The 48,419-nt window shown below is 30.4% G+C and carries 50 protein-coding genes, 1 tRNA gene and 1 pseudogene (1 of these 52 cut by a window edge); 37 read left to right on the plus strand and 15 right to left on the minus strand.

Annotation, left to right across the window (positions count from 1 at the left end; translation table 11 throughout):
- The 6 genes in view from napA to Q0J35_RS02280 are tightly spaced (at most 5 nt apart) and all read left to right on the plus strand, a layout consistent with a single transcriptional unit that may run on beyond the window.
- On the plus strand, positions 1 to 300 hold the final stretch of the coding sequence (gene napA / locus Q0J35_RS02255) for a periplasmic nitrate reductase subunit alpha (RefSeq protein WP_297192919.1). Its footprint begins 2,475 nt before the window's first position; the window shows 300 of its 2,775 coding nt (coding positions 2,476–2,775); its start codon lies beyond the left edge, outside the window; it ends in the stop codon at positions 298 to 300.
- Positions 301 to 305: 5 nt separating this feature from the next.
- Entirely contained in the window at positions 306 to 1,055 is a 750-nt protein-coding gene (napG, locus tag Q0J35_RS02260) for a ferredoxin-type protein NapG (RefSeq protein WP_297192920.1), read from the plus strand.
- Positions 1,049 to 1,828, plus strand: a complete 780-nt coding sequence (gene napH / locus Q0J35_RS02265) for a quinol dehydrogenase ferredoxin subunit NapH (RefSeq protein ID WP_297192969.1) — start codon at positions 1,049 to 1,051, stop codon at positions 1,826 to 1,828. The genes napG and napH overlap by 7 nt, the downstream gene beginning before the upstream one ends.
- Positions 1,828 to 2,376 (plus strand): nitrate reductase cytochrome c-type subunit, encoded by a 549-nt coding sequence (locus Q0J35_RS02270; RefSeq protein WP_297192921.1) that lies wholly within the window; start codon positions 1,828 to 1,830, stop codon positions 2,374 to 2,376. The genes napH and Q0J35_RS02270 overlap by 1 nt, the downstream gene beginning before the upstream one ends.
- Positions 2,376 to 3,293 carry a WD40 repeat domain-containing protein gene (locus Q0J35_RS02275; protein WP_297192922.1) on the plus strand — a complete coding sequence of 306 codons (918 nt, stop codon included), beginning with the start codon at positions 2,376 to 2,378 and terminating at the stop codon, positions 3,291 to 3,293. Before Q0J35_RS02270 ends, Q0J35_RS02275 begins: the two co-directional genes overlap by 1 nt.
- On the plus strand, positions 3,290 to 3,622 hold the full coding sequence (locus Q0J35_RS02280; RefSeq protein WP_297192923.1) for a chaperone NapD: 333 nt from the start codon (positions 3,290 to 3,292) through the stop codon (positions 3,620 to 3,622). Before Q0J35_RS02275 ends, Q0J35_RS02280 begins: the two co-directional genes overlap by 4 nt.
- Here the strand turns inward: Q0J35_RS02280 and Q0J35_RS02285 are convergent.
- Genes Q0J35_RS02285 through Q0J35_RS02295 form a run of 3 tightly spaced genes read right to left on the minus strand, consistent with a single transcriptional unit; the run spans position 3,619 to position 6,639 of the window.
- Complete coding sequence (locus Q0J35_RS02285) at positions 3,619 to 4,695, minus strand: FUSC family protein (RefSeq protein ID WP_297192924.1); 1,077 nt, start codon at positions 4,693 to 4,695, stop codon at positions 3,619 to 3,621. The two genes, Q0J35_RS02280 and Q0J35_RS02285, sit on opposite strands and share 4 nt — an antisense overlap.
- A complete protein-coding gene (locus Q0J35_RS02290; RefSeq protein ID WP_297192925.1) occupies positions 4,685 to 5,506 on the minus strand; it encodes a phosphatidylserine decarboxylase in 822 nt (273 codons plus the stop codon). The genes Q0J35_RS02285 and Q0J35_RS02290 overlap by 11 nt, the downstream gene beginning before the upstream one ends.
- Positions 5,506 to 6,639, minus strand: coding sequence for a metallophosphoesterase (locus Q0J35_RS02295; RefSeq protein ID WP_297192926.1), 1,134 nt, complete (start codon positions 6,637 to 6,639; stop codon positions 5,506 to 5,508). The genes Q0J35_RS02290 and Q0J35_RS02295 overlap by 1 nt, the downstream gene beginning before the upstream one ends.
- A gap of 122 nt (positions 6,640 to 6,761) precedes the next feature.
- On the opposite strand from Q0J35_RS02295, the gene gltX reads away from it, so the two are divergent.
- From gltX to Q0J35_RS02310, 3 genes are read left to right on the plus strand one after another with little or no spacing between them, the layout of a single operon-like run.
- A complete protein-coding gene (gene gltX, locus Q0J35_RS02300; RefSeq protein WP_297192927.1) occupies positions 6,762 to 8,081 on the plus strand; it encodes a glutamate--tRNA ligase in 1,320 nt (439 codons plus the stop codon).
- Positions 8,071 to 8,352, plus strand: coding sequence for a YggT family protein (locus tag Q0J35_RS02305; protein ID WP_297192928.1), 282 nt, complete (start codon positions 8,071 to 8,073; stop codon positions 8,350 to 8,352). The genes gltX and Q0J35_RS02305 overlap by 11 nt, the downstream gene beginning before the upstream one ends.
- Complete coding sequence (locus Q0J35_RS02310; RefSeq protein ID WP_297192929.1) at positions 8,349 to 9,959, plus strand: lytic transglycosylase domain-containing protein; 1,611 nt, start codon at positions 8,349 to 8,351, stop codon at positions 9,957 to 9,959. Before Q0J35_RS02305 ends, Q0J35_RS02310 begins: the two co-directional genes overlap by 4 nt.
- On the opposite strand, the gene Q0J35_RS02315 is transcribed toward Q0J35_RS02310, so the two are convergent.
- Positions 9,862 to 10,353 carry a hypothetical protein gene (locus Q0J35_RS02315; RefSeq protein WP_297192930.1) on the minus strand — a complete coding sequence of 164 codons (492 nt, stop codon included), beginning with the start codon at positions 10,351 to 10,353 and terminating at the stop codon, positions 9,862 to 9,864. The two genes, Q0J35_RS02310 and Q0J35_RS02315, sit on opposite strands and share 98 nt — an antisense overlap.
- 91 nt (positions 10,354 to 10,444) lie before the next feature.
- Between Q0J35_RS02315 and mobB the strand changes: the two genes are divergently transcribed.
- The 9 genes from mobB (at position 10,445) to Q0J35_RS02360 (ending at position 17,977) form a co-directional block, all read left to right on the plus strand.
- Complete coding sequence (gene mobB / locus Q0J35_RS02320; protein WP_297192931.1) at positions 10,445 to 10,927, plus strand: molybdopterin-guanine dinucleotide biosynthesis protein B; 483 nt, start codon at positions 10,445 to 10,447, stop codon at positions 10,925 to 10,927.
- Entirely contained in the window at positions 10,924 to 11,766 is an 843-nt protein-coding gene (locus Q0J35_RS02325; RefSeq protein ID WP_297192932.1) for a class 1 fructose-bisphosphatase, read from the plus strand. Before mobB ends, Q0J35_RS02325 begins: the two co-directional genes overlap by 4 nt.
- Position 11,767: 1 nt before the next feature.
- Complete coding sequence (locus Q0J35_RS02330; protein ID WP_297192933.1) at positions 11,768 to 11,959, plus strand: hypothetical protein; 192 nt, start codon at positions 11,768 to 11,770, stop codon at positions 11,957 to 11,959.
- 12 nt (positions 11,960 to 11,971) lie between these two features.
- Positions 11,972 to 13,855 (plus strand): methionine--tRNA ligase, encoded by a 1,884-nt coding sequence (metG, locus tag Q0J35_RS02335; protein WP_297192934.1) that lies wholly within the window; start codon positions 11,972 to 11,974, stop codon positions 13,853 to 13,855.
- A complete protein-coding gene (locus Q0J35_RS02340) occupies positions 13,855 to 14,784 on the plus strand; it encodes a hypothetical protein (RefSeq protein WP_297192935.1) in 930 nt (309 codons plus the stop codon). The genes metG and Q0J35_RS02340 overlap by 1 nt, the downstream gene beginning before the upstream one ends.
- Positions 14,785 to 14,793: 9 nt before the next feature.
- A complete protein-coding gene (locus tag Q0J35_RS02345; RefSeq protein WP_297192936.1) occupies positions 14,794 to 16,074 on the plus strand; it encodes a glycosyltransferase family 8 protein in 1,281 nt (426 codons plus the stop codon).
- Complete coding sequence (locus tag Q0J35_RS02350) at positions 16,074 to 16,244, plus strand: hypothetical protein (protein ID WP_297192937.1); 171 nt, start codon at positions 16,074 to 16,076, stop codon at positions 16,242 to 16,244. Before Q0J35_RS02345 ends, Q0J35_RS02350 begins: the two co-directional genes overlap by 1 nt.
- A complete protein-coding gene (locus tag Q0J35_RS02355; RefSeq protein WP_297192970.1) occupies positions 16,238 to 17,008 on the plus strand; it encodes a glycosyltransferase in 771 nt (256 codons plus the stop codon). The genes Q0J35_RS02350 and Q0J35_RS02355 overlap by 7 nt, the downstream gene beginning before the upstream one ends.
- A gap of 84 nt (positions 17,009 to 17,092) precedes the next feature.
- On the plus strand, positions 17,093 to 17,977 hold the full coding sequence (locus Q0J35_RS02360; protein ID WP_297192938.1) for a cysteine ABC transporter substrate-binding protein: 885 nt from the start codon (positions 17,093 to 17,095) through the stop codon (positions 17,975 to 17,977).
- A 22-nt stretch (positions 17,978 to 17,999) separates the two neighbouring features.
- Here the strand turns inward: Q0J35_RS02360 and Q0J35_RS02365 are convergent, their stop codons facing one another.
- Positions 18,000 to 19,268, minus strand: a complete 1,269-nt coding sequence (locus tag Q0J35_RS02365; RefSeq protein WP_297192939.1) for a M20/M25/M40 family metallo-hydrolase — start codon at positions 19,266 to 19,268, stop codon at positions 18,000 to 18,002.
- Positions 19,269 to 19,364: 96 nt separating this feature from the next.
- On the opposite strand from Q0J35_RS02365, the gene Q0J35_RS02370 reads away from it, so the two are divergent.
- From Q0J35_RS02370 to Q0J35_RS02385, 4 genes are all read left to right on the plus strand, one after another.
- The gene (locus Q0J35_RS02370) at positions 19,365 to 19,610 is read left to right on the plus strand and encodes a hypothetical protein (protein ID WP_297192940.1); all 246 of its coding nucleotides are present in this window, start codon (positions 19,365 to 19,367) and stop codon (positions 19,608 to 19,610) included.
- On the plus strand, positions 19,607 to 20,032 hold the full coding sequence (locus tag Q0J35_RS02375) for a 2-oxoglutarate:acceptor oxidoreductase (protein ID WP_297192941.1): 426 nt from the start codon (positions 19,607 to 19,609) through the stop codon (positions 20,030 to 20,032). The genes Q0J35_RS02370 and Q0J35_RS02375 overlap by 4 nt, the downstream gene beginning before the upstream one ends.
- Positions 20,001 to 21,134 (plus strand): CCA tRNA nucleotidyltransferase, encoded by a 1,134-nt coding sequence (locus tag Q0J35_RS02380; RefSeq protein WP_297192942.1) that lies wholly within the window; start codon positions 20,001 to 20,003, stop codon positions 21,132 to 21,134. The genes Q0J35_RS02375 and Q0J35_RS02380 overlap by 32 nt, the downstream gene beginning before the upstream one ends.
- 138 nt (positions 21,135 to 21,272) lie before the next feature.
- Positions 21,273 to 21,869, plus strand: coding sequence for a peroxiredoxin (locus Q0J35_RS02385; RefSeq protein ID WP_094325396.1), 597 nt, complete (start codon positions 21,273 to 21,275; stop codon positions 21,867 to 21,869).
- Between the two features lie 22 nt (positions 21,870 to 21,891).
- Here Q0J35_RS02385 and ccoS read toward each other — a convergent pair whose 3' ends face one another.
- Entirely contained in the window at positions 21,892 to 22,098 is a 207-nt protein-coding gene (ccoS, locus tag Q0J35_RS02390; protein WP_297192943.1) for a cbb3-type cytochrome oxidase assembly protein CcoS, read from the minus strand.
- On the minus strand, positions 22,091 to 24,445 hold the full coding sequence (locus Q0J35_RS02395; RefSeq protein WP_297192944.1) for a heavy metal translocating P-type ATPase: 2,355 nt from the start codon (positions 24,443 to 24,445) through the stop codon (positions 22,091 to 22,093). Before Q0J35_RS02395 ends, ccoS begins: the two co-directional genes overlap by 8 nt.
- 117 nt (positions 24,446 to 24,562) lie before the next feature.
- Here Q0J35_RS02395 and rho point away from each other — a divergent pair, with 117 nt between their 5' ends.
- The 13 genes from rho to Q0J35_RS02460 all read left to right on the plus strand — a co-directional run bounded on the left by rho (position 24,563) and on the right by Q0J35_RS02460 (position 37,315).
- On the plus strand, positions 24,563 to 25,855 hold the full coding sequence (gene rho, locus Q0J35_RS02400; RefSeq protein ID WP_297192945.1) for a transcription termination factor Rho: 1,293 nt from the start codon (positions 24,563 to 24,565) through the stop codon (positions 25,853 to 25,855).
- Between the two features lie 2 nt (positions 25,856 to 25,857).
- The gene (locus Q0J35_RS02405; protein WP_297192946.1) at positions 25,858 to 27,357 is read left to right on the plus strand and encodes a DNA polymerase III subunit gamma/tau; all 1,500 of its coding nucleotides are present in this window, start codon (positions 25,858 to 25,860) and stop codon (positions 27,355 to 27,357) included.
- Positions 27,354 to 28,619 (plus strand): glycosyltransferase, encoded by a 1,266-nt coding sequence (locus Q0J35_RS02410; RefSeq protein WP_297192947.1) that lies wholly within the window; start codon positions 27,354 to 27,356, stop codon positions 28,617 to 28,619. The genes Q0J35_RS02405 and Q0J35_RS02410 overlap by 4 nt, the downstream gene beginning before the upstream one ends.
- Positions 28,616 to 29,629, plus strand: coding sequence for a uroporphyrinogen decarboxylase (gene hemE / locus Q0J35_RS02415; protein ID WP_297192948.1), 1,014 nt, complete (start codon positions 28,616 to 28,618; stop codon positions 29,627 to 29,629). Before Q0J35_RS02410 ends, hemE begins: the two co-directional genes overlap by 4 nt.
- Complete coding sequence (locus tag Q0J35_RS02420) at positions 29,629 to 30,528, plus strand: radical SAM protein (RefSeq protein ID WP_297192949.1); 900 nt, start codon at positions 29,629 to 29,631, stop codon at positions 30,526 to 30,528. Before hemE ends, Q0J35_RS02420 begins: the two co-directional genes overlap by 1 nt.
- A gap of 70 nt (positions 30,529 to 30,598) precedes the next feature.
- A tRNA-Asn gene (locus Q0J35_RS02425) sits at positions 30,599 to 30,673 on the plus strand.
- A gap of 148 nt (positions 30,674 to 30,821) precedes the next feature.
- A complete protein-coding gene (locus Q0J35_RS02430; protein WP_297192950.1) occupies positions 30,822 to 31,211 on the plus strand; it encodes a chemotaxis response regulator CheY in 390 nt (129 codons plus the stop codon).
- A 17-nt stretch (positions 31,212 to 31,228) separates the two neighbouring features.
- A complete protein-coding gene (locus tag Q0J35_RS02435; protein WP_297192951.1) occupies positions 31,229 to 32,068 on the plus strand; it encodes a 50S ribosomal protein L11 methyltransferase in 840 nt (279 codons plus the stop codon).
- Positions 32,062 to 34,020: an ATP-dependent zinc metalloprotease FtsH gene (gene ftsH / locus Q0J35_RS02440; protein WP_297192952.1), complete on the plus strand. Its 1,959-nt coding sequence runs from the start codon at positions 32,062 to 32,064 to the stop codon at positions 34,018 to 34,020. Before Q0J35_RS02435 ends, ftsH begins: the two co-directional genes overlap by 7 nt.
- A complete protein-coding gene (locus tag Q0J35_RS02445; protein ID WP_297192953.1) occupies positions 34,017 to 34,631 on the plus strand; it encodes a phosphatidylserine decarboxylase in 615 nt (204 codons plus the stop codon). The genes ftsH and Q0J35_RS02445 overlap by 4 nt, the downstream gene beginning before the upstream one ends.
- A gap of 11 nt (positions 34,632 to 34,642) precedes the next feature.
- Positions 34,643 to 35,368, plus strand: coding sequence for a CDP-diacylglycerol--serine O-phosphatidyltransferase (gene pssA / locus Q0J35_RS02450; RefSeq protein WP_297192954.1), 726 nt, complete (start codon positions 34,643 to 34,645; stop codon positions 35,366 to 35,368).
- A 65-nt stretch (positions 35,369 to 35,433) separates the two neighbouring features.
- Positions 35,434 to 36,105 carry a response regulator transcription factor gene (locus Q0J35_RS02455; protein WP_297192955.1) on the plus strand — a complete coding sequence of 224 codons (672 nt, stop codon included), beginning with the start codon at positions 35,434 to 35,436 and terminating at the stop codon, positions 36,103 to 36,105.
- On the plus strand, positions 36,092 to 37,315 hold the full coding sequence (locus Q0J35_RS02460) for a HAMP domain-containing sensor histidine kinase (RefSeq protein ID WP_297192956.1): 1,224 nt from the start codon (positions 36,092 to 36,094) through the stop codon (positions 37,313 to 37,315). The genes Q0J35_RS02455 and Q0J35_RS02460 overlap by 14 nt, the downstream gene beginning before the upstream one ends.
- Here the strand turns inward: Q0J35_RS02460 and Q0J35_RS02465 are convergent.
- The 4 genes from Q0J35_RS02465 to Q0J35_RS02480 all read right to left on the minus strand — a co-directional run bounded on the left by Q0J35_RS02465 (position 37,312) and on the right by Q0J35_RS02480 (position 43,728).
- The gene (locus tag Q0J35_RS02465) at positions 37,312 to 38,814 is read right to left on the minus strand and encodes a TolC family protein (protein ID WP_297192957.1); all 1,503 of its coding nucleotides are present in this window, start codon (positions 38,812 to 38,814) and stop codon (positions 37,312 to 37,314) included. The two genes, Q0J35_RS02460 and Q0J35_RS02465, sit on opposite strands and share 4 nt — an antisense overlap.
- Entirely contained in the window at positions 38,798 to 41,929 is a 3,132-nt protein-coding gene (locus Q0J35_RS02470) for a multidrug efflux RND transporter permease subunit (RefSeq protein ID WP_297192958.1), read from the minus strand. Before Q0J35_RS02470 ends, Q0J35_RS02465 begins: the two co-directional genes overlap by 17 nt.
- Positions 41,929 to 43,020: an efflux RND transporter periplasmic adaptor subunit gene (locus Q0J35_RS02475; protein ID WP_297192959.1), complete on the minus strand. Its 1,092-nt coding sequence runs from the start codon at positions 43,018 to 43,020 to the stop codon at positions 41,929 to 41,931. Before Q0J35_RS02475 ends, Q0J35_RS02470 begins: the two co-directional genes overlap by 1 nt.
- 96 nt (positions 43,021 to 43,116) lie before the next feature.
- A complete protein-coding gene (locus Q0J35_RS02480) occupies positions 43,117 to 43,728 on the minus strand; it encodes a TetR/AcrR family transcriptional regulator (protein ID WP_297192960.1) in 612 nt (203 codons plus the stop codon).
- A gap of 94 nt (positions 43,729 to 43,822) precedes the next feature.
- Between Q0J35_RS02480 and Q0J35_RS02485 the strand changes: the two genes are divergently transcribed.
- Positions 43,823 to 44,539, plus strand: coding sequence for a hypothetical protein (locus Q0J35_RS02485; protein WP_297192961.1), 717 nt, complete (start codon positions 43,823 to 43,825; stop codon positions 44,537 to 44,539).
- 68 nt (positions 44,540 to 44,607) lie between these two features.
- Positions 44,608 to 44,868 carry a zf-TFIIB domain-containing protein gene (locus Q0J35_RS02490; RefSeq protein ID WP_297192962.1) on the plus strand — a complete coding sequence of 87 codons (261 nt, stop codon included), beginning with the start codon at positions 44,608 to 44,610 and terminating at the stop codon, positions 44,866 to 44,868.
- Between the two features lie 22 nt (positions 44,869 to 44,890).
- Here the strand turns inward: Q0J35_RS02490 and argS are convergent, their stop codons facing one another.
- From argS to Q0J35_RS02510, 4 genes and pseudogenes are all read right to left on the minus strand, one after another.
- Complete coding sequence (gene argS / locus Q0J35_RS02495) at positions 44,891 to 46,477, minus strand: arginine--tRNA ligase (protein ID WP_297192963.1); 1,587 nt, start codon at positions 46,475 to 46,477, stop codon at positions 44,891 to 44,893.
- Positions 46,478 to 46,481: 4 nt separating this feature from the next.
- Positions 46,482 to 46,724 carry a twin-arginine translocase TatA/TatE family subunit gene (locus tag Q0J35_RS02500; RefSeq protein WP_297192964.1) on the minus strand — a complete coding sequence of 81 codons (243 nt, stop codon included), beginning with the start codon at positions 46,722 to 46,724 and terminating at the stop codon, positions 46,482 to 46,484.
- A 16-nt stretch (positions 46,725 to 46,740) separates the two neighbouring features.
- Positions 46,741 to 47,352, minus strand: coding sequence for a guanylate kinase (gene gmk, locus Q0J35_RS02505; RefSeq protein WP_297192965.1), 612 nt, complete (start codon positions 47,350 to 47,352; stop codon positions 46,741 to 46,743).
- A pseudogene (locus tag Q0J35_RS02510) lies at positions 47,349 to 48,419 on the minus strand (hypothetical protein); the annotation flags it as partial. The pseudogene Q0J35_RS02510 and the gene gmk, both read right to left, overlap by 4 nt.

Below are 48,419 nucleotides of genomic sequence, written 5' to 3' on the forward strand. Positions count from 1 at the left end.
ATGACTATGCGTGTGCCAGAGCTTTATAGAGCTGTCCCTGAAGCTATGTGTTACATAAATGAAGAAGACTGTGAAAAATTAGGCTTAAATCAAGGTGATTTGGTTTGGGTTGAATCAAGAAGAGGAAAAGTAAAGGCAAGGGTTGATATGAGAGGTAGAAATGTGCCTCCTGTCGGGCTAGTTTATGTGCCTTGGTTTGATGAAAATGTTTATATAAACAAGGTTACACTAGATGCTACCTGTCCTTTATCTAAGGAAACTGATTTTAAAAAATGTGCAGTTAGGATAATGAAGGTTTAAATTTTATGAGCGATAGAAGGGAATTTTTTGCTAAGAGTTTAAAAGCGATTTGTCTTTGTGCTGGTGGAGGTTTTTTAGCCAGTATGGCAATAAAGGCAAACGATTCTTACTATCTAAGACCGCCCGGTGCTGATGATGAAGATGAATTTTTGTCAAAATGTATAAGGTGTGGGCTTTGCGTAAAGGCTTGTCCTTATGATACTTTAAAATTAGCTTCTGTTTTTGATAGTGCAAAGACTGGAACACCTTTTTTTGAAGCTAGAAAAATCCCTTGCTATTTGTGTGATGATTTGCCTTGTATTAGGGATTGTCCTACAAATGCTCTTGATAATAAGTATTTGGATATGCAAGACGGTGCTTTAAAGCTTAAGATGGGTATAGCTATCGTTGATTCTTTAAGTTGTATAGCACATTGGGGCATACAATGCGATGCTTGTTACAGAGCTTGTCCTTTGATAGATAAAGCTTTAAAGCTTGAAATGAAAAGAAATGAAAGGACTGCAAAGCACGCATTTTTATTACCTGTTGTAGATAATGAATTTTGTGTAGGTTGTGGTTTGTGCGAGAGAGCCTGTGTTACAGAAGAACCAGCCATAAGAATTTTGCCTAGAAACTATGTTTTAGGAAAGGCTGGAAATCACTATGTAAAAGGTTGGGAAAAAGATGATGAAAAAAGGCTTAATGATAAGGATGATAAAGAGCAAATAAATTCAAATAAGGCTAGAGATTATTTAAATGATGGAGATTTATTATGAAATATCTTTTGCTTAGAAGGATTTGTCAGCTTGGTTTGTTAGCCTTGTTTTGTTTTGTCCCTTTTGTTTTGAGTGGAAATTTAAGCTCATCAAATCTTTTTAAAACTATACCACTAAGCGATCCTTTTGCTGTCCTTCAAATTTATTTAGCCTCGCTAAGCATAGATACTGCAGCCTTGGTTGGTGCTTTGATAATAATGCTTTTATATGGACTCTTGCTTGGAAGAGCTTTTTGTTCTTGGGTTTGTCCTGTAAATATGATAAGCGATTTTTCAGCTTTTGTAAGAAGAAAATTGCACTTAAAGGCAGAAAAAAGTTTGCTTTTAAGTAAAAATTTGCGTTATTATGTTTTGTTTGTTTGTTTAGCACTTTCTTTTATTCTTTCTTTGCCTGTATTTGAGAGCTTTTCTTATATAGGTATCATACACAGAGGCATAATATTTGGTTCTGTGTCTTGGATTTTTGTTGCTTTTATAATATTTTGTATCGATACATTTTTAAGCCCTAGAGCTACTTGTTCGCATTTTTGTCCTTTGGGAGCTTTTTATGCACTTATATCTAGATTTGCTTTTTTAAAGATAAAGTATAGATTAAATAAATGCACTAAATGCTATAAATGCGTTCAAATTTGCCCTGAAAAGCAGGTTTTATCTCTTATAGCTAAAAATAGCGGCTTGGTAAAATCTGGAGAATGTATAAGATGTGCAAGATGTATAGAAGTTTGCGATGACGATGCTTTGAATTTTAATATTTTTGATTTAAGGAGACTATAATGTTTAAAAAGACTGTCTTTGTTTTTATAGGTGTTTTAGCTTTATTTTTTGTAGCTTGCGGTAGTGATGAAAAAAAAGATGCAAATCAAAGTGCTTTATCTAGCGCCGAAGATTTAGGGCTTAGAAAAACAAGCTTACAAAGCGAAGATTCTGTAATTTTGCCAAACGCTGTTTATGAGAGTGCTATGCCAGGCGAAAGTGAGCTTATACAAAGATCTTTTGAAAATGCTCCACCTTTAATATCTCACTCTGTTGATGGTATGCTTCCTTTGAGTGCTGATAGCAATATATGCCTGACTTGTCACGATAAGGCTTTAGCAGCTGATTTAAATGCTACTGCTATGCCTCCTACACATTATTTTGACTTTGTTAATAACAAAAGCACGGGAGATGTGGTTAGCAATGCTAGATTTTCTTGCACCCAGTGCCATGTAGTTCAAAGTGATGCAAAACCAATAGTTGGAAATACTTTTAAAGCCGATTTTCAAAATGAAACTTTAAAAAATAAATCTAATCTAATAGACACTCTTAATGAAGGCATAAAATAATGCCAAAAGTCTTTGTGCTGTTGTGCTTTTTTGCTATTTTTGTCCTGGCTAAGGATTTAGAATTTAATGCAAATGTAAGCACAGTGGCATTAAGACAAGATAAAATTTTAGTTGGCTTAGATAGTGGAGAAGCTTTTATATATGATAAGGTGGATAAAAGCTTAAAAAATAGCGTGAGATTAGCTGATGTAAAAAATTATTATAATGACAATGTCAGACCGACTGTGTATAGTTTGGATTATTTAAATAATAAGCTTTTGATACTAAGTGAAGGAAATTTAGGCAAAAAAAATTTAAGCTTGTATGAAAATGGAGTCCTTAATACAAGAGTGCTAGACTTTGATTCTGCTAAGAAAGTGTTTTTTATAGATGATGAAAATATTTTGCTTGTTTTATTTTCTGCACAAATTAAGCTTTTGAATTTAAAAGACTTAAGACAAATTAAGGATTTTTCTTTTTCTCATTATAGCTTAAATGATTCTAGTATAAATAAAGAAAAAATGGAGCTTGCAAGTGTTTTTGAAAGCGGGGTTGTAGAGCTTTTTGATTTAAAAGCTTGGAAGGATAAAAAATCTTATTTTGCACATAAAGACAATGTCTATCAGGTTTCAAATAAAAAGGATTTTATAGTTTCTTGCTCTACTGATAAAAGCATAGCCTTGATAAATAAAGATGAGATTAAATACATAAGAGAAAATTTTTTGATATATTCTTGTGCATTGAGTTCTGATGCGAAATTTTTAAGCTATGCAAACAGCGAAAAAAATTTAGTAAATATCGTAGATGTTAATAGTTTGAAATTGATAAAAAGCATAGATACAAAAAGACTTATGGTAGAAAATTTGATATTTTTAGATGATAAAGAGCTTTTAATTTCTGGTTTTTCTAATAAAATAATTTTTGAGGATCTAAAATGAATATTTCAAGTGTCTTAATAAACACACAAAAAGAAAAACAAGAGCAACTTGCAAATGAAATAAAAAAAATAAAAGACTGTTCTGTCGAGCTTGTTGAAGATGGCAAAATTATAGCCTTAATAGAAAGTGAAAATTTAGACGATGAGCTAAAAGCTTATAAAACATTAGAAAAGCTTAAAGATATAATAAGCATAAATATGGTTTTTTCATACCAAGACCTAGATGAAGATATGCAAAACATTATGAATCAAAACATAGAAACAGTTGTAAATGAAAAAAAAGATGCTAAGGATATTAAGTATTACGGGAATATATATAATGAAATTTAGCCTGTTTTCTTTATCAAAAATAAGGTTCTAGCTGTTAAATCAAATATATATCTAAGCTTTTTATTATGCATCACAAAGCCACCTATAAGACCTAGTATGCTGCCTAATATTATATCTATCAATCTCGCACTTGCAATGGTATCTGCATCTAAGCTCATTCTTGATGCTACTTCTGCTAAATATGTTGTGTAAGGGGTTATAAAAACCATAGCTAGAGCGTAGTTTCTAGTTACAACAAATTCGGTCATAAAAAACAAAAACATCATCAAAAGTATAAAATAAACAGTCGTAAAATTTATGCTTAATAAATACCAGGCAAATATTATTCCCACTATAGTTCCTATTATTCTTTGTAATTGTTTTATAAAAATTCCATTTAAGCTTATACCTTGCATAACTACAGTGCAGCTAACAGCTACCCAATAAGATCTTTCAAGCTCTAAAAAATTTCCAAGAAATAAAGCAAATCCTACAAAAACACCCATTATTAGCGAATCTACCACTACCACATCAAAGCCTAGATTCCCCCTAATTGGCACTGGTTTTGGTAGAGAATTTTTAAAAATATAAATCACAGATAAAGAATATAAAAAAGCCATTAAATTCGCCACCATAGTCCCGACGCAAACAAGACCTGTTAAAAATATAAAATCATTTATTTCAAATGGAAAAAACGACGCTAAAAGTGCTGCAAACACAAAGAAAAAATATCCGGGTGCTCCTATATCGTAATATCTTACCAGAATAGAGCTAGTCGCAGCTATAAAGGCTATTATAAATGGTGTGGCAAATGGCAACAAATGTGTTAAGAGTCCAAGTAAAAAACAAAGACAAATGCCAAAAGAGCAAGACATCACTACAGCCATTCTATGGTAAATAGGAGTGTTTGGGACATATAAAAATGCTAAAACCCCAATAACTGATATAAGTCCTAAGTCTATTCTGTCATAATATGCAGAAATGCTAAGCACAATCCCCACTCCAAGTGCCGCAAAAAATGGCATTTGCCATACTCTTTCCGTGGAATTTATAGTAAATGTGCTTTTTATTGTTTGACTTGCTTTAGTTTTCATTTGTGTTTAAATCAGCTATTTTTTGACCAAATTTGATTTTTTCATTAGCACTTATGCTAAATTTTATTTTGGATCTTTGTGCGATTAATACTATTGTTGAACCCATTTCAAAACAACCTAGCTCATCGCCCTTTTTTACGAATAAATTTTCGTATTCCCTAACAAAGTCGTGAGAATTTTTAGCATTACTTTTTATGCTTTCGTCAAAATTAAAACTCATCTTCCCGACATTTTGTGCCCCTACAAAAATAAGCCATAGTAAGAAGTCATTATTTATTAGGCATTTTAATATGATTCTCTCATTTTTTGTGTAAAGATTTGCTATTTTTTGTAGATATTTTTCACTAACACTAAATAAAAGACCCCTGTTATATGTAGCACTTAAAATTTGCATATCAAAAGGACTATGAAAACGATGATAATCTTTAGGTGAAAGATATATATTTGCATAATCAAGCCCATTTTTTAACTCATCTTTTTCGTATGCATTTTTTAAAAGTTCGTTTATGCTATAAGTAAAGCCTTTTATTGAAAATGCGAAGTTTTCATACTCGTTAGAAAAGCTTTTTCCAAGCTCTAAAATTTTACCGTCACTTGGACTTATAAGCCCCTTTTCTAGCTTTCTTTTTTTGATTAAGCTTCTGGTAAAAAGAGCATTTAAACTTTCGTATTCATCGCTTTGTTTAAATTCACTCATATCTATCTTAAAATAGCTAACATAAAATTTGTTAATAATTTTTTGAAAAAAACTAGGAAAAGTAAAAGCCGCAATTTTGCCAAAAACTCTAGAAGTGAAATTTGAAAATATCATCATTTTGCCTTAAGATTAAAAAGAACTATCTCGCTTTTTGCAAGATATCTCATACTAAGTCCCCAAAATCCAGCCCCGGAACTAACATAAAGTTTTGTTTTTTCATTTAAATCGTAAAGACCGTGTAAAAAGCCTTGATTTTGCTTTACCAAAAATCCAAACGGAAATACCTGTCCAGCGTGTGTATGACCACTAAGAACTAAATCAAAAGCACCAACATCATAGTTTAAAACCGTTTTTGGTTGATGAGCTAGCAAAATACTTGCCTTGCTTAAATTTAGCTTAGAAACAGTTTTGTTTATATCTGGAGCAAAATTTGTATCATTAAATCTAAGACCTGTTAAATCAGCTATACCTGCTATATTTAATGCACCTATGTCTATGCTATCATTTATCAATATATTTATCTTAGTTTTTTGTTTTAAAAGATTTAATATACCTTCTAAACCTCTGTAATATTCGTGATTTCCAAGCGAATAAAAAATTTGAGCCTTTATTTCATTTATACCACTTATATATTCTAAATCTTCTGGCTTTGTATCTACAAAATCCCCAACAATCACTACAAAATCGGGATTTAATGAATTTATCTTTTCAACTATACCTTTTAAAAATTTTTCATTTAAATTTTTACCAAAATGTGTATCGCTTATCATAACCATTTTTAAATCTTTTTCTAATTTTGGTAAAAATAAATCCAATGTTTTAATGTCTGGTATGGAGGTTGCGTTACTCCAGCCTTTAAGCACAAAGCAAAAGCCAAATATCAAAAGGGCTAGATTAAAAAACACCTTAACAGTTCGTCTTTTTTCGCCTTTTAATGGCATTTTACTTGTTTTTTTAATGTAAAATTTAATGCAAAATCCTAAAATATCAGCAAATATTGTTATGAAAAATAAAGAATAAGTTATAGCAAAAGAGTGTGCAAATATCGTGTATATTGTATTATTAAATTCATCATCTGCTCTAAAAATCAAGAAAGATGTCTGCATCAAAGAAAGTATGATTATAAAAATTTTTGTATATCTTTTATGCTGAAATAAGAAAGGAATTTTCATAAGCAAACGCTTATAAATATATACATTAGCTAGTATGAATATAATAGAAAAAATTATAACAGCTATAAAAAACATAAGTCTCCCTGTTGTGCTTTATAGATAAAGATTATAAAAACATTTGTTAAATATAGCGTTAATTTTTTTTAGATAAAATCTTAAATACATAAAACATCAATCTACGAAAGATAGCTTAAATAATGTATAGATTTGCACCGTCTCCAACAGGAGATTTACATATAGGAAATTTAAGGGCTGCTATTTTTAATTATATCTGTGCTAGACAGGATAAAAAGGGCTTTATACTCCGTATAGAAGATACAGATAAGGCTAGAAATATTCCAGAAAAGATAGAGCAAATACAAGAAATTTTACATATATTTGGACTTTCTTGGCAGCATTATTATATACAAAGCGAGAATTTAAAATTTCACCGTCAAATGGCACTAAAACTTTTAAGCGAGAAAAAAGCTTTTGCTTGTTTTTGCACAGAAGAAGAGCTTGCTAAAAAGAAAGAAGAGGCAAAAAAGGCAAATAAAGCATACCGATATGACGGAAGATGTGAAAAATTGCAAGATATTGACGTTTTAGAAAATGAAAAGCCATTTGTTATACGCATTAAAAAACCTGAAAAAGATATGAATTTCGTTGATATTGTAAAAGGTAAATTAACTTTCGCACCAAAAGATATAGATAGTTTTGTAATTATGAGAGTGGATAAAACCCCTACTTATAACTTTGCCTGTGCGGTTGATGATATGCTAGAAGGCGTTACTTGCATAATCAGAGGGGAAGATCATGTATCAAATACACCTAAACAAGAGCATATAAGAGCTTTGCTTTCTTATGATAAGGCTATGACTTACGCACATTTGCCTATAATCTTAAATGAGCAAGGTTCAAAAATGAGCAAAAGAGAAGCTCATTCTAGCGTAAAATGGCTTTTAGATGAAGGTATTTTGCCGAGTGCTATTGCGAATTATTTGATATTGCTTGGCAATAAAACTCCTTGTGAAATTTTTAGTATAGATGAGGCTATAGAGTGGTTTGATCTTAAAAAGCTTTCAAAATCTCCGGCTAAATTTGATATGAAAAAACTTTTGCAGATAAATAGAGAACATATAAAAAGACTTGATAATGAAAGGCTTTGTGAAATTTTAGGCTATGATAAGGCTTATAAAAACGAATTTGCTAAGTTAGCAAAATTTTATACAGAGGAAAGTAGCACCATAAAAGAGATAAAAGAAAAACTAGATTTAATTTTTTCTAAACAAGAATATAACGAATTTAAAAGTGAAATTAAAACCTTATATACTTTTTTAAAAGATTGTGATTTTTCTGAAGAATACGATACAATCAAAAAAGATTTAATGCAAAAAAGCGGTTTGAAAGGCAAAAATTTCTTTATGCCATTAAGATTATTGCTTACAAATTCATCGCACGGACCAGATTTAAATGAGCTTTATCCGCTTTTAAGACCATTTTTAAAAGATTTAATAAAGGAAAAAAATGCTTCTTGATTCTTTTATAATATCAGTAATATCAGTAATTCAAATAATAATAAACATATATATGTGGATTATTATAATAGCAGCTCTTATTTCTTGGGTAAATCCAGACCCTTATAATCCTATAGTTCAAACTCTTTATAAATTAGCAGCACCAGCGTATAGATTAGTTAGTAAGATACCAACCCGTATTGGTGCAGTGGATTTGGCTCCGCTTATAATTATAATCGCTCTTCAATTTATAAGCATATTTATAGGTAATTTAGCAAAGGCTTATATATGAAAAAGATTGTATTTGCTGCGTTTTTATTTTTGTCTTTTTCTTTTTCAGCTGTATATGATTTAAATACACTAAAGCAAAAAAATAATTCTTTAGCAAAAGATTACTACATACATAGGCTTTTTGAGTTAAATAGAATTTCAAAACAAGAAGCACAAGGTCTTAGAAAGCATATTTTTAGATATGCCGGAAAACTAAAAAAAGAATTTGAAAAATTCGTGCCTTACAAAGCTTATGTAAATCCGAAATACAGAGCCTGTTTTAATTACACAAAAAATAACATTTTAGACGCAAACAGCACTTGTCAGATTTATCGTTTAAATTCTTTGATTTTTATGTCAAATTTAGATTTTAATACAAAAGATAAATTGGCAAATAAATTTAAGCAAAATAATCCAGATTTAAGTGCCTTGCTTAAAGCTTTTAACACAAATGATCCTTTAAGATATATAGTAAATAATAATGCCTATTCAAATTTTATCAAGGTTTCAAATTTTTTCAATAAACCAGACATTGCTTTAAGTAAAGATTTTGCCGATTCTCTTGTGAAGCAAAATGGCTTTTTCTCATATATACAGGGTATTATCATACAAAAAACGCATAGAGATTTAAGAATTTCGCTATTAAATGTAAATCCTAATTTAGTAAGCGATGATTTGGCTTTTCACTTGGCTCTTAATGCACTTACTTTTAATGAGGAGCAAAAAGCTTTTGCATTTTTTGAAAAGGCTTATCAGACATTTAGATTGCAAAGTCATAAGGATAATGCCTTGTTTTGGCTTTATAAAATCAGCTCTAAAGATGAGCATCTTTCAAAGTTAGCACAAAGTCCATCTTTAAATATATACAGTATATACGCTAAAGAGCTTAAAAATATCCCTTTAAAAGAATTTGAGTTTTTATCATTAAAAGATAAAGACACAAAGGTAAATTTTAATATGCAAGATCCTTTTGCTTGGCAAGATTTATCTGTTAAAATTCAAAATTCAAACGAAAAAGAATTAAGTGAAATGGCGAATAAATTTAAATCAAATCATACTTTGCCTATATATTCTTACATTATGGAAAGGGTGCATAATTTTAGAAAAAATTATTTTATAATGCCTTATTTTGAACACTTACAAGATTATAGCAAAGAAAGACAAGCTTTAATTTTAGCTATAGCAAGGCAGGAAAGTAGATTTATACCAACCGCAGTATCTACCTCTTATGCACTCGGGATTATGCAATTTATGCCTTTTGTTGCAAATCATATAGCTAAAAAGGAGCTAAAGATAACAAATTTCGACCAAGACGATATGTTTAAGCCAGAAGTTGCTTATCATTTTGCAAATCATCATCTTGATTATCTTGAAAGAAATTTAGGTTCTATTGTTTTTATATCTTATGCCTATAATGGAGGTATAGGATTTACAAATAAAATGCTAAATAGAGATGATATGTTTAAACAGGGTAAATTTGAGCCATTTTTATCTATGGAATTCGTGCCTTACAGAGAAAGTAGAATTTATGCTAAAAGGGTTCTTGCAAATTATGTTGTATATCGTCTTCTTCTGAACGATAGTATAAAGATTTCGAGTATCTTTGAAAGCTTAATTCAAAACAAGTAAAGATATTTGAGCAAATTTTTGCTATTATTGGGTCTGTATCCTTTTTTGTAGCGTTTATTTTATAGTGTTTGGCGTATTCATTTTGTATTAAAAATTTAAGTAAAATATCATCATTTTCTATAGGTTCTAAGCTAACTTTTTCATCGTCTATAAAAACTTGCAAATTTGAAACATCAAATGATGGTGCTATAAAAAGTGCAAAAACATCGTTTTTATTGTATTCATCTAAAACAGGATTTAAAAAACTTAATGAAAGTATGTAATTAAAAGAACCGTAGGAAAATTTTGCTTTTTGTGTGTATATAAGAGTTTGTGCTTTTATATCAGCTATAACAATGTCATTCTTTGAGCAAGATATGAAAAATAAAGCTATTAAAATGCAAAACAAACGCATAAAAAATCCTAATTTTTATTTTTAATTATAAGATTATTAGTATTTTTTTTAGTTTAAAAAGCTATAATTATATAAATTTTTTAGGATTTTAATGAAGAGATTAGTTATGGCTTTTAGTGGTCCTTCAAATTCTGGAAAGACTACAGTTATAGAAAAAATAGCTAAAAATTTTATGTCAAAAGGCTTTAAAGTCGCTATTATAAAACACGATCCAAAAGATAAAGCTAATTTTGATGTAAAGGGCAAGGATAGTTTTAGATTTTTTGAAAGTGGAGCTGATGTTTTGGTGTTAAGCCCTTCAAGAAGCACATTTTTCTCTCATAAGCCTATGGATATAGATGAAAGCTTAAAGCTTTTAAAGGATTTTGATATTATATTAATAGAGGGTCTAAAGAGTCTTAAATTGCCTAGAATAAGTGTTTTTTTTAAAGATATTGATGAGAGTTATTTTTCTTGTTCTATGGCTATTGCCTCTTATGAAAAAGTGCAGCAAAATGGACTTGTTTGGCTACATTTAGATGATATAGATGGGCTTTGTGCTTATATATTAAAAAATGCTAAGGAGATAAATTGAAAGAGCTTATAGATTTTATAAAAAAGGCAGTGATTGAAATTTCAAAAGAATTAAAAAATCCAGATACATCTTATAGCAGCACAGAAAACGCTACAGGAGATAAACAGTTAAAGCTAGATGTTAAAAGTGATTTGATAATAACAGATGTCCTAAGCAAATGTAAAGAAGTTAAGGCATTAATAAGCGAAGAAAAAGATGAAATTTTAAACATAAATGACAAGGCTAAATTTATCGTAGCTTACGATCCTTTAGATGGTTCATCTTTACTTGATGTAAATTTTAGTGTGGGTTCTATATTTGCTATATATGAACAAGAAGCAAATGCTAAAAATTTAAAAGCCGCTGTTTATAGCATATATGGACCAAGGCTAGAATTAGTATTTGCTTATGATAAGGTTGAGCTTTTTAGATTAGATAAAGATGAGCAATTTGCTTTAGTAAAAGAGCTCAAAATGTCTCAAAAAGGCAAAATAAACGCTAGTGGAGGAACTCAACGAGATTGGAGCAAAACTCATAGTGATTTTATAAAATCACTTTTTGATGAGGGATATAGACTTAGATATAGCGGTGCTATGGTAAGTGATATACATCAAATTTTGTGTAAAGGCGGAGGAATTTTTTCATATCCAGCCACCAAAAATGCTCCAAATGGCAAATTAAGAGCTTTATTTGAAGTTTTTCCACTTGCTTTTATTGTGCAAAAGGCTGGTGGTTTTACAAGCGATGGCTTTAATGATACTTTACTAGATCTTACATTCAAAGATCTTCACGCTACAACGCCTTGTTTTTTTGGTTCAAAATATGAGATAGACAAGCTAAAAGACGCTTACAGGGCTTAAAATGCAAGAAGATAAATTTGAAAAGGATTTAGATATACAGTTACAAAAGTTAAAAAATTGCCAAAGTTCTTTAAATTTTGATAGTTGTTATCCATGTGAAAAAATGCTTGAATGCGTATTAAGAAAGGAATATGTAGATGCAGTTTATAACAGTATGTCAAAAGGAAAAGGCGATGGTGGTTTTGAATTTTAAAAAAGGTTTCATATGCGTTATATAACTACACCGATTTATTATGTAAATGATGCACCACATATAGGGCATGCTTATACGACTATTATAGCTGATACATTGGCAAGGCTTTATAGATTGCAAGGTAAAAAAACCCTGTTTTTAACAGGCACAGATGAGCACGGACAAAAGATAGAACAGGCTGCTAGTTCAAGAAATTTCACTCCAAAAGAATACGCTGATAAAATATCCAAAGAATTTAAAGAACTTTGGGATGAGTTTAATATAAGCTATGACATATATGCCAGAACTACAGATGAAAGACATATAAAAACAGTGCAAGCTATGTTTTTAAGGATGTTTGAAAAAGGCGATATTTATAAAGGAGAGTATGAGGGGTATTACTGCGTATCTTGTGAGACCTTTTTTACAAAAACACAGTTAAAAGAAAATGAATGTTGTGCTGATTGCGGTAAAAAGACTAGTATAGTAAAAGAGGAGAGTTATTTTTTTAGATTATCAAAGTATCAAGATAAAATTTTAAAATGGTATGAGCAGCAAGAGCCTATATTGCCAAAAAACAAAACAAATGAGCTTGTAAATTTTGTCAAAGAAGGCTTGAAAGATTTAAGCATTACTAGAACTAGTTTTGATTGGGGTATAAAAATTCCAAAAGAAATAAAAGATGAAAAGCATATAATTTATGTCTGGCTTGATGCTTTGTTTATTTATGTAAGCTCGATTGACTATCTAGACAAAAAAGAAAATTCAGTGTTTTGGCCTGCTTATATGCATTTAGTTGGTAAAGATATACTGAAATTTCATGCTATTTTTTGGCCTGCTTTTTTGATGAGTGCTTCATTAGAGCTTCCTAGATATGTAGCGGCTCATGGTTGGTGGACCAGAGATGGTGAAAAAATGAGTAAATCAAAAGGAAATGTTATAAAACCTAAGGAAGTGGTAGATGCTTATGGTTTAGATCCTTTTAGATATTTTTTGTTAAGAGAAGTTCCTTTTGGTAATGATGGAGATTTTAGCGAAACTGTTTTTATAAATAGAAATAATGCAGAACTCTGCAATGAGCTTGGAAATTTACTAAACCGTATAAGCGGTATGGCTGCAAAATATAGTCAAAATGTGTTAAAAAGCGATAATGTTAAAGATTTTTTCTCAAAAGAGATTTTAGAAAGTAAAAATTTTATAGATAATGCTTTGCATTTTAGTAAGACAGTTCAGTTTAGCAAATTTCTAGAAGAGCTTTTCAAGGCTTTAGCTATAGCAAATTTAAGTATTACAAAATATGAACCTTGGAATTTAGTCAAAAATGGTGATTTAAAAAAGGCTAATGCTCTTATAAGCCTTTGTGCTAACATACTAGCTAAGGTTGCTATGCTTTTAAGTGCTGTAATGCCAGATAGTATGGCAAGATTATCAAATTCTTTAAATTTTAAGATAAATAATGAAAATTACAAAAAGCTTATAGAAAAAGATGAGCTTTTTGATTTTGAGATTAGCGTTTGCGATAATTTGTTTAAAAAGATAGAAACACCTCTTTTAAATTCCCAAAAAAGTGAGGAAAAAAAGGACGAGGATACAAAGATAAAGATAGATGATTTTTCTAAATTAAAGATAAAAATAGCGACTGTGCTTGATTGTGAAAATGTAAAAGGTAGCGAGAAGCTTTTAAAATTTAAGCTTGATTTAGGAGATAATGATATAAGGCAAGTATTATCTGGTATAGCTAAATTTTATAATGCAAAAGATCTTATAGGAAAGCAAGTTTGCGTTTTAAGCAATCTAAAAAAAGCTAAAATTTTTGGCTATGAAAGTGATGGTATGATACTTTCCGTAAAAAGTGAAGATAAGCTTGTTTTGCTTAGTCCAAATGATTTGGTTTTAAATGGCTCTTTGGTAGAATAATGAATATAAGCAATCTAATAGAGCTTATTAGAGCCTCGGTATCAAATGAAGGTTCAATCTCATCTGTGCTGGGCTTTGCTTGTGTTTTAGATGATTTAAAAGCATCTTACGCTTTTTTTTCAAATGATGAGGAAGAAATCAAAAGGGCTATAAAGAAAAATGCCTATGTTATAATTAGTGAAAAAAAAATCAAAATATATGATAAAGATGTGTTTTACTTGCTAGTAGATGATTTGCAAGTAGCACTTTTTAGGCTTGTGCGTTTCATTAGCGAAGAAAAAAAATTAAATTTTGTTTTAAGCTCTAAAAATGAATTAAAATTTTGCAATGCTTTTAAGCTTAATATTTTGAGTAAAAATATATTTTTAGATTTTAAAAAACTCATCAAGGCAAACAATAAAGAGCATTTTTTTTGCGATGATGAATTTTACATCTTAAAGCTTTGTGCAAATTTCATAAAACTTAAGAATGCAAAATTTGAGCTTTTAGAGCAGGGTTCTTTATTTTTTACTTCTATTATATGTAAAGATTTGTATTTTAAAAATTTATATTTTCCTAATATATACGCACAAAGCTTTTCAAATGTCTTATCTTATCTTGTAGAAAATCAGCTTGAGTATAATTTTCATAGTGATAGATTAAAATTTTTTAAAATATTTTTTATAAATAAAAAATATAAACTGTGCTCTAATTCAGAAAGAGCTTTGATACTTGTTTTTGACGAATATGACTTTGATTTTTTTAAAGAAGGTTTTAAACACGTAAAAGGTTTTAAATCGGCTCTGAAAGCTTCTCTTTTTTGTGATTTTTCATATGCAAAGCTAGAAAATTTAAGTTTTTTAAATTTTAGATACTGCTTACTTTTAGAAAGCGAAGAAGAGGTGTTAAGAGCTTTTTCAAATAAAGATGAAGAAAATACTTTATTTTAGGACGAGTTAATGTTTAATATAGTTTTTTGTGCGAATGAAGCTTATATAAAATTTGCAGCCGCTATGATGAATAATATAGTTTTAAAGACCAATACCAAGCTAAAATTTGCTAAACAAACTTATGTTTTTCATATCTTAAGCGATAAGCTTAGTGATTTGTCTTTGCAAAAATTATCTCAGCTAGAGGAAGCACTTAGCAAAATTTATCCAGTGCAAATAAAAACGCATATACTTTCTTGTGATGAATTTGAAGTAAGCTACAAGGGAAGTTATGTGCCAAATTTGATACTTAAAATAGATTCTGTATTAAAAGATGAAAAAACAGCATTGTGCTTAGATCTTGATATGTTTATTTTGTGTGATATAAGAGAAATTTTTGATATAGATTTAAAGGATAATATAATAGCAGTCGCTAAAAACCATACTAATTTTGGAACTTGGTTTAATACAGGTTTTGTTTATATAAATTTAGACCAGTGGAGAAAAGAAAATATAGGAAAAAAATGCATAGATTATGTAAATAAATACAAGCCAGAACTACCAGATCAAAGTGCTATAAATTTTTGTGTAGCAGATAAAAAATTAATTTTATCTATGGCTTATAATTTTTATCCACATAATAAATATTACAGCAAGAATTTTTTTGATGAAAATTCTACTATAAACGAAGCAAGTCATAATCTACTTTTAAGATCTGCTAAGATAATCCATTTTCTGCAGGGTCCAAAGCCTTGGCATAGTGTCTTTTTAAAATCTTACAAAAACCAACTTTGCATTTCTATTTTTAGACAGCCTTGGTGGAATTTTGCTTTAAAAACCCCAGTTTTTGATAAGGAGCTAAGAGCTATTTATAATGTGCTTAAAACTAGAGAATGCGAGGATCTAGCTCTTTATACAAGTGTAGAATTAGAAAATATTTGGAATAATTTTCAAAATAACAAGGTCCTAGCTATACAGAGATTTAAAAATTCTCTTGAATACAGGCTAGGTTTTGCTTTGATACGTGCTTCAAAAAGCCCTTTTAAATATACTTTTTTAATCTTTACTTTTTTAAAAATTTATCTTTCAGTTAAAGTAGAAAATAAAATTTATGAGTTAATCTCAAGGCACAATCCGCGTTTAAAGCTTGAAAAATTAGAAGACTGCGATGATTATATAGATGTGATAAATGCAAAAAGGCATTTATCTTATAGATTTGGACTTTGCATAGTTAAGAATTTCAAAGCTTGGTATAAAGGCGGACTTTTCAAGCTTTATTTTGAGCTTAAAAAGATAGAAAAGGAGTTTTAATGTATAACTTTTTATTTTGTATAAATGAAAGTTACGCAAAATACCTAGAAGTCTTAGTTTTTAGCATTATTAAAAATACTAAACGGGGGGGGGCATTGATGAGCCATATGTTTTTCATATCTTTCATAGCAAACTTAGCACTAATTGCAAAGAAAATTTTAAGATCTTAGAAAAAAAATTATCCTTATTTTATCCTTGTAAATTTAAATTTTATTTCATAGATGAGGCTCTGTTTAAAAACTTAAAGCCTTATAGAAATTCTTTTGTTACTTATTTTAGACTTCAAAGCTCAAGGCTTATAAAAGGTATTGATAAGCTTTTATATCTTGATGTTGATATGCTTGTTTTAGATGATTTAAGAGAGATTTTTAGCATAGATTTAAAGGATAAAATTTTAGCAGCAGTTTTTGACATACACCCAAAGGATAAGATTTTAAGAGCTAAAGATAAAAACTTAGCAGACATTAAAATACCCAAAGATTATTATTTTAACTCGGGGCTTTTGCTTATAAACTTAAAGGAAATTGCAAGGCTTGATTTTGATGAGATTTTGTATAAATACGATGATTATTTTGTTGATCAAGATGTCTTAAATGCTCTTTGTGTTAAAAAAATTTTTGTCTTGCCATTATCTTATAACTTTATGATAGCAACTTATAAAAAACATTTTAGCGTAAATATTTTTAAGTTTGAGGGTGAATTTGAGCTTAATTACACAAGAAAAGAATTTAAAGATGCCAAAAAGAAGCCAAAAATCATTCACTACACCTCTTACAAGCCTTGGGAAAATAAATATAAGCTTTATTATTATCTTGGACTTTTTTTACCTATTTTAAGATTTAAACAAGAATTTAATGCAAATTTTATGATAGCAAAAGCTCACAGACTTTGGCTTAAAATCTTATCTACATTAGAAAAAATCAAGAAAACTTAGTTTTTTAAATTTATCATTAATATACTTTGTATAAAATACTAAAATTGTATTTTATACAATTTAATAAATTTTTAAGGAAAAGCAATGAAAAAACTTGGTTTAACCATCTTCGCCCTTTTTACGGCATTTATGATAGTAGCCTGCGGTGACAGTTCTAGCAAAAGTGAGAACAACTCAAGCACACAAGAAGCTAATGCTACTTCTAATCAAACTAACAGTTCTTTAGAACGCATAAAAAATAATGGCGTTATAAGAATCGGTGTTTTTGCAGATAAGCCTCCTTTTGGTTTTGTAGATGAAAGAGGAGAAAATCAAGGATATGATATATATTTTGCAAAACGCATAGCAAAAGAGCTTTTAGGCGATGAAAACAAGGTTCAATTTGTAACAGTAGAAGCTGCCAATAGGGTTGAGTTTTTGAAATCTGATAAGGTGGATTTGATACTAGCTAATTTTACTCAAACTCCAGAAAGAGAAGAGCAAGTTGATTTTACTTTGCCTTATATGAAAGTATCTTTGGGTGTTGCCGTGCCATCTGATTTAAATGTAAGTTCGGTTGAAGATATAAAAGACTTAACGCTTATATTAAACAAAGGAACTACTGCTGATGCGTATTTTACTTTAAATTATCCAGATATTAAAAATCTTAAATTTGACCAAAATACAGAGGCTTACGAAGCTTTTTCTAGCGGTAAGGGACAAGCTTTTTCACACGATAATACCTTGCTTTTTGCTTGGGTAAAAGATAAACCACAATACAAAGTTGCTATAAAAGAGCTTGGAAATCAAGATGTTATAGCTGGTGCTGTAAAAAAAGGCGATGCAGAGCTTAAGCAATTTGTAGATGATCTTATAACAAAATTAGGAAATGAAAAATTCTTTACTGCCGCTTATGAAGCTACTTTAAAAGATGCTTTTACAGATGATATTAAAGCCGAAGATATAGTGATAGAAGGTGGAAAACTTTAATAATTGTGGCTAAATGCCACAATTACCCATATATTTTAACTACATCTTTTAAGACTTCATATATTCTTTCAAGAGATTTTAAATCACATTTTTCATCTGTGGAATGCGGGTTGTATATATTTGGACCTATTGAGACGCAGTTTATTTTTTGCTTTTTTTCTATTATTCCACATTCAAGTCCCGCATGAACTTCTAGTATTTTAGCATTTTTGACCTTTTTCTTTAGGCTATTTAAAACAACTTTGCTAAATTCACTTTCTTTAGCCTGCCAAGGTGCGTAAAAATTATGAAATTCAAGTTTAAATCCAAAGCTTGAGAAAAATATTTTTGTTTCCTCTTTAAGATTAAGCAAATCTTCAAGCAAATTTGACCTTGCAAAAAGCTCTATATTTACTTTTTTATCTTTCATTCTTAGTAAAGATAAATTTATGCTTGTTCTAACTATACCAAGCTTTTTATCATAGGCTCTTACTCCTTGTGAAAATGCATTTATAGCTTTTATTAGCTTTGAGTTTTGCTTTATAATCTTTTCTTTTTTTAAGCCTAAATATTTGCATTTTATGTATTTGCTATCCTTTGGAGTCTTTTTGAAAAACACTCTAGCCTTTGCGTATCTTGCTATAGAATTTATCCTTTCACCACCCTCAAAATAAACTATTTTTCCATTATTTTTTAGTATAAAAGCAGCCATTTCTTTGATTGAGTTTTTTTCATTGCTGATTATATCTATACCAGAATGTCCTCCTTTGAAATTTATAGCCTCAAGCTCGTAAAGCTCTCCTTCTTCTTCTTTTAAATTTATATTCAAAGAAGCCTTTATATCAAGCCCACCAGCACAGCCTATTACCACTTCATTTTCTACTTCGTGGTCTAAATTTAAAAGCAGTTTTGATTTTATTTTGTGTTCAAGATTATTTGCACCTATTAGACCGACCTCTTCATCATTTGTAAAAATACATTCTATATTATCAAAATCTTTTATTATTTGCATCATCATAGCAACACCCATACCGTTATCAGCCCCTAAGGAAGAATTTACAGCCTTTAATAAGAAATTTTCTTCTTTTAATTCTATATTAGGAGCTTCACCCATACATACCATATCATAATGGCTTTGCAAACATAGTTTAGGTTTTCCTTTTATGCAGTGTATATTAAATGCACTATCTAGCTTCACTTCGCAGCCATTTTTTTTAGCAAAATCAACTAAAAAATTACAAAGTTTTTTAGTGTCAAAGCTACAATGAGGGATTTTGCTAATTTTTTTAAAATTATCTACAACTTCTTTCATTTTTTTCCTTTAAAAATGCTAAATTTTAACTTTATAAAAGAATTATTTAATAAAAACTTAAATATCATTAAATAAATTTTTACAAAAAGAGTTTTTATGGTTAATACTATAACAGAAGCTTCTATTTACGAGGCACAAGGTTTAAAAAGTGAGGCTTTAGAAATTTATAAAAATATACTAAAGCAAGATCCAAACAATCAAAATGCCATAGATGCTGTAAGAAGGCTTAGTGGGCTTCGTTCAAAACACCCGGATTTGAATACACAAATGCTTGATTTTTTTATAAATATGAAAAGCGATGAAGAGATAAATGAATTTAAAAGGTGGTTGATAAAGATATGAATTTAGAAGATTTGGCTAAAAAAACTATAGATGAGCTTAGCACACAAATACAAGAAAAAGAACAAGAGCAAACAAAAGATGAATTTAAAGAAGTTTCGCAAGATGAATATGCAAAACAAGATTTAGACACCGTGCAAGATGAAAATACTCCAGAAGAGCTTAATTTCAATCCTTATGAGCAGGAATTTCAGCTTACTAAAGTAGATGAGGAGCACGTTCCTAAAGTGGATTGTGATGAGGTGGATGAAAAAATTAGCACTTTTAAAGATGAGCTTTTTTTGAAAAATATAAGGGAGCGAATTTTGGTTCTTTTTGAGGGTTTAAACAGCATAGATAAAGATGATTTAGAAAATAGGCTTGATCTTACAACAAATTTCTTAGAGTTTTTGCTTGCAAACATCGAAGATAAGCTTAAAAAATAAAAAAGATTTTGATTTTTTAAGGCAAATTTTAGCACCATATACAAAGAGAGTTTATCTAGTAGGCGGTTCTGTAAGGGATCTTTTGCTAGGTAAAAAGCTTAGTGATTTTGATATAGAAATTTATGATTTAAAATTTGAAGTTTTTGACAATCTTATGCAAAATTTAGGTGCAAATGGGGTTGGAAAAAGCTTTTTTGTTTATAAATACAAAAAATTTGATATCTCTTTAGCTAGATATGAAAATAAAATTTCAGTAGGACATAAAGGTTTTAAAACCTTTATTTGCAATGATGAAAAACAGGCTGCTTTGCGTAGAGATTTTAGCATAAACTCTATGATGATAAACATATTTAATGATGAATTTTTAGACTTCTATGGCGGCTTTGAAGATTTAAAAGATAAAATTTTACGCCATATAAATAGCGATAGATTTAAAGAGGATAGTTTAAGAGTTTTAAGGGCTATTCATTTTGTTTCTCGCTTTGAATTAAAACTAGATCAAAGCACCTTATCATTGATGAAATCTATGGATATAAAGGATCTTAGCTTGGATAGAATTAACGCCGAGCTTTATAAATTTTTTGAGGCAAAAAATTTGTTTTTAGGTTTTTTATTGTTGCAAGAATTAAATTTAGAAGAAAAAATTTTTTATTTTAATAGTACAGCACACAAAAATTATTCACTTTTTAAATCTTTGCTTAAAAATAGCAGAAAATTTGTATTTGATGACGGGCTTTTTTTGTATATTTATTTGAATTTATTTGATATAAATCAAAAGGATTTTTTTAAAAAAACAAAGATTAAAAAATATTTTTTAAAGAAAAGCTTACAATTTTTTTATAAAGATGAGATAAGTTATGAAAAGCTTTGTGAATTAGCCCTGTCAATGAAGCTAAAACAGTGGCTTGGCTTATGGAATGAAAAGCGTATAAATATGGCAAAAGAACTTTCTTGCTATGATAAAAAGCTTGATTTTAAGATAAATTCTTATGAGCTTATGAAAGAAGGTTTTTATGGTAAAGATTTAGCTTATAAAATAAAAGAAATTCAAAGAGAAAAGATAAAACAAAAGTGTGCAAATTTAACTAAGATTATGATTTAAAAATCAAATTCATTTTTATTTGTGCTTTATTTTTTGATACAAAATACAGAAAATATTAAGATTAAGATTTATTTTTTTTTAATTTTAAAAATGATATACTTTACTTACAAATAAAATTTATTATTTAGGAGAAAATTTATGATAGTTACTAAAAAAGCACCGGATTTTACAGCTCCGGCAGTTTTGGGAAACAATCAAATAGTTGAAGACTTCAATCTTTACAAAAACATAGGAGAAAAAGGAGCGGTAGTATTCTTTTACCCTAAAGATTTTACTTTTGTTTGCCCTTCTGAAATCATAGCTTTTGATAAAAGATATGATGAGTTTAAAGCTCGTGGTATTGAAGTTATAGGCATATCAGGCGATAATGAATTTTCACATTTTGCTTGGAAAAATACTCCTGTAAATCAAGGCGGTATAGGTCAAGTAAGATATCCTTTAGTAGCGGATTTAACAAAATCTATAGCTAGAGGTTTTGATGTATTATTTAATGAAGCTGTAGCTCTTAGAGGATCATTTTTGCTAGATAAAGATGGCACAGTAAGACACGCTGTTATAAATGATTTACCTCTTGGTAGAAATATAGACGAAATGATAAGAATGGTAGATACTATGCTTTTCACAAATGAGCACGGTGAAGTTTGTCCTGCTGGTTGGAACAAGGGCGATAGCGGTATGAAAGCTGATCCTAAGGGAGTTGCTGATTATTTAAGCAAAAACGAAGGCAAACTTTAAAAAATAGCAGAGCTTTTCTCTGCTATTTTTTTTCTTTATCTTTAAGCAATCTCTTTCTTCTTTCTTCCATTTTTATGGCATTTTGTAGGCTTTCCTCGCTATCGTTTAGACTTGTAAATTTATAATCATCGTCAAATTGTTTGTTTTTAATGCCCCAAAGTAAAGATAAAAGGGCTATAAAAAATATAAAGATAGAAACGCCTATCATCATCATTAAAACATTAGTCATTTTTTATCCTTAAAGAATTTAAAATAACAACCAAGCTAGAAAAAGACATAGACAAGGCTGCTATTAGTGGATTTATAAGACCTAAAAAGGCTAGACTTATACTAAATGCATTGTAGCATAGAGAAAAAGCTAAATTTTGCTTTATTATTTTGTATGTTTTTTTAGCTAGCTTTATGCCTTTTTTTATGAGTGTTAAATCATCGCTTAGTAGCAATAAATCGCTATTTTCCATAGCTAGATCAGAGCCTTGTTTTAAGCTGATTGAAACGGCTGAATTTTTCAAAGCAAGTGCATCATTTATACCGTCTCCCACAAAAAAAGCATTTGAATGCTGATTTAATTTTTGAATTTCTTGCATTTTATCTTGAGGCAAACAGTTTGCCTTAAATTCTTTTATCCCAAGTTTAAGTGCCACTTTTTTAACAGCTTTTTCATTGTCTCCACTTAATATTAAAATTCTAAATTTTAATGATTTAAGATAAGATATTAATTCCTTAGCTTCTTTTTTTATTTCACTTTCAAATTCAAAGGAGGCTAGGACTTTTTTATTTTTTGCAAAAATAAAATGCGTATCATCAAAATCTTCTTTTAAGTCTATTTTGTTTTCTTTTAAAAAATAAACACTACCGCCTATAAATTCGTCATTATTACATCTTGCAAAAATACCCTTTGCACGCAGTTCTTTTATATCTGTAAAATTTAAATTTAGATTTTTAGCATTTTTATCTTTTAGAAAATTGCTTAATGAAGTGCTTACAGGGTGTTTAGAAATGCTTACAAAGCTATAAAATTCATCAATATTTAAGTCATTATCTAGATTATATTTTGAGATTTTTAACTTAGAATTTGTTAAAACGCCAGTTTTGTCAAAAACAGCAACATTGCATTTTGAAAGGGTTTCTAATGAAGTTGAGTTTTTTACTAAAATTTTCATTTTTAATGCACTAAATATCGCATTTATTGTGCTAATAGGTGTTGCAAGAGCTAAGGCACAAGGACAGGCTATTATTAAAAGTGATATAGCGTGTATTAAAGAGCTTTCAAAATTTGCATTCTTATACAAGAGCCAAAATAAAAGGCAAAGCAAAGACAGAACAAGCACGGTTCTTGAAAATTTTACATTTATTTTTTCTACCATACTTTGAATTCTTGGTTTTGAGTACTGTGCCTTTTCAAGCAAAGTTACTATTTGACTAAGTTTTGAGTCTTTGTAAAGAGATTTAGCTTCGTATATTATGCTTCCATCAAGCACTATACAAGCCGAATTTACCTCACTTCCTTTCTTAAGTAAAACAGCATTGCTTTCTCCACTAAGGCTAGAGCTGTCTATGCTTGCTTCACCGCTTAAGCACAAACCATCTATGACTATTTTATCTCCAGCACTTAATTTTATTTTATCTCCTATATTTACCTCATACACATCTTTTGGTATAAAACCGTCTTTGTTATATACCAAAACTTTAGCGTTTAAGAAATCGTTTAAAGAATCCATAGTATCGCTTGCGTGTTTTTTGCTAAGAACTTCTAAATATTTTCCTATAAACACAAAGCAAATTATCATAGAAACGGAGTCAAAATAAACATTTTCCAATCTCGCAAACATAGCCCATAAAGAGTATATATAAGCTAAAGACGCTCCGCTTATCACTAAAAAGTCCATATTTATTTCTTTTATTTTGATTGCTAGATATGCACTTTTATAAAACGATGAACCTGTATAAAAAAGCACAACAGAGCAAAGTATAAATTCAGCAAAATTTAAAATATCTTTTACATCTGAATCCATTCCGCTAAACATTCCAGCGTATTTTGCTATAGCAATCCACATTATATTCATAACGCAAGCTATCGCTACTACAAGTTTTGCGTAAAAATCTCTTTTTAATTCTACAGCTTTTTTTTCTTGCTTTAAGGGATCATAAGCACTTGCTTTGTATCCTATGCTTGATATTAATTTTAAAAGCTCATTTAAGCTTATTATATCTTCATCAAAGACTATGTGTGCTTTATGATTTGCTAAATTTATCGAGGCTTCTATGACTCCCTCACTTTGGCTTAAAACCTTTTCATTTAGCCATATACACGCAGAGCAGTGTATATTTTTTATATGAAGATATATCTCACTAAAACCGTCGCTTGTTTTTTTGATAAAATTATCATAATTTTTTATCTCATCAAAGCTTACAGGTTCTAAATTTTTATTTGAACGCAGAGAATAAAAATCCTGCCAACCATTTGAATTTATGAGTTTAAATACAGTTTTACAGCCATTACAACAAAAATACCCGTCTTCATCTTTTATCATATCTTCTTTTTTGAAATTTAAATTACAATGGCTACAATTCATTTTATTCTTTTCTAAGTATTTTTTTTTGTATAATTATAAGCAAAAATATTGAATTTGACAAAAATATATTTTTTCAAAACTTTATTTTTGAACTGCTTTTACTACTGACGAGGTTTTATGGAGAATACTAAAAAACAAAGAACACATATACCAGTTGATGGTTATAAGATTGAAGATTTGAAGTTGCTTGATTTAGAAAGTTTGATTAAGATAGCTAATGAACTTGGGATAGAAAATCCAAGGGAGTTAAGACGACAAGAACTTATATTTGAAATTTTAAAAACACAAACTAAACAAGGCGGTTTTATACTTTTTACCGGGATTTTGGAGGTTTCACCAGAAGGATATGGCTTTTTGCGTGGAGTGGATTCAAACTTAAGCGATAGTATAAATGATGCCTATGTTTCAAATTCTCAAATTCGTAAATTTGCACTTAGGGTAGGTGATATAGTAACTGGACAGGTTAGAGAGCCAAAGGATCAAGAAAAATATTACGCTTTGCTTAAGATAGAAGCCATTAATTATATGCCCTTGCAAGAAGCTAGAGAAAGACCACTGTTTGACAATCTTACCCCTATTTTTCCTACTGAAAAAATAAAGCTTGAATACGAGGCTACTAAGCTAACTGGCAGAGTGCTTGATTTATTTACCCCTATTGGTAAGGGTCAACGTGGCTTGATAGTAGCACCCCCAAGGACTGGTAAAACAGAGCTTATGAAAGAGTTAGCTACCGCTATTTCAAGGAATAATCCAGAAGTTCATTTGATTGTGCTTTTAGTAGATGAGCGTCCCGAAGAAGTTACCGATATGCAAAGATGTGTAAATGGGGAAGTTTTTAGCTCTACTTTTGATTTACCAGCTTATAATCACGTAAGAGTTGCAGAGCTTGTTATAGAAAAAGCAAAAAGAATGGTAGAAATGGGCAAAGATGTGGTTATCTTGCTTGATAGTATTACAAGACTTGCAAGAGCGTATAACACTGCTACACCAAGTTCAGGCAAGGTTTTAAGTGGCGGTGTTGATGCAAATGCCCTACATAAGCCAAAAAGGTTTTTTGGAGCAGCTAGAAATATAGAAAATGGCGGATCTTTAACTATAATCGCTACTGCTTTGATAGAAACTGGTTCAAGAATGGATGAGGTGATTTTTGAGGAATTTAAGGGCACTGGAAACAGTGAGATTATACTTGATAGATATATATCAGATAGAAGAATTTATCCTGCTATAAATATCATAAAATCAGGCACTAGGAAAGAAGAACTTTTGCAAGATGTTGCTTCTTTACAAAAAATTTGGGCTATTCGTTCTGCTATTTCTCAGATGGACGATGTGGAAGCACTTAAATTTTTATATTCTAAAATGCTTAAGACAAAAGATAATGCAGAGCTTTTATCTATAATGAATGAGTGAAAATGCTACAAGCTTTAGCTATAAAATACAGACCAAAAACTTTTGATGAGTTAATAGGTCAAGATACAGTAAGCACTAGTTTGAAATTCGCACTGGATAATGACAGATTGGCTCACGCATACCTTTTTTCAGGGCTTAGAGGTAGTGGAAAAACCTCAAGTGCTAGAATTTTTTCTAGAGCCTTAGTTTGTGAAAACGGTCCAACTTCAAATCCTTGCGGCAAATGCGTGCAATGTGAAGCGGCTCTTGCTTCAAGGCATATAGATATAATAGAAATGGACGCGGCTTCTAATCGTGGTCTTGATGATATACAGGATTTAATAGAACAAACAAAATATGCACCTTCCATAGCTAGATTCAAAATTTTTATCATAGACGAAGTTCATATGCTAACCCCACAAGCTGCTAATGCACTTTTAAAAACCTTAGAAGAACCTCCTAGCTATGTAAAATTTATACTTGCAACTACTGATCCATTAAAGCTTCCAGCTACAGTTCTTTCTAGAACTCAACATTTTCGTTTTAAACAAATTCCGCAAAGTGAAATTTTAAAACATTTGGCTTTTGTTTTGAATGAGGAGAAAGTTTCTTTTGATAATAATGCTTTAAAAATGATAGCAAGAAGCGGTGGAGGGTCATTAAGGGATACGTTGACCTTGCTTGATCAAGCTATTATATTTTGTGAAAATGATATCAAAGAAGATAAGATCGCTTCTATGCTCGGATTTTTAGATCCTGCTATGGTTAAAGATTTTTATTTGTGTGTATTATCAAGAAATAAAGATAAGATGCTTGAATTCTTAAAAGAACTTGAGGATTACGAGGCTTCATCTGTTATAGATGAGCTTTTATTTTATCTTAAAGATAGTTTTTTCGCTAGGGATAAGCAGTTTTCACTTTTAATATATGAAAGATTTTTTAGAATTTTAGCAAGAGCTAAGACTATGCTTTCAATTTGCGATGATGATAGTTTTGTTTTGTCTTTAATGTCCTTTATGATGATGGAAGCATCGCATTTAAAGCATATAGATGATGAGATAAAATCACATTCAATAAATTCTTCTATGCAAGAAAAAAATGAAGTTAGTGTTAAACCTACAAATGTAGATAATATGCAAGCAAAAGGTCCATACGAAAGCTTGCTTGAAAGTATTTATGACAGAGATTTTGTTCTTGGTGAATGCTTTGAAAGATCAACTTCTTTTGTTAGTTTTGAAAATAATATTTTAAAAATAAGCTCTAATGCAAATGAGTCGGATAGGAAAATTTTAAATAAGGGCTTTAAGATTATTTTAGAATTATTTAAAAATTTATTTGGAAATTCTGCTAATATACAAGTTCAAAAGGAAAATGTATCGTATGATGAAGATAAATTGCAAGATATAAAAAACGATATGCATTCTAAATTTAGCGAGTTTAAAAAAGAAGCAAAAACTTATGATGCAGAGCTTGAAGCAAGGCAAACACTAGATATGCTTTATGGAGAGCCACAAAAGTTATGAAAACTTCAATCTTAATCCCAATTTTTAATGTGCAAGACTATTTAAAAGAATGTATAGATTCTATACTGCAACAAGTAGATGTAAGCAAAGATGATATAGACATAGTCTTAGTAGATGATGGCAGCACTGATAAAAGCCTTGATATAGCCATAGAATATGCTAAAAAAGATGAAAGAATTTTTGTCTTATCTAAGGCAAATGCCGGAGCTTCAACAGCTAGAAATGCAGCTTTTGAGCTTATAAAAGGCACAAAGCTAAGAGAACTTTTAGAAAAAAACATACAAGATGAGACTGTATTTGTAAAATCTTATAAAAATGTTCGTAGTTTTGACAAAACTGATATCAAAAAACTAAGCAAAGAAGATATAGATAAGAATTTTATTAAACTACATGAAAGAGTTTATAAAACAGAACTAAAAGAGATAAATGAATTTATCGTTCAAGATTTGCCAGATGATGTTTATGTGCATTTTTTAGATTCTGATGATTATTTAGATGAAAGGTGTATAAGCACTTGTAAAAGATACATACAAGAAAAAGATTTGTCTTTATATCTGCATAATCTAAGCTCTGTTGATGAGAATTCTAATACAATAAAGGAAAATATATATATAGATGTTAGCAAAAAACCTGGTTTTTATCAAAGCGGACTTGATTTTTTAAAGCAAAACAATCTTTATGATTTTTACTTTTCTTGCCAGGGTATGTTTAAGGCTGCTTTGTTAAATTCATATAAATTAAGATTTGCTAGCTATATGCATTACGAGGATCACGACTTTGCTATTATACTATTTTCTTTAAGTGGAAAATTTTTTGTAGATGATAAGGCTTTGCTGTATTATAGAAGCAGGAGCGGCTCTTCTATGAATTCCACTAAAGAATTGGAATTTCCAAAGACTATGCCTTTTTATTTGGAAAATTTAAGGGATTATTTTAAAACTTACAAAGAACTTAGATTGTATTACAAGATTTATTCTTTTTGTGTAGCTGCAGGCTATATTTTTAAATTTTACAGGCAAAGCGTAGAGATTGATGAAAGCTTTACGAAGCACAAAGCTTTTTTTGATAAGTGTGTATTAAATTTGATAAAAATTTTTAAAATTTCTTTAAAAAACGATCCCTTAAATATCAAAAAAATGCTAAAATCCTTTTCTTTTGATAAAAAAACCATTATTTTTTTCTTTTTAAAAGATCTTCACAGACAGCCTAAAAAGCTTAGGTATATTAAAAATCTAAGGTATTTATTCAAGGATAAGAAATGATTTTTGTTGATACTTGTTTTAAAAAGCAAAGCGAATACAAACCTGTATGGATGATGAGGCAAGCGGGTAGATATTTACCCGAGTATATGGCTGTAAGAAAGAGTGTTGGCGATTTTTTAGCACTTTGCAAGGATTATAAAAAGGCTAGTGAGGTTAGCTTGCAACCTGTTGAAATTTTAGATGTGGATGCTGCCATAATCTTTTCTGATATACTTGTAGCGCCTTTAGAAATGGGTATGGACTTAAAATTTATAAAAGGACAGGGTCCAGTTTTTGAAAATCCTATATCAAGCTTAGAAGATATAAAAGCTTTAAATGAGAATTGCTTTAAAAACTTAAGATATGTTTATGATGCCTTAAAGCTTACTAGAGAAAAACTAAGCAAAGATAAGGCTTTGATAGGCTTTTGTGGTTCTGCTTGGACCATAGCAACCTATATGATAGAAGGTAAGGGTTCAAAAACTTATGCAAAATGCAAAAAAATGCTTTATACACAGCCAGAGCTTTTGCATAGCTTACTTGAAAAGATAAATTTTGCCTTGAAATTTTACTTAGAAGAGCAGATTAAAGCAGGAGCAAATGTGGTGCAAATCTTTGATAGTTGGGCATCAGCCTTAGAAAAAGAAGCCTTTTTTGACTTTTCTTTTAAGTATATGAAAGACTTAGCTTCTTATATCAAGTCAAAATACCCTCATATACCTATCATCCTCTTTCCAAAGGGAATTTCTGGCTTTTTAGATGATGTAGATGGGGACTTTGATGTTTTTGGGGTAGATTGGAGCACTCCTTTAGACTTAGCCTTAGAAAAACTAAGCCCTAGCTATGTTTTGCAAGGGAATTTAGAGCCTTGCAGACTTTATGATAAAGAAGCTATAAAAGCCGGGGTGCAAAAAATTTTAAATAGCACAAAAAATCTTTCTCATATCATAAATTTAGGGCACGGCATACTGCCTGATATACCGGTTGAAAATGCTAAGTATTTCGTAAAACTAGCACAAGGTAAGATTTAGTGTATGTATTTGGACCTGTAAATTCAAGGAGGTTTGGGCTTTCTTTGGGTATTGATTTAAGTCCGGGCTTAAAGCAGTGCAATTATGACTGCGTTTATTGTGAATTAAATGCTAAAAAGCCTGTATCTTTTGCAAAAAGCTTAGTAGCTGTTGATGATATTATTAAAGAACTAAAAGAAAGTTTTGATAAAAAGCTTGACTTTGATTTTATCACGGTTACCGCAAATGGTGAGCCAAGTTTGTATCCGTATTTAAAAGACTTAATCTTTGCTATAAATGAGATAAAAAAAGATAAAAAGGTTTTGATTTTAAGTAATGGAAGTGCCGTATTAAATGATGAAAAGTTCGAGGCTTTGCTTTATTTTGATGTAGTTAAATTTAGTCTTGATTCTGCTATATCTAAAACGTTTTTTAAGATAGATAGAGCCATAAAGGATATGGATTTAAAACTTATGATACATAAAATGTCAGAATTTAGCAAAATTTTTAAGGGTGATTTGATAATGGAGACTTTGTTGGTAAAAGATTTAAATGACAACGAAGTGGAACTTAAAGCTTTAAATGAAGCTTTCTCAAAAATAAAACCAAAAAGAGTGGATTTAAGCACCATAGATAGACCTCCAGCTTATCCTGTAAAAGCTATTAACGATACTCATTTAAATTTTCTATCATCTTTTATAGACAGTGTGCCTGTTTATATAGCAAGAAAGAGACATATACAACAAGACCTTGATTTTAGCAAGGAAGATCTATTGAAGATGCTTAGTTTACGCGCTTTAAGTGAAGAGGAATTAAATTTTAGATTTAGCAAAAAAACCATATCTTTATTGAAAGATTTGTTGCATAAAGGCTTGGTTAAGATAGAAAATTTAGCAGGGATTAAATTTTATAAAGCTTAAATATTTTTGTTTTTGTGCGGTTTTTCTTGACAAAGTTTGTATTTTTGATTATAATTTGCTCTTTAATTATTCCGGATTAGCTCAGCGGTAGAGTAGGTGGCTGTTAACCACTTGGTCGCAGGTTCGAATCCTGCATCCGGAGCCACATTTTATTTCTTATTCTTGTAAAAATCTTTTATATTTTTTAATTATTTTTATTTATTTGCTAAAATATTATATAATTTTAATTTTAACTTTAGAATAAGTTTTAAGATTGTAGAATTACGCAATTTAGTTTTTGAAAGGAAATGACTGTGAAACTACTAGTTGTAGATGATAGCTCAACTATGAGACGGATTATTAAAAATACCTTAGAGAGGTTAGGTCATACTGATATTTTGGAAGCTGAACATGGGTTAGAGGCTTGGGATTTATTAACTCAAAACGATGATGTTAAAGTTGTTATAACGGATTGGAATATGCCGGAAATGAATGGCTTAGACCTTGTTAAAAAAATTCGTGCTGAACAAAAATACGAAGATATGCCTATAATAATGGTAACTACAGAAGGCGGAAAAGCTGAAGTTATCACTGCGTTAAAATCTGGAGTTAATAACTACATAGTAAAACCTTTTACCCCACAGGTGCTTAAAGAAAAATTAGAAGATGTTTTAGGCGGAGTAAGCGATCCTATTCCTGAATAAGTTTAGGAGCTATGTTAATGCAAAAAAGCTATGACGAGCTCTTTTTTCAGATAGACGAAAGGCACTCTGCCTTGTTTAATGCCTTGCTTTTTGATATGGGTATAGAAGCCATAGAAGAAAAGGACGGTGGCTTTTATGTTAGATCTAGCGATGATTTACAAGATATAGCTTGGGCTTTACAGATTTTTAAAGATAGACTTGAAAATTTTACAGATAAAAAGATAAATTTTAGCTTCACTTTAAGCAAGAAAGAAAATAAAGACTGGATACAAGAATATAAAAATTCTGTTCAACCTATAGAGATAGATAGAGTTTATATACATAGTTCTTGGCACAAACAAAAAGAAAATTTTTTAAATATACAAATCAATCCTGCCCTAGCATTTGGTTCAGGACACCACGAAAGCACAAATTCTTGCGTGAAATTCATACAAAAATATGCTAAAAGTGGATATGAAGTTTTAGATGTAGGCTGTGGTAGCGGGATTTTATCTATTTTATTAGCTAAACTTTCTTGCATTGTAGATGCTTGTGATGTGGATGATTTAGCGATAAAAAGCACTAAGGAAAATTTACTTTTAAATTCTGTGAAATTGAATGAAATTTGGTGCGGTTCTTTGCAAAAAAGTGATAAACAGTATGATTTAATTATAGCAAATCTAACAGCTGATATTATAAAAAGTATAAAAAATGAGTTAAATGAAAGATTAAAACAAAGGTCTTATTTAATATTATCTGGTATATTAAACAGATACGAAGATGATATTAAGCAAGACTTTTCTCACCTTAAATTAGTAGATAGTTTAAGGCTTGGTGATTGGTCATCTTTAGTTTATCAAAAGGAAAATTTATGTTAGATAATAATTCTCAAAATTCTAATAACAAAAATACGCCCAATGGCAATAATTTTTTTAATAAAAATCCTATACTAGTTTTTGCTATTTTTGCTATAGTTACGATTTTTTTATTTAAGAGCTTTGTAGATGGTTCGGGCGGTCTTATGGACGGTTCGCAAAGTAGAAATATACCTTATTCAGAGCTTAAAAAAATGATAGAAAGCAATCAAATTTCACAAGTTAGCATAGGACAGACAAGCATTAGAGCCGTTACAAATCAAAATACTGTTTTGGTGTCTAAGAAAGTTGCAAATGATCCTTCTTTGGTAGCTTTGTTAGATGAAAAAAAGATTTCTTATGGAGCGTATTCTGAAACAAACTGGTTTACCGATATGCTTTTTTCTTGGGTTTTGCCTATCTTTATCTTTTTTGGAATTTGGATGTTTTTGGCTTCAAGAATGCAAAAAAATATGGGCTCATCTATACTTGGTATAGGAAGTTCCAAAAAGCTTGTAAATTCTGAAAAGCCTAAGGTTAAATTTAATGATGTTGCCGGAGTTGAGGAGGCAAAAGAGGAGATAAAGGAAATCGTTGATTTCTTAAAACATCCTGATAGATACATAAGGCTTGGTGCTAAAATTCCAAAAGGACTTCTTTTAGTGGGGCCTCCGGGCACAGGTAAGACCTTGCTTGCTAAGGCTGTTGCTGGTGAAGCTGATGTGCCGTTTTTTAGTGTTTCGGGTTCAGCTTTTATAGAAATGTTTGTAGGAGTTGGAGCGAGTAGGGTAAGGGATTTGTTTGAAAATGCTAAAAAAGAAGCCCCGGCTATAGTATTTATAGATGAAATAGACGCTATAGGTAAGTCTCGTGTTGCTGGTATGATGGGCGGTAATGATGAAAGAGAGCAAACTTTAAATCAGCTTTTAGCAGAGATGGATGGATTTGGCACAGAATCTTCGCCAGTCATAGTTTTAGCTGCTACCAATAGACCTGAAGTTCTTGATGCTGCATTACTTAGACCCGGTCGTTTCGATAGACAAATTTTAGTTGATAAGCCTGATTTTAAAGGTAGATGTGATATATTAAAAGTTCATATGCAAGATGTTAAAATTTCTCCAGAAGTAAAGGTTGAAGATGTTGCTAGGCTTACAGCTGGTTTAGCCGGTGCTGATTTAGCAAATATAATTAATGAAGCAGCTCTTTTAGCGGGTAGAAATTCTAAAAAATATGTAGAACAAAATGATTTAGTGGAGGCTGTAGAAAGAGCAATAGCAGGTCTTGAGAAAAAGTCTCGTCGTATAAATGAGAAAGAAAAGAAGATAGTTACATATCACGAATGCGGACACGCCTTAATTGCAGAAACTACAAAGGGTGCTAAAAAAGTAAGCAAAGTTTCTGTAATACCTAGAGGTTTAGCGGCACTTGGATACACATTAAATACGCCTGAAGAAAATAAATTCCTTATGCAAAAACACGAGCTTTTAGCTGAAGTTGATGTTCTTTTAGGTGGTCGTGCAGCTGAAGAGGTTTTTATAGGTGAAATTTCAACTGGTGCATCAAATGACTTAGAAAGAGCTACTGACATTATTAAGGCTATGATTTCTATGTATGGTATGAGTGATATTGCCGGTCTTATGGTGCTTGAAAAGCAAAGAAATACATTTTTAACTGGCGGACAAACTGTTAAAGATTATTCAGAAAAGATGGCTGAATCGCTAGATGATTATGTAAAAAAGACTTTAGATGACAGATATAAAGAAGTAAAAGAAACTTTAGGGCTTTATAAGGGTGCGATTGAAACTATGGTAAGTGCTTTATATGAGGAAGAAACCATAGATGGCGATAAAGTAAGAGATATAATAAAAGATTATGAACAAGCGAATAAAATTCCAAGTAGATTATCTCAAGAAGAGGAAAAAAAACCTAAAAAAAGAGCTGTCAAAAAGCCTAAAAAAGAGGAAGAAGAGGTATGAACTTAAATTTTATATCTAAATACGGGCGATTACCTTTATTTATATGTGTAGCAGTATTTTTTTTGTATTGGCTTATTAAAGGCTTTAGTATCATACTTTTTTTATTAGTAGTTTTTTTAGCTTTTTTGTATAGAATCTCCAAAACAGAAATAGTTTGTTTAGATAAAAAAGCTATTTTATCTCCCGTTGATGGTGAGGTGGTATCTATAGAAAATATAGAACATTCTAAGCTCGGAAAATGCATAGAACTTAGTATAGAAAATCCACTTTACAAACAAGGCATTATAAGAGCTTGTGCTGATATGAGTATAGAAGAGATAAAGTTAAGGCACGGCTTGTTTTTAGGAGCAAATTCCGCTTTTAAAAGACATAATGAAAGAGTATTTATACTTGCAAAGAATTCTTTAAATCAATTTTTTGGACTTAGAATTTTTGCTGGTTGTTTTGATAGAAAATTGAAATTTAGCGATAAAAGTTCCTTTAAGAGTGCAGACGAGCTTGGTTTTAGTATAAATTCAACTGTTAGTTTATTGCTGCCACGCGATACAAGACTTGTTGTAGGATTAAATGATAGCATTAAGGCTTCTTCATTGCTAGGTTATTTTTCTTAGGAGTTTATCTAATGCAAAACGATTACAAGCTTATATATATTTTACCAAATCTCTTTACAGCAGCTTCAGCATTTTTAGGTATGATTTCCATAATATCTTCTTTTAATGGAAATTTTAAAGCAGCTCTTTTTTATATAGTTTTGTCTTTGCTTTGCGATGGATTAGACGGTAGGGTTGCAAGGCTTACAAATACAACTTCTAAATTTGGTGTTGAATTTGATTCCTTGGCTGATTTGGTAGCTTTTGGAGTTGCCCCTGCAATTTTATTTTATTTTAGCATAGGACATAATTATGGCAAATTCGGCTCTTTAATAGCTGGAATATTTGTAGTATTTGGTGCTATAAGGCTTGCTAGATTTAATGTTACTACAAGCATAAATGAACCTTCTATTTTTATAGGCTTACCAATACCTACAGCCGCTGTTGTTAGTGCTATGTGGACGTATGCTTATATAAGTTATGATTTTTTGCGAGATTATTCATTTTTATTTTTGTTTTTAAATTTTTTCTTATCTCTTTTGATGGTAAGCAATATAAGATATCCTAGTTTTAAAAAGATAAATTTAGATAGAGCTAATGTTTTAAAAGTGCTTATTTTATTATTGCTTATTTTTTCTTTCCTTTATCTTTATACTCTTGAAAGCATATTAATACTAGTAAGCTCTTATGTTTTATACGGCATTTTTAGAGCTGTTTGGGCTATTTTTAGTAAAAAGATAAATAAAAAAATAGAATAAAACTTCACAAGCACTTAACAAAGCTTAGCTAGAATTGTATATCTTATATTAGAAAAGGTTTTTATATGTCAGCGAAAATTTTACTTTTAGAAGATGATTTAAGTTTGAGCGAGATAGTAGAGGAGTTTTTGCTTGATGAGGGTTATGAAGTAAGCCTTGTAAATGACGCAAAAGAGGCTTTAGATTTAGCTTATGAAAAACATTTTGATATTTGGATTTTTGATGTGAAAGTTCCAAATGGAGACGGCTTTTCTTTGTTAAAAGAGTTAAGGGAGGCTGGCAAGGATACTCCTACTATTTTTTTGACATCTTTAAACACTTCTATGGATTTTAAAGAAGGATTTGAAGCTGGCTGTGATGATTATATAAAAAAACCTTTTGAGCTAGTAGAACTTTCTATACGTATAGAAAATTTATTAAAAAGATCTTTCGCACATAAAAGTGAAGATTTTGAAGACTTAGGCAATGGGATTAAATTCTTTTTAAAATCTAAACTTCTATACAACAATGACAAATTATGCCCTCTACCAAGTAAAGAAGTGAAGCTTTTGTCATTGCTATTGCAAAATAAAAACCGTTTTATAAGCACAAAACGAATTTTTGAGGAATTATGGGATTATGATGAAGAACCTAGCGAATTGAGTTTAAGAGCTTATGTAAAAAATTTAAGAAAATTGCTTGGCAAAGATGTTATAGTAAATCAAAGAGGTAAGGGTTACTGTTATGTCAGAAGCTAAGTGGGTTATTAGACGAATTTTGTTTGTTTATTTAACCACTACGGGTATTTTTTTGCTTATATTTTTTTCATTGTGGTATGAAAAATTATATAATGAGCTGGTAAGATCTAAAACATTGCCTTTGGTGGATATACACAGAACAGTTGTTTTAACTATGGTTAATGCAAAATACATACCTGCTAGTGAGCTTTGTAGCGATATATCAGTAATATCTAGTGTTAAATTTGCTATAAGTGATGGAAAAAATTTGCTCTGTTCTTCTCTTTCTTTTGATATTGAAGACTTTAACCTTTCTAAAAGCAATAGAGGCATTTATAAGGATAGAGCTTTTTTTGTTGCACCTATGGATACGTCTAATTATTACATAAACACTCAAGAGGACAATTTTTCTTATGTTCAAGAAAAAATTATAGAAAATGGTCAATTAAGGACATTTATAGAAGGGGAATTTGTAGGAAATGAGCTTAGTATGATTAGGTTGAAAGTTTTTTCAAGTGCTTTGTTATCCTTTATTTTGATAGCCTTAATTTCTTATTTGCTTATAAAAATAGCTCTAAAACCTTTAGAAAGCAGGATAAAGATGTTAAATTCATTCATCAAGGATTTTACGCACGAGATAAATACCCCTTTAAGCGTGATATTGCTTAGTATAGAAAGATTAGAGCAACAGCTAAAAGATATAGATAAAGTAAAGTTTAACCGTATGAAATTAGCCGCGAAAACACTTTCTCAAACTTATTCTGATCTTGTTTTTTATACTTTTCCGCAGTCTATGGACAGCGAAGATGAGAATATAAAATTAAAGGATATGATAGAAGAAAGACTTGAATATTTCAAGCTTTTTTTTGAGCAAAAAAAGCTTACTGTTACAAGTGAGCTTGATGAAAATAGCCATATTTTTGCAAATAGAAGCAAGATAAATAAGCTTTTTGATAATCTTATAAGCAATGCTATAAAATACAATAAAAAAGGCGGTTTTATAGATATAAGATTAAAAGATAATACTCTTAGTATAAAGGATAGTGGTTGTGGTATGAATGAAAAAGATATACAAAAAATCTTTGATAGATACACGCGTTTCAATAAAGATCAGGGTGGTTTTGGCATAGGATTAAATTTGGTTAAAAGTATATGTAAAGATTATAATATACAAATAAACTGCCTTTCTGAACCACAAAAAGGCAGCGAATTTAAATTAAACTGGTCTTAATTTCTAAAACTCATATCTAAATTTTGTAGATCTCTTGACATAGAGTCTTCATAATCTTCTCTTTTATCAAAGCCACCACCAAAGGCTTTGATTATATCAACTACAGAGCTAAGTAGAGTATAAACAGAGCTTTCATAGCTTAATTTTGCGTTTAAATAGTTTCTTCTAGCGTCTAACATATCGTTTAAGGAGCTATTTCCATTTTCATATCTTACTTGTGCTAATTGGTATATTCTTTCTTGAGATTTTAAAAGCTCTGCGTAATTTTTTTCATTATTAAATGCCATTTCTCTATTAACCAGTGCAGTCCTAACTTCACCAAGTGCATTTTTTAATATATTTTCATAATTTAAATAAGCCTCATCCTTAGCTAGTTTAGCTAAATTTACATTATATCTTATTTCCCCCCAGCGAAATATAGGCATAGTTCCATTTGCACCTGCATTCCAAGTGAAACTTGAACCTTGTGTTAAATTATTAAGTTGTGAGCTACCAAAACCTAACATTCCTGTTAAAGATATATCCGGCAAATACGCAGTCCTAGCCACGCCAACTAAGTAATTTTGCTGTTCCAGCCTTTTCAAAGCTGCTGCTATATCAGGTCTTTGAAGCAAAATTTCAGAGCTTATGCCTTGAGGTAATTCCACTTTGAAATATTCTATATCGATTTTATTTGAAGTAGAATACAAAATATCATCTAAATTTGATGAAACAAGTATCATTAAAGCTTTGTCATTATTATCTTTGTTTGCTTTGGCTGTTTCAAGCTGGGCTCTAGCACTATCAAGCTGGGCTTTGTAGCTATAAAGTTCGTATTCACTGATAGCTCCCATTTTATAAAGCTCATTATTTAATTCATAAGTTCTTTCATAGTCGCTAACAGTTTGTTCTAATATTTTAAGTTGAGAATTCAAATTTATAGCATTAAAATACATTTTTACAACATTAGAAACTAAAGTAAGTTTTGAGCTTTGATAATCATATATAGATGCTTCATATGCTCTACTAGATGCAAGATAGCCATCTCTATATTTTCCCCATAAATCAAGTTCGTAGCTTAAATTTAAGCCCATATTAAAACTATTTGAAGTTTGTCTTCTACCGGACATATTTGTTGGAGAGGTTCTGCCGCTACTACTTCTAGTAACTCCAGCTTGCCCATCTAGTTTTGGCAATAAATTACTTCTGTCTATCCCAAGCGTTTGGGCTGCTTGTTCAAAGCGTATAAAGGCTATTCTTAAATCAGTATTATTTTGTAAAGCTTTATCAACAAGCATATTTAAGTCTTTATCATTAAATATTTTCCACCATTGCTCGTCAAAAGATACTTTAGAAGCTGATCCAAATGGGCTACAGTTTGTTCCACCACTTTTTATACATTCATTCATATTTATATTTGCATTAAATCTGGCATCTGGCTCTTTGTAATTTGGCGTTAAAGAGCAAGACACAAGAAAAAAAGATGATAATAATATAATAATTTTAGTGTGCAACGACATTTGTTTTACCTCTCTTTTTATCTAGCCATTGATTAAAACTTTCTAATAAATAGAAAAACAAAGGCACAAAAAATAATGCCAAGGTTGAAGCTGCCACCATTCCACCTATTAGCCCTGTGCTTAGTGCATGCCTACTAGCTGCTCCTGCTCCCGTTGCAAAGAAGAGCGGCACAATACCTAAACAAAATGCTAAAGAAGTCATACAAATAGGTCTAAATCTTAATTTAGCCGCTTCTATAGACGCATCAAAGATACTTTTTGCTTTTTTTAGGTGCTCTTCCATAGCAAATTCTACTATCAAAATAGCATTTTTAGCCGATAAGCCTATAAGCAACAATAAACCCGTCTGAAAATATATATCATTATCTAGCCCTCTTATCCATACTAGCAACAATGAGCCAAAAACAGCAAATGGCACAGCCGTTACTACCGCTAAAGGCATTAGCCATCTTTCATATTGTGCTGCAAGTATTAAGAAAACAAATATAAGCCCAAGTATAAAAGATACTTGTCCGGCTCCAGAGCTGGAAACTTCTTGATAAGCAGAACCAGACCAGGCTATAGTGTAATCATCCCCAAGGGTTGTTTTAACTACATCTTGTATAGCACTTATAGCTTGTCCTGATGTGTATCCAGGTGCAGGTTGTCCTCTAACAAGAGCAGCCGGGAAGAGATTAAATCTTTTAACATCATCAGGTCCTATGCTTCTTCTTAGTGTAAGCACAGAATTTAAGGCTACCATAGAGCCATCTGCTGAACGAACGAATATATTTTTAAGAGCTTCTTGAGTGTTTCTAAAATCTCCCAAAGCTCTAACATTTACTTGGAAATTTTTACCTAACATAGAAAAGTCGTTTATATAATATGAACCTATAGTAGATGAAATCGTTGTAAATACGTCTTGTAAGCTTAAATTATAGTATTTTATCTTATCTCTATCTATATCTAGGTGAAATTGTGGAAAGCCAGTATCAAGCGTTGTTGTAACCTGGTTTAATTCCTTTCTAGTCGCTGCAGCAGCTAAAACTTTATCCACATCATCTTTTATTTCTTCATAGCTTTTTCCACTTCTATTTTGCAAAAACATATCAAAGCCTCCGGTAAGTCCTAGACCTTGTATAGGAGGTGGAGTTAGAAAGAATGTTTGTGCTTTTTGATTTAGAAAATATTTCATATTTAACTGTTGCGCTAATTCAAATGAGCTTATGTCTCTTTCTTTAAAGTCTTTTAAATTTATAAAATGTGCTCCGGCATTTTCTTTAAGGGAGCTTGTAAAAAGGTCAAAGCCCATCATAGACATATATCCAGTTACAGCAGGTATTTTTGATATATCAGATGATATTCCATCCATATAATCAATAGTTCTATGTAAAGATGAGGCTGGAGGTAAATTTGTAATAGCCATAATAAAACCTTGATCTTCTGCTGGAACGAGAGAGTTAGGCACCATTTTAAAAAGCCCATACATTGCTAAAAGCATAAGAATAAAAAATACAAGCGCACTTTTTATATGGTTTAATACAAAAGAAACACCTTTTGCAAAAATTATAGTGCTATAATCAAAAAAATCATTGAATTTTTGGACTATTTTAAAAGGTTTTCCTTCATTTCTTCTTAAAAACAAAGCACATAAAGAAGGCGTTAATGTAAGTGCTACAAAGCCAGAAATTGCAACCGATATAGCCATAGTTAGTGCAAATTGTTTTTGTATTTGTCCGACAAAACCACCAGTAAAAGATACCGGTATGAAAACCGCACTTAAAACAAGCACTATAGAAATAACAGGAGATGTTATTTCTTTCATAGATTCTATGGCTGCATCTTTTATTGAAATTTTATCATCTTCATGCATTATTCTATCTATGTTTTCAACCACTATGATAGCATCATCAACAACTATACCTATGGCTAATATCAACGCAAAAAGAGTAAGCAAATTTATACTAAAGCCAAGTATATAAATTCCTATAAAGGTTCCTAATAATGATACAGGCACAGCTATTAGAGGTATTATAGTGGAGCGGAAATTTTTTAAGAACATATACATAACCAAGGCAACTAAAACCAAAGCCTCTACAAATGTTTTGATAACTTCATTTATAGACTGTGTAACGAAAGTGGTAGTATCATAAGGCATATCATATCTAAGACCTTCTGGAAAATTCTGAGATAATTCAGCCATTTTAGCTTTAACTAGCTTGGAAACTTCCAAGGCATTTGCACCAGATTGCAAATTTATCATTATAGGAACAGCGTCGTTTCCGTCTATTCTACCTTGAGATACATATTGTTGAGAGCCTATTTCAACTTCTGCTACATCTTTTATCCTTAGAAAGGATTTGTCTTCATTTACCCTAAGTATAACATTTGCAAATTCTTCAGGCGTTTTTAGCCTTCCTTGCATATTTATAGAATACACATAAGGAGATTTCATTTCTACGGGTTCTTCCCCTATTTTACCCGTTGCATACTGTGCGTTTTGCTCGTTTATTGCAGCTATTACCTCTGCTGCTGTTATTTGAAATTTATTTAATAAATCTGGATTTAGCCAAATTCTCATAGAATAATTTTTGTTTCCAATAGCTGTTGCATCACCAACTCCAGGAACCCTTTTTATATCGTCTAATACATTTAACAAAGCGTAATTATATATGTCAGTAGCGTCCATAGAACCATCTGTTGAAGAAAGAGTTATCGCACCCAATGAGTCGGATGAAGCTTTTCTAACAGTTACTCCTAATCTTCTTACTTCTTCTGGAAGCTTTGCTGTCGCTGCTGAAATTCTATTATTTACATTTATTGTATTTTGGTCTGGGTCAGAACCTATGTTAAAAAACACTGTCATTCTCATAGTTCCTGATGATGAAGCCGTTGTTTCTATATATATCATATCTTCAACACCGTTTATAGCGTCTTCTATCGGTATAGCCACGACTTCAGCTATGGTTTTTGCGTCAGCTCCAGTATATGTAGCAGCAACGCTTACTGTTGGAGGTGTCAAAGATGGATACTGCTCAACAGGTAGTGAAATCATAGCTATACCACCGGCAAGCGATATGATAATAGCTACGACAGTCGCAAATACAGGTCTATTTATAAAAAAAGCAGAAAACATTACTTGCTCCCAACTTCTTGCACGGCAGCACCAGGTCTTATTTTCTTAAAGTTGTCTAATATTACCTTATCGCCTTCTTTAAGCCCCTTATCTACAACAACAAAATCATTTGTTTGATATACTATACTCACTACATTTTTTGTAACTTTACCATCTACAACGGTATATACAAAGGTATTTTTCTGATCTTGTAAAAGAGCTACTTGAGGAATTTTAAAGCCTCCTTTTTGCATAAAACCATCCGTTGTTATGTTGGTAAATACCCCTGGTAAAAGCTTGGTATTGTTATTATCAAAAATAGCTTTAGCCTTAACGCTACCGCTTTTTTCATCTATAACAGAATCTACAAAGTATAGTTTGCCTATTATATCCTCTCCCAAGACATTTATTTTAACATCTACATTTTGAATTTCCCAAGATCCACCTGATAACTGTCTGTTGAAATTCAATTTTTCAACATCTGATATATAAAAGTCTGCGAATATGGGATTTAAATTTGTAACTCTAACAAGTTCTGTTGTGCTAGCATTTACATAGTCTCCAACATTTATAAGTGCATCTCCAACTATACCATTAAAAGGAGCTCTTACACTAGCATAATCAAGATCTAATTTAGCGTTAGCTACCTGTGCTTTAGCACTTTCTACGCTTGCTTTTGAGCTATTAAAAAGAGCTAATGAAGCATCGTATTCTTTTTGTGAAATAGCTTGTTTTTCTATCAAAACTTGATTTCTACTATAATCTTTTTTAGCATTTTCAAAATCAGCTTCTGCCACTAAAAGTGCAGCTTGTGCTATATCTAGAGCCGCTTTGTATTTATCTGGTTCTATTTGAAACAATACCTGATCTTTTAAAACCTTATCGCCTTCAGTAAAAAGCTTTTGAACTATTTGACCGCTTACTTTTGCTCTTAAAATAACGTCCTCATCGCTCGTTAAAACAGCAGGGTATTTAAAGCTTAACTTTATATCTTCTGCTTTTGCCGTAAGTATAGTTACTGGTTGAGGTGGCATTTGTGGCGGTTTAGGTGGCTCTGAGCAAGCTACTAAAAATAATAATGGTAAAAATAAATAACTTTTTTTGAAAAACATATAATATCCTCTTTTGTTAAGCTTTTATTAAATTTTTGTAACTTGTATTACAAAATTGTAAAAAAAGATTGTATCATTTTTATAGTTAATATACAGTTAATTAAGGAGTCTCGTAAAAAAGGTAGTAGTAAATTCTATAAGATCCTTTTTTTCATCTTCTGTCATTTTTGTATCTCTAATATTTATTCTAAAAAAGCAATGTTTTGATAAGAAATCAAAAAACATATGAGATATTAAATCCGCATTGTTTGATATAAATGGATCTTTTGATAAAGACAATATATCTTTCATAATTTTTAGCGAATTGCTATCATCTATATTTTTCATTAAAGTTATCATATTGCTATTTTTATTATAAATTTGGGAAAATACTATCTTCATTAAAGCATTATTGTCTTCATTGCTGTAAAGATTTACAATATAAGTTGCTAACTTAAAAATTATTTCTTGTGGTGTGTCATTTTTTGTATTTATTATCTCTTTTATATTATCTTCATCTTTTCGTATCATTTCTTTTATGATTTCAAAAAATAAATTTTCTTTATTCTTGTAATGTTCGTATATGCTAGATAAGGACCCGCCAGATTCTTTTACTATATCTTTTAAATTTGTAGCTTCATAGCCATTACTTAAAAAATGTTTAAGAGCTACTTCTTTTATCTTTTCTTGTCTTTGTATAGATTTTTTTGATTTTTTTTGTGTTTGCATTACAATTCCAAAAAAATAAATTCTTTATGTTATTTTAGTATAGTTTTGAAAAAAAATATAAAATATTTTTAAAAAAATTAAAAAGAGGAAATTTATGCTAAAAAAAGAAATTAAAAGATCTTTAAACAAAAATTTAAAATTAGACTGTAAGACCGCATTTAAGCTAATCAATAAATTTAAAATTAGTATAGATGAGTTTATGTCTGTTGTGAATTCTTTAAATATTCGTATAGATAACTGTGAATTAGGCGTTTTTGGGGAGCTTAAGTACTCTAAGATGGCTTATAAAAATTTTGATGTGCTTGAAAAATATATAGATAATGATAAAAAAATTTCTTGCAAAAAAGCCAGAGAATTAGCAAGTAAGTTGGGTTTTGACTTGGTGCGTTCTAGTATAATGAATTTTAATATAGATGTTAAAAACTGCGAACTTGGTTGTTTTAAGGAAAGAAACAAGCTTTATTCTGTAAAGACAAAAACATGGATAGAAGACGCTAATAAAAATTTGCTATTTGGCAAGGGTCAAGTTATGCTTTTAAAAAATATACAAGAAGAAGGTAGCATACTTAATGGTGCTAAGAAAATGGGCATACCATATAAAAAGGCTTGGCTTCACTTGCAGTCATTGCAACACCATACTAAAGAAAAATTTATACATACAAAACAAGGCAGGGGAGCTAATTCTGGCACTAAACTAAGTGAAAAGGCTTTAGAATTTATAAGTAAATACTTAGAGTTAGAAAAAGATATAGAAGAATATGCAAACAAGAGATTTAAAGAGCTTTTTTTAGATACGAATAAAAATTCTTAGTTTTTGTCTTAATTGTTTATTTAATATTAAAAAGTAAAATCCCTACAATTTTTTTTAAAGGAGAATATATGCTTTGTCCTGTTTGTAATGTAGATTTAGTTATGAGTGAGAGAAGTGGTGTGGAGATAGATTACTGCCCTAAATGTCGTGGAGTATGGCTTGATAGGGGAGAATTGGATAAGATTATAGAAAGAAGTGCTTCATCGCAAAATCAACAAGATTATTCTAGATCTAATGCTAACTACAATAATGAACATCGTAATTATAACGATGGTTATTACAAAAAGAAAAAAAGAGAAAGTTGGATTGGTGAGCTTTTTGATTTTTAATCCCGTTTTTTTAAACGGGGCTTTACATCTTGTCTTTTGCCTCTATCCCCATTAAAGAAAAACCAGTTTTTATACTTAGTGCAACTACTGCAAATACCTTTAGCAAGGACTGTTCATTTTCGCTGCCTAAAACTCTATTTTCGTTATAAAATTTATGGAACAAAGAGGCTAGGTTTTTTAAATAATCACTAAGTTTTTGTAAAGCTCTACTTTCAAATGCATCGTTTAAAACGTTTTCTAAATTTAAGGCTTCAAATAATAAATTTAACGCCTCCTCATTTAAGGCATTCATATTGGCATTTATAATATCTTTAGGTGTTTTTTGTGCTTTTGAAAATACTTGATTTATCCTAGCGTGTGCGTAATTTATATAGAAAACGGGATTTGAACTATCTTGTTTTTTTAACTCATCTACATCAAATTCTAGATGAGTATCGCATTTTTTACTTAAGAAAATAAATCTTAAAGCCTCGCTTCCTATCTCGTCTAAAACATCTTGCATTAATATAAAATTTCCAGCCCTCTTGCTCATTTTGTAAGGTTTTCCAGCTTTTAGCAATGAAACCATTTGTGCTAATATTATTTCTAGCTTATTCTCGTCAAAGCCTAAAAAATTCATAGCAGCTTTAACCCTAGCTATGTAACCGTGATGGTCAGCTCCCCAAATGTTTATAAATTTATCGTATTTTCTACTCATTTTGTCTTTGTGATAAACTATATCGGCAGCCAAATATGTAGCAGATTTGTCCTCTCTTATTATGACCCTATCTTTTTCATCTCCTTTTAAAGATGAAGCAAGCCAAATTTTTCCATCTTTTTCATAAGCACCGCCGTTTTCTTTTAAAAGGTTTATGGTATTTTCTATATCTTTGTAAAATGTTTTTTCACTTGAGTATTTATCTATATAAATTTTTGAATCCGCCAAGGTTTTTTGTATATTTAAAAGCATTTTATCTTTAGCCCAAAGTGCTAGGCTGTCTATATTTTCTTCTTTAAAAAAATCTTTATCAAAATGTAAAAAAGCCTCATTTGCCAAATCTTTTATGTATTCTCCCTTGTAATATTCATCTGGGTAGCAAACTTTTTCTTTTAAAAATTCATCTTTTATGCATAAAAAAATTGATAGTCCAAGCATATAAATTTGCTTTCCGCCATCATTTATATAATACTCTGTATCAAATTTGTAGCCAAGATGTCTAGCAATCCTTGCTAACGTATCTCCAAAAACTGCACCTCTTGCGTGCCCTATGTGAAGCGGTCCTGTTGGATTTGCACTTACGAATTCAAGCAAGAAACTTTCAGATTTTTTATCTCCTTTTGCAAAATTTTCTGACGAAGTTAAGGCTTTTTGTGATAGTTCATCTAAAAAACAAACAGATAGCTTGAAATTTAGATAGCCATTGACAGCTTCTACTTTTTGAAAGTATTTATCTTCCTTAAAAAGCATAGCTAATTCATTTGCTATTATAGTCGGATTTTTTTTAAGCTCTTTAGCTAAAGAAAAAGCCAAAGGAGTAGCTAAATGAGCTAATTTTTTATCTTTTGGACTTTCTAAGACAAAGTCTTGCTTAAGTTTTTTTCTTATATGTTCATATATAGTTGATTTCAAGCAATCAAGCCTTTTTTTCCTCTGTTTTTACATTTTGTTCGCTAGCATTAAAGCTTTCATTGCTCGCTTTTTCTTCTATTTTTTGAGAATCCTTTTTTTCATCTTGTGAAGACATCTCATCTTTAAATGTTTTTATTCCTCTTCCTAATCCTTTTGCTAATTCTGGTATCTTTTTAGCCCCAAAAAGTAAGACTATAATCAACAGTATAATCAGCCACTGTCCCGGTCCTATAGAACTTAATCCCATTTTATCTCCTTAAAAATTACTTCTTCCACTCTTGTAAAATTTTATCTAAATTATATCTCTTAATCCTTAATTTTTCCGCTAAAAATATATTTTTTAATGCAGTGTAAGATTTTGCAATATCTTCATTTATTATTAGATAATCATACTCTTTTAAGAATTTTATTTCTTTTTCCGCATTTATTAATCTATCTTTTAAATTTGCATCCATAGAATTTCTATTATTTAGTCTTTTTTCAAGTTCGCTAGATGTTTTTGTGCTTATAAAAACGGAGCAAATTTTATCTTTAAATTTTTCTCTTGCTATTAAAAAGCCTTGCACGTCTATATCAAAAACCACTATTTTGCCAAGATTTAATGCTTTTTGCACTTCATTTATAGATGTTCCATAGTAATTATTATGCACTAAAGCGTATTCTAAAAAATTGTCTTGTTTGATTTTTTTTTCAAATTCATCTTTACTTATAAAATGATAATCAATCCCGTCTTTTTCTCCGTTTCTAGGTTTTCTAGTAGTGTGAGATATGGAAAAATAAAGCTCATCTTTAAAATCTTCTAAAAGTTTTGATAAAAGGGTGGATTTTCCAGCCCCACTTGGACCTGATATTAAAAAAATAAAAGATTCTTTCAATTCTTGTCCTCATTAAAATTTATGCTTATATTTATATTCATATTCATACCCTTAAGTGCCGCTTTTAAAGTATCATCTTTTATGCTAGACTTTATAGCTCCAGCTATACTTTGGCTAAGCTCATTCATTATTTCATCATTGTTTTGTGTGTTATTTTGTGCTTTTGAATGACTATCTATCTCGCTTTCATCATTATCATTAACCAATTCCCCGAGAGCTTTTTGCATATCGGCTTGATTTATGGATTTTAAATCCTCTTTAAAGTTCGTATTATCATCATCTGCGTTAGCAACTGTTTCGTCTTTGATATTATCTAAATTAGGTTCTATTTGAGTATTTATTTCTGGTTCTTGCTCAGGCTCTTTATCCATTTCATTTAGTATAGCAAGTTCCTCTTTTATCTTATCTTGAACAGTTTTTTCTTCCACATTATCTGTATCATCAATTAGACTAGGTTTTATTTCATCTACAATATCTTCTTCTTGTTGATCTTGACCTATAAATTTAGCGTCTTGAGGTATATCGTCAAAATTTATTTCTTCTTCTTTCTTTTCCTCTACGGTGAATGGTTGCTCATCAGGCAGCAACTCCTCATCTAAAACCTGCGTTTCGTTTGTGTTAGTATCTTGTTCTATTTTATCGTCATCATTTTTAATTTCAGGCAAGAAGTCTTCTATCTCTTCTTTTGCTTCATTCTCGGTATTTTGTGAGAGAATTTCCTCTGTATTTTCCTCGTCTTTATTTAGCTCATCTTTGATTAAGTCATTTTCATCATCTTGTTTAAGCAAAGATTCATCTAGTATATTATCATCTTTATTTATATCATCTAAGTCGGTATTTAAGTCTATAGCCTCGCTGTTTTCTACTTCAGTTCCCTCTTTAGCATCATTTATAAGATCTTGTTCGTCTTGTTTTACATTCAAATCAGGTTCTAAGATATTTTCTTCTAATACATTATCTTCTATTTTTTCATCTATATTTATTTCATCTTTTATTTCATCTTTTATTTCATCTTTTATTTCATCTTTTATTTCATCTTTTATTTCATCTTTTATTTCATCTTTTAT

It is taken from the genome of uncultured Campylobacter sp. (genome assembly GCF_944323605.1).
Classification (GTDB): domain Bacteria; phylum Campylobacterota; class Campylobacteria; order Campylobacterales; family Campylobacteraceae; genus Campylobacter_D.

Coding starts and splice junctions, on each gene's coding strand:
- napG (WP_297192920.1), top strand. CDS start 306: ATGAGCGATAGAAGGGAATTTTTTGCTAAGAGTTTAAAAGCGATTTGT.
- Q0J35_RS02270 (WP_297192921.1), top strand. CDS start 1,828: ATGTTTAAAAAGACTGTCTTTGTTTTTATAGGTGTTTTAGCTTTATTT.
- Q0J35_RS02275 (WP_297192922.1), top strand. CDS start 2,376: ATGCCAAAAGTCTTTGTGCTGTTGTGCTTTTTTGCTATTTTTGTCCTG.
- Q0J35_RS02280 (WP_297192923.1), top strand. CDS start 3,290: ATGAATATTTCAAGTGTCTTAATAAACACACAAAAAGAAAAACAAGAG.
- Q0J35_RS02285 (WP_297192924.1), bottom strand. CDS start 4,695: ATGAAAACTAAAGCAAGTCAAACAATAAAAAGCACATTTACTATAAAT.
- Q0J35_RS02290 (WP_297192925.1), bottom strand. CDS start 5,506: ATGATATTTTCAAATTTCACTTCTAGAGTTTTTGGCAAAATTGCGGCT.
- Q0J35_RS02295 (WP_297192926.1), bottom strand. CDS start 6,639: ATGTTTTTTATAGCTGTTATAATTTTTTCTATTATATTCATACTAGCT.
- gltX (WP_297192927.1), top strand. CDS start 6,762: ATGTATAGATTTGCACCGTCTCCAACAGGAGATTTACATATAGGAAAT.
- Q0J35_RS02305 (WP_297192928.1), top strand. CDS start 8,071: ATGCTTCTTGATTCTTTTATAATATCAGTAATATCAGTAATTCAAATA.
- Q0J35_RS02310 (WP_297192929.1), top strand. CDS start 8,349: ATGAAAAAGATTGTATTTGCTGCGTTTTTATTTTTGTCTTTTTCTTTT.
- Q0J35_RS02315 (WP_297192930.1), bottom strand. CDS start 10,353: ATGCGTTTGTTTTGCATTTTAATAGCTTTATTTTTCATATCTTGCTCA.
- mobB (WP_297192931.1), top strand. CDS start 10,445: ATGAAGAGATTAGTTATGGCTTTTAGTGGTCCTTCAAATTCTGGAAAG.
- Q0J35_RS02330 (WP_297192933.1), top strand. CDS start 11,768: ATGCAAGAAGATAAATTTGAAAAGGATTTAGATATACAGTTACAAAAG.
- metG (WP_297192934.1), top strand. CDS start 11,972: ATGCGTTATATAACTACACCGATTTATTATGTAAATGATGCACCACAT.
- Q0J35_RS02340 (WP_297192935.1), top strand. CDS start 13,855: ATGAATATAAGCAATCTAATAGAGCTTATTAGAGCCTCGGTATCAAAT.
- Q0J35_RS02345 (WP_297192936.1), top strand. CDS start 14,794: ATGTTTAATATAGTTTTTTGTGCGAATGAAGCTTATATAAAATTTGCA.
- Q0J35_RS02350 (WP_297192937.1), top strand. CDS start 16,074: ATGTATAACTTTTTATTTTGTATAAATGAAAGTTACGCAAAATACCTA.
- Q0J35_RS02360 (WP_297192938.1), top strand. CDS start 17,093: ATGAAAAAACTTGGTTTAACCATCTTCGCCCTTTTTACGGCATTTATG.
- Q0J35_RS02365 (WP_297192939.1), bottom strand. CDS start 19,268: ATGAAAGAAGTTGTAGATAATTTTAAAAAAATTAGCAAAATCCCTCAT.
- Q0J35_RS02370 (WP_297192940.1), top strand. CDS start 19,365: ATGGTTAATACTATAACAGAAGCTTCTATTTACGAGGCACAAGGTTTA.
- Q0J35_RS02375 (WP_297192941.1), top strand. CDS start 19,607: ATGAATTTAGAAGATTTGGCTAAAAAAACTATAGATGAGCTTAGCACA.
- Q0J35_RS02385 (WP_094325396.1), top strand. CDS start 21,273: ATGATAGTTACTAAAAAAGCACCGGATTTTACAGCTCCGGCAGTTTTG.
- ccoS (WP_297192943.1), bottom strand. CDS start 22,098: ATGACTAATGTTTTAATGATGATGATAGGCGTTTCTATCTTTATATTT.
- Q0J35_RS02395 (WP_297192944.1), bottom strand. CDS start 24,445: ATGAATTGTAGCCATTGTAATTTAAATTTCAAAAAAGAAGATATGATA.
- rho (WP_297192945.1), top strand. CDS start 24,563: ATGGAGAATACTAAAAAACAAAGAACACATATACCAGTTGATGGTTAT.
- Q0J35_RS02405 (WP_297192946.1), top strand. CDS start 25,858: ATGCTACAAGCTTTAGCTATAAAATACAGACCAAAAACTTTTGATGAG.
- Q0J35_RS02410 (WP_297192947.1), top strand. CDS start 27,354: ATGAAAACTTCAATCTTAATCCCAATTTTTAATGTGCAAGACTATTTA.
- hemE (WP_297192948.1), top strand. CDS start 28,616: ATGATTTTTGTTGATACTTGTTTTAAAAAGCAAAGCGAATACAAACCT.
- Q0J35_RS02435 (WP_297192951.1), top strand. CDS start 31,229: ATGCAAAAAAGCTATGACGAGCTCTTTTTTCAGATAGACGAAAGGCAC.
- ftsH (WP_297192952.1), top strand. CDS start 32,062: ATGTTAGATAATAATTCTCAAAATTCTAATAACAAAAATACGCCCAAT.
- Q0J35_RS02445 (WP_297192953.1), top strand. CDS start 34,017: ATGAACTTAAATTTTATATCTAAATACGGGCGATTACCTTTATTTATA.
- pssA (WP_297192954.1), top strand. CDS start 34,643: ATGCAAAACGATTACAAGCTTATATATATTTTACCAAATCTCTTTACA.
- Q0J35_RS02455 (WP_297192955.1), top strand. CDS start 35,434: ATGTCAGCGAAAATTTTACTTTTAGAAGATGATTTAAGTTTGAGCGAG.
- Q0J35_RS02460 (WP_297192956.1), top strand. CDS start 36,092: ATGTCAGAAGCTAAGTGGGTTATTAGACGAATTTTGTTTGTTTATTTA.
- Q0J35_RS02465 (WP_297192957.1), bottom strand. CDS start 38,814: ATGTCGTTGCACACTAAAATTATTATATTATTATCATCTTTTTTTCTT.
- Q0J35_RS02470 (WP_297192958.1), bottom strand. CDS start 41,929: ATGTTTTCTGCTTTTTTTATAAATAGACCTGTATTTGCGACTGTCGTA.
- Q0J35_RS02475 (WP_297192959.1), bottom strand. CDS start 43,020: ATGTTTTTCAAAAAAAGTTATTTATTTTTACCATTATTATTTTTAGTA.
- Q0J35_RS02480 (WP_297192960.1), bottom strand. CDS start 43,728: ATGCAAACACAAAAAAAATCAAAAAAATCTATACAAAGACAAGAAAAG.
- Q0J35_RS02485 (WP_297192961.1), top strand. CDS start 43,823: ATGCTAAAAAAAGAAATTAAAAGATCTTTAAACAAAAATTTAAAATTA.
- Q0J35_RS02490 (WP_297192962.1), top strand. CDS start 44,608: ATGCTTTGTCCTGTTTGTAATGTAGATTTAGTTATGAGTGAGAGAAGT.
- Q0J35_RS02500 (WP_297192964.1), bottom strand. CDS start 46,724: ATGGGATTAAGTTCTATAGGACCGGGACAGTGGCTGATTATACTGTTG.